We start from the raw sequence: 46,673 nt of genomic DNA on the forward strand, positions 1-46,673 counted from the left end.
AACCCAAGCTGCTCGCGCTCGATCCCGCCACCTCCGCCTCATGAGCACTCCCTCCAACCGCGTTGTCTACTGGGGCACCGGCCGTCGCAAGACCGCCGTCGCCCGTGTTCGGGTGGTGCCCGGCACCGGAGCGATCACCATCAACGGACGCCCCGGCGACAACTATCTCAACTACAACCCCAGCTACCTGACGGCCGTCAAGGCACCCCTCCAGACCCTGGGGCTCTCCAACGACTACGACCTGCTGGTGAACGTGCGCGGCGGCGGCCTCACCGGCCAGGCCGATGCCATCAAGCAGGGCGCCGCACGTGCCCTCTGCGATCTGTCCCCCGACAACCGCAAACCCCTCAAGACCGAAGGACACCTCAGCCGTGATCCCCGCGCCAAGGAACGGCGCAAGTACGGCCTCAAGAAAGCCCGCAAGGCTCCTCAGTTCTCCAAGCGCTGATCCGCACCATGGCCAAGCCCGACATCCATCCCACCTGGTATCCCGATGCCAAGGTGATCTGCAATGGAGAGGTGATCATGACCACCGGCTCCACCTCCCCCGAACTGCACGTCGACGTGTGGAGCGGCAATCACCCCTTCTACACCGGCACCCAGAAAATCCTCGACACCGAGGGGCGCGTCGATCGCTTCATGCGCAAATACGGCATGGGCGGCGTTGCTACCGCCGAAGTGACTGATGCCGGTGAGCAAGTCAGCGCAGCAGCCAGCGAAGACGTTTCCGTGGCCTCCTGAGCCAGCGGTTCCCTCGATGGCCTGAGCCGGGTGCTGAAAGGCGTCCGGCTTTTTGCCGTTCGCAGCGGCTGCACTGATCGCCATGGATGCCACCTTTCTCAGCGAGCGCCTGGAGACGGCCTGCCGCACCTTCGCCAGCCTGGAGCGGCAACTGGCGGATCCCGATGTGGCCGCCAACCCAGGGCAGCTCGAGCGCATCGCCCGGGAACGGGCACGGCTTGAGCCACTGGTCACCGACTACGAGCGGCTCAACGGGCTGCTGGGCGAACAGGGCGAAGCGCGCCAGCTGCTCCGCAACCACCGCGGTGACCCCGAGATGGAGCAACTCGCCCAGGAAGAGTTGACCGTCCTGGCAACCACCATCGCCGATCTGGAACAGCGGCTCACCCTGGCGCTGCTGCCCAGGGACCCCCGCGATGAGCGCAGCGTGATGCTGGAGATCCGGGCCGGGGCCGGCGGAGACGAGGCCGGGATCTGGGCCGGCGATCTGGCCCGCATGTACGAGCGCTACGCCCAGTCACTGGGCTGGCAGGTGGAACCGCTCAGCGCCTCGGAAGCTGACATGGGCGGCTTCAAGGAACTGATCCTCTCGATCCGTGGCGAGGGGGTGTTCAGCCAATTGAAGTTCGAGGCCGGCGTGCACCGGGTGCAGCGGGTGCCGGCCACCGAATCCCAGGGACGGGTGCACACCTCGACGGCCACGGTGGCGGTGATGCCTGAGGCCGATCCCGTGGAGGTGCAGATCGACCCCACCGAGATCCAGATCAGCACGGCCCGTTCGGGCGGGGCCGGTGGTCAGAACGTGAACAAGGTGGAAACAGCCGTGGACCTGCTGCACAAGCCCACCGGCATCCGGGTGTTCTGCACCCAGGAGCGCTCCCAACTGCAGAACCGCGAGCGCGCGATGGCGATCCTGCGGGCCAAGCTGCTGGAGCGCCAGCTGGCGGCGGCGGCGGAGAAGGAAAGTTCCGCCCGCCGGGCCCAGGTGGGCAGTGGCGATCGCAGCGAGAAAATCCGCACCTACAACTACAAGGACAACCGCACCACCGACCACCGCCTGGGGCGCAACTTCGCGCTCGAACCTGTGCTCCAGGGGCAACTGGGGGAGCTGATCGGCAGCTGCATCGCCGCGGACCAGCGCCGGCAACTGGAGGAGCTGGCCCAGAACGCCGCGGGATGAGGCGAATGGCCCTGGTTCGATCAGGCCCCGATCACGTACTTGGCCCACTCCTGGTGGGCGCCGGCGCGAATCTGGCGGGTGGCTTCGAAGTAAAGGCTGCTGATCGGGCGCCTGGGTTCCCTCGCCAAGGGCATGCCCGCTTCCCTGGGGGTGCGGTTGCCCTTGTGGACATTGCAGCGCAGACAGGCGGTGGTGACGTTCTCCCAGGTGTCGCCGCCGCCGCGGCTGCGGGGGAACACATGGTCGATGGAAAGCTGCTCCCCCTGATAGCCGCAGTACTGGCAGGAGTGGCCGTCCCGATGGAAGACGTTGCGCCGGGTGAGCGGCAATTGCTTGAAGGGCACGCGAACGAACTGCCGCAGCCGGATCACGGTGGGGAGGTGATGGTCGGCGCGAATCAGCCGCCCGGGATCGTGCTCCAGACCCTCAGCCTTGCCCTTGAGCAGCATCACCATGGCGCGACGCCAGGTGGTGATGTTTAGGGGCTCGTAGGAGGCGTTCAGAACGAGAACGTGGCGCATGCCAGTTCCACTGTTAGGCGGCATGCTAATGGGACATCGCTCAGGATCTGGTGTCGAGCGACGCCATCGGCGCCGTCGCCTTCCATCGACCCCTGAACGGCCCTGTCCCCATGGCGTTGCCTGACCCCCCCGCGCTGGCGACCCTGCTGGAGGGTGACCTGCGCGGCGCCTGGGACACCGATCAGGCCAGGGGACGCCTGCGGGCGGCTGCGATTGATTCGAGGCGGGTGCGACCGGGGGATGTGTTCTTCGCCCTGACGGGCCTCCAGAACGATGGCCATGCCTTCGTGGAGGCTGCCCTGGCGGCGGGTGCCGGCCTGGCGGTGGTCCGGCGCGGCTGGCGGCCCGCGTCCTGTCCGCTGCCACGCCTGGAGGTGGACTCACCCCTGGCGGCCCTGCAGGCGCTGGCGGCCTGGCACAGGCGCCGGGCCCTGGGGCGGGTGGTGGCGATCACAGGCAGCAATGGCAAGACCGTGGTCAAGGAGGCGCTCACCGCCCTGCTGGCGACGCGCTACTCCGTGGCCGCCAGTCCGGGCAGCTGGAACAGTCAGGTGGGGGTGCCCCTGGCGGTGCTGAACGCACCCATGGGCACGGAGATCGGCGTGTTCGAGGCGGGGGTCTCCGCCCCCGGTGAGATGGCGGCCCTGGCGACGATCCTGCAACCCGATCTGGGCGTGCTCGTGAACGTGGGCCTCGCCCACATCGCCGCCTTCGGCACGCGGGCGACCACGGCCCGTGAAAAACTGCGGCTGTTCGCCTCGGTGCCGGCCCAAGGTTGGGTGATCACCCCGGACGACCCGCTGGTGGAGGCCCAACCGTTGCCCTGCGAGCGGCTGAGGGTGGGGGATCAGGCACCCCGGCTGGTGGAGCAGCGCCCCATCCCCAACGGCACCCTGCTGACGGTGGCCTTCGAAGCAAGCTCCGTGAGCTTCCCCGTGCTCACCCGCTCCGCCCCCCTGATCGCCGACCTGATGATCGCGATCACCGCCGCCGTCCGCCTGGGGGTCACCCCCGAAGCGGTGGCGGCCACCCTCCACGACTACTCCTTCGGTCCCACGCGCATGGAGACCTGGCGCACGCCCGATGGGGTCACGATCATCAACGATGCCGCCAGCTCTGATCCGCTCTCGGTCCAGGCGGCGCTCGACACGGTGGGCTCCTCCCCCGGTGGCCCGGGCAAGCGCATCTTCGTGTTCGGCGGCATGGGCGAACTGGGGGAACTCGATCTACGGGAGCACCGGATCATCGGGCGGGTGGCGGCGGAACGCGGTTTCACCCATCTGGTGCTGCTGCCCCACCCCTCCCAGGCGCACACGGCGGCGGCCTGGCGCGAGGTCAAACCCGAGGCCCCTGTGCTGGAGGTGAACCTCAGCGACTTGCGCGACACCGTGCGCCAGCTGGCGGAACCCGGCGACACCCTCTTGGTCAAAGGCCCCCGCAATGAAGGGTTGGCGGCGGCGGCGCGCGCGCTCTGGGAGTCGATGGCGCCCAGGCGTTTCCTGGTGGACCTGGGGGCGATCGCCGAAAACATCGCCCGCTTCCGTTCCCTCTGCGGGCCCAGGGTCGCGATCCTGGCGGTGCTCAAGGCCTGGGCCTACGGCACCGAACTCGCGCGGGTGGCCGTAACCCTGCAGGAGAGCGGCGTCGATTGGATCGGCGTCTCGGCCGCCGATGAGGGGGCCGTAGTGCGACGCGCAGGGGTGCAGCTGCCGGTTCTGGTGATGTTGATGAACGGTGAGGAGGTGGACAAGGTGGTGCGTTACCGGCTCACACCGGTCGTCTATTCGCTTGCCTTTGCCCGCACCTTGATCGAGGGCCTGCGGGCTCTGGGGGCCAGCTGCGATGTGCATTTGGAGATCGACACCGGCATGGGCCGCCTGGGGGTGCCCCCCGCCGAGGCCCTGGCGGCCGCCCGCTTGCTGCGGGGCTCGGGGGTGACCCGCCTGGGCGGTCTGATGACCCATTTCTCCTGCGCCGATGACCCCGCCGAAGATGGCCACAGCCAAGCTCAGCTGGAACGATTCGAGCAGGCCGTGGCGGCGATCCGCTACGAGGGCGACCCAACCGAGCCACTGATCGTCCATGCGGCTGCCACGGCGGCGGCGGTGCGTTTCCCTGCGGCCCGCTTCGACATGGTGCGGCTGGGCCTGGGGCTCTTCGGCATCCACCCTTCGGCCGCCGTCGCCGCGGCGCTCGACCTGCAGCTCGCGGTGGCCTTCGTCAGCCGCCTGGCCCAGGTGTCGCTGTGGACGCGCGGGCAGCGGGTGGGGTACGGCGGCACCTACGTGGTGGAGGCTGAGGAGTTGCGGGTGGGCATTGTCGAGGCCGGCTACAACGACGGGGTGCCCTGGCGCCTGGCCGGGGCCGGCGTGGTGATGGTGCAAGGACACCGGGTGCGGATCATCGGGCGCATCTCGATGGATTCGATGGCCGTCGACCTCTCGGCTGTGCCCGAGGCGGCCGTGGGCGATGAGGTGCTGATCTTCGGTGCCAGCGAAGGGCAGGAACTGCGGCCCGAGGAGGTGGCCCAGAGTGCCGGCACAATCCCCTACGAGTTGCTGGTCAACGTCGACAGCCGCCGGGTGCAGCGGGTGTTCCGGGGCGACTAAGGGGCCTCGCAGCAGCACTGATAAGCTTTCTGGGCCCCCTGGAGAGGTGGCTGAGTGGTTGAAAGCGGCTCCCTGCTAAGGAGTTACAGGAGGCAACTTCTGTCGAGGGTTCGAATCCCTCCCTCTCCGTTTCCAAACCCGTTCAAGTGGCCGTGACCTGCCCCAGGGCACGGGCGATCGAGGGCAGCAGCGCCCCGTCGGCGGCTCGATCCGCCCCCTCACTGAACACCACCAGCAGAAAGGGCGCCTGGCCCTCGGCCTCCACGTAGGCGGCGTCATGGCGGGCCTGGCTCATCCAGCCGGCCTTGCTCCACAGCCGGGAGCCCTGCTCCAGGGCCTCCCCCAGGAAGCCATCCACCTGGTTCTCCGGATCGGCGCGCCGAGCAACGGGATCGAGCGAGCGGGACAGGAGCGCGCGCATGCGAACGCAGGCGGGCGGAGACACCAACGCACCGGCGATCACCCCATGCAGCAGGCGCGCCGTGGCGTCGGTGCTCAGGCGGTTGCGGTTCTCCAGGTCCTCCCCATAGAACTGGCGCTCGCGGCCGAAGGGCCCATCACCCCAGGTCTTCTGGCAGGCATTGCAAGCCTCGAACTCCGGCCAGCCCAGCTCCGCGAGCCAACCGTTCACCAGTTGGCGCTGGGCCGACCAGGCCGCCAACCGCGGGGCGAGCAGATCGGGGCCGCTGGTGGTGCCGCTGAGCAAATCCACCAACAAACCCGTGGCGTCGTTGCTGGAGTCACGGATCATGTCGGCCATGGCCCGGCGCAGCTCCGGCCCCTCCTCCAGCCATTGCTGCTGCAACCAGGCCTCCACCGCCACCATGTAGACCAGCTTCACCACGCTGGCGGGATAGCGCTGGCGCGATCCGCCCCAGCTGGCCCCCAGCACCGGCAGGCCCCAGAAGGCCGCCGGCTCCAGGGCCGCGCCTCGATCGATCAAGCTTCCCTCGTAGCGCAGCCAGGTGATCGACAGCTGATCTCCCAGCCCCGGACGGCCCTCCAGCTCGAGCCGTTCGATCAACGCCTCCAGGATCGAGACCATCCCCTCGTCGGGGCGGTAGAACGCCATCGAAGCGGCCAGAAGCAATGGTGAGATTAGGCACCTTGGACCGGGGGGATCTGCCTCCCGGCACCCCGGCCGCCCTTGAGCTGCTGATTCCTGGCAGCCACTGGCAGTTGCAGGGGGATCTGAACGGCTACAGCCGGCCCACGGGCCCTGGCCTGGCGACCCAGGCCGAAGCAGGGCGAGGCCTGCGGGTGCTCACCGGCCCCGAGCCCCACAGCGGTCGGCTGCGGGTGCGGCTGCTGGAGGACGGCTACCCCTGCTGGGTGGACCCCGCCGATCTGCTCGGCCGCGCCATGGCCCGGGGACCGTGGCAACCGCGGCTGCTGGAGTCAAGGGCGATCGAGGCTGCCATCGCAGCCGTGCTGCGCTGGGCAGATCAGGCCAGCAGGATCACGAACCAGTACCTCTGGGGAGGCAGCCTCGGTCCCGACTACGACTGCTCCGGTTTCATCCAATCGGCCTTCGCCCGAGCGGGGGTGTGGATTCCCCGCGATGCCTACCAGCAGGAGCGGTTCTGCCAGCCGGTGGCCGTGAGGATCAGCGAGTTCCGCCTGCTCAGAGCGGGGGATCTGATCTTCTTCGGCTCACCCAGGCGCTGCACCCACGTGGGTCTGCACCTGGGCGGTGGCCGCTATCTGCACAGTTCCGGCCGCGACCACGGGCGCGATGGGCTGGGCATCGACGGCCTCAGCCCCGCCGACACCCATCCAGTGGCGAGCCACTACCGCCCACAGCTGCGCGGTGCCGGCCGCGTGGTGCGTTGCCATGACGGAACAACGCTTGCCTAAGTTGCACACCTCCTCAGCCCTGAACCTCGACCCATGAGCGTGCCCCAGGGCCCTGAGGTCTCCATCGTGGTGCCCCTCTTCAATGAAGCGGAGAGTTTGCCGCTCCTGGTTGAGAAGTTGCTGGCCAGCCTGCGGCCCCAGGGCCGGTCTTTCGAGCTGGTGTTCGTCGACGATGGCTCAGTGGATGCCACCGCCAGCGTGCTCGCGCAGCTAGCGGAAGCGACGCCCGAACTGGTGGCCGTGCTGCTGCGGCGCAACTACGGGCAGACCGCCGCGATGGCCGCTGGCTTCGACGCCAGCAGCGGAGCGCTGATCGTCACCCTCGACGGGGACCTGCAGAACGATCCAGCCGACATCCCCCTGCTGCTGGAACGCCTGGGGGAGGGGTTCGATCTGGTCAGCGGCTGGCGCCACCAACGCCAGGACGGAGCCCTGAGCCGCCTGCTTCCCTCCAAGATCGCCAACCGGCTGATCGCCCGGGTCACCGGCGTGAAGCTCCATGATTACGGCTGCTCCCTCAAGGCCTACCGGCGCGAAGTGATCGCCGACATGAACCTCTACGGGGAACTGCACCGTTTTCTGCCGGCCCTGGCCTTCATCGAGGGGGCGCGCATCACCGAGGTCAAGGTGCAGCATCACGCCCGCCGCTTCGGGCAGAGCAAGTACGGGCTGGATCGCACCTTCCGGGTGCTGATGGATCTGCTCACGGTGACCTTCATGAAGCGCTTCCTGACCCGGCCGATGCATGTGTTCGGTCTGGGGGGACTGGTGGGAATCGGCGCCGGCCTGCTGATCGCCCTGCAGCTGAGCTACGCCAAGGTCGTGCTGAACCAGGACATCGGCAACCGGCCGCTGCTCATGGTCGCCGTGCTGGCGATCCTCGCGGGGGTGCAGCTGTTCTGCTTCGGACTGCTGGCCGAACTGCAGATGCGCACGTATCACGAGAGTCAGGGCCGGCCGATCTACCGGGTGCGGGCCACGTTGCGGGGAAGCCTGAGTAGCTGAGGGTCAGCCACGGCGAACTCCGCTCCCCCAGGCCCGCGCGACGTCAGGGCGGCAGGGAGCAGGCCCGCTCGGCAGGGTTGTCCGTGGTGGCCAGCAGAGGCGGACGAGCTCGAGTCAGGAGTCAAAGACCGATCAGAGCCGTCCCAGCGGCAAGACGGATTGAACTTTTATGTCGCGGCCCGATGCTGGCTGGAGTGGCTTGGGAAGCGCTCCGTACAGTACCGACGGTAGATGTGTTGGCCCACGCTGATGACTGGAGATTTCGTCGTTGCCTGGTTGCCGTCGGTGTTGGTTCCCTTTGTGGGGATTCTGGGCGCGGCGGTGGCGATGGCCCTGCTGTTCAACGTGATCGAAGCGAGCGACTGACGTTCCCGATCGCCCTTCCGTTCGCGCTCAACCCTTCCTCCTCCACCATGACCGTGACCCCCGTGGCCGACCCCTGCGTCGGCAATCTGGCCACCCCCGTCAACAGCAACTACTTCACCAAGGCCTTCCTCAACGCCTTGCCGGCCTACCGTCCGTCCCTTTCACCCAACCGACGGGGGCTTGAAGTGGGCATGGCCCACGGGTTCTTCCTCTACGGACCCTTCGCCCTGACCGGCCCCCTGCGCTCCACCGAATACGCCAGCACAGCCGGCCTTCTCGCCTCCATCGGCCTGGTGACCATCCTCACGGTCTGTCTTTCGATCTACGGGACCGCCGGCAACGGCCCCAACGTGCAACCTCCCGATGCCACGATCGACAATCCACCCGCCGACCTGTTCACCAAGGCCGGGTGGGCCGAGTTCGCCAGTGGCTTCTGGCTGGGTGGTTGCGGTGGAGCCGCCTTCGCCTGGTTGCTGGCCGGCACCTCCATCATCTCGCCACTGGTGAAGATCGCCAGTGGTGGCTGAAGCCCTGGGTTGATCGGCCCACGTCGCTCGAGAGAGGCTCACACCTTCCCATCAACAGGCCCCGGCGAAAGCTGGGGCTTTTTCATGGGCGCACGAAATCTGGCCTGGTCGCATGACTTCGGCAAGGCCAGTTGACCAGGAACATCCTCCTTTGTACGCATGGGGCACAGCGGTCAGCACAACGCGGAGGAGAGATCAGCGACAGCCTGGGTGAGATTTAAATATTGCGCTCAAAGAGAGCCCTGAAAATTGACTCCGTCTGAATCAAGCCCGAAGTAAATGGATTAGAGAATAAATCAAGGAAAAGAGCCGGCAAAGGCAAGGCGATCAACAGAGAGCCACCATTAAGCCTGTGGCGCCACCCGCCTCGGGCGGTCGCAAACAGGAGAACAGCAATCGCAAAGTAGAGCACAAGAACTGCAACCCAAAGAATCGACTGGAAGTTCGGCTTGGCCTGGGATAGGCGCTTTTCCCGGGCATCAATGATGTTGTAGAGAATCTCCGCAGACTTCTGCTGGTAGAGCGTCTCCGAGGGTGACTCATCAGCCATCTTGGGTAAATTGGCATCCTTGGAGGAGAAAAACAGCTGCAACTCATCAAGGGCCAAACTGGTCTGGGGGCTGCGCTGACCGGAGCGCATGGTCTTGGATTCACTTTCGGCAATCGAATCGGCGTAGTCGTAGACCAGTCGGCGCGCCTCCACCCGCTGCTCCTCAGGTAGCACCGAAACGAGGGCCCCGAGCCTGTTCAAGGTGACCGCTTCGGCAGTGGCGGTGGAATTCAACTCCAACACATGAATGAAGGCATTGGAGAGCAGAAACGCCGTCACCAATCCGTAGATGCTGGCCAGAGGTCCCAACATGATCGGATCGAACTGGTCACTCAGCAGCTTGCGGCGCCGCAAATAAGACACAAGCTTGAGCGCCAGGAACATCAGCAACAGGGCGACTCCGTAGATGCGGATCACTCCGATCAAGAAGGGGAGCAGTTGATTGATGAACGCAAACATGATTCAAATGGGCAAATGATTGCAATGGCTAGATTCAGGATCAGTGAATAAAATTAGCGCCACCTCCCATCATGAACGTGAGTTGAACAAAGTCGCTGCCGTTGTGATTGGCAGGTGAGAAGGACAGTTTAAAACCCCCAAAATCAACGTTGCTCATCGATTCCAGGCCCCGCCGCAAGGAGGCCCGAGTGGGATTAGGCCCTGCCCGACGTAGCGCTTCCACCGTGGTCTTAGCCGCAAGAAAGCCTTCAAGGCTGTAAAAGCTGAAGCGAAGGCGTGGATCCGAGCGGCGCAGAATGCTCTGATACTCGTGAACGATTGGCTTGGTGGCATCCCAGGGGAATGGCACAACCTGGGTGATGCCGATGTTGCGACCGAGGGGTCCCAAGGCCTTGGCCAGGGGAAGACTACCGACGAACGATACGCTCATCAGCTGGGCCTCAGACCCCAGTGACTTGATGTTGCGCACAAAACTGGCCACCGTTCCATAGGTGGAGATCATCACCACAGCATCGGGCTTGGCATCATGAATCTGCCGTGCCGCCACTGCGGTCTCCAAGCTGTTGCGTTGCACAGTCGCCGTCTTCACCAGCTTCATCCGGCGCCGAGCAAGGGCAAGCTCAACCCCACGCAGCCCATCGCGGCCATAACCATCGTTCTGATAGAACACCGCCACATCACGGAATCCATAACGGGCCAGGTAAGCAACAAGCCGCTCGGCCTCCTGGTAGTAACTGGCTCGTATGTTGAAGATCAACGGATCGGTGGGGTTCCGAATCAGCTGGGCGCCACTGACGGGCGCCACCAGGGGAACGCCCTGGCTCCGCATCTCTGGCAAAGCGGCTTGAATACCGGGAACACCGATCAAGCCAAACAGGGCGTAGACCTTTTGCGATCGAATCAGATCGCGCACATTGCGAGCGGTTTTGACCGGGTCGTATTGATCATCAAGCACTTGGACCGCAATCCTGCGACCGTAGACGCCGCCTTGGGAGTTGACCAGATCGAAGTAGGCCAAGGAGCCCGCCACGAAGGCTTGCCCCAGCTGTCCAGATGGACCCGTCAAGGGGACCGACTGTCCCAGCAGGATGGTTCGTTGGTTGATGCCGGCCTCGGAAGCACGAAGCCAGATGGCGGGAACGATCAACGTGAGCGCACCTCCCGCTGTCACCAGGAGAACCAGCAGTCTGCGGCGCACCAGCCCAAAGGAAGAGCAACGAATGGCCGCCAACCCTGCACGACTACGGAAGCCAGGCATTCACGCGATTTCGCCCCATGGGTGAATCCTAAAGGCAGGTTCCATCCACGATCAGCCGGCTGGAAGACTCACGTCCAACCTGCAACCTTGAGCCAAAAAAAAGCCCCAGCTTTCGCCGGGGCATGGGAGGTGAGGTGCGTCCCTCGAGGAAATGGGTCTAGCCGAACTTGCCTGATGTGGAGGCGATCAGGAAGGCCGCATAGGTGAGGACGTAACCCACCGAGAAGTGAGCCAGACCGACCACACGGGCTTGAACAATCGAGAGGGCCACAGGCTTGTCACGCCAGCCAACCAGGTTGGCCAACGGGGTGCGCTGATGAGCCCAGACGATGGTCTCGATCAGCTCTTGCCAGTAACCACGCCAGGAGATCAGGAACATGAAGCCCGTCGCCCAGACCAGGTGACCGAAGAGGAACATCCAGGCCCAGACGGCCAGGTTGTTCGAACCATACGGGTTGTACCCGTTGATCAGCTGGGAGCTGTTGAGCCACAGGTAGTCGCGGAACCAGCCCATCAGATAGGTGCTGGATTCGTTGAACTGAGCCACGTTGCCTTGCCAGATGGCGAGGTGCTTCCAGTGCCAGTAGAAGGTGACCCAACCCACGGTGTTCAGAGCCCAGAAAACCGACAGGTAGAAGGAATCCCAGGCCGAGATATCACAGGTACCGCCACGGCCAGGACCGTCGCAGGGGAAGGAGTAGCCGAAGTCCTTTTTATCGGGCATCAGCTTCGAACCCCGGGCATCCAGGGCACCCTTCACCAGGATCAAGGTGGTGGTGTGCAGTCCGAGCGCGATCGCGTGGTGGACCAGGAAGTCGCCAGGGCCGATGGGCAGGAACACGTCCGTGTTGCCGTTGATGGCATCCAACCAGAAGTGATCACCAGGAATGTTGGCCGAGGCCAGGCTGGCGGCACTGTTGGGGTTGGCGAGCAGCACATCAAAGCCGTAGAGCGCTTTACCGCTGGCGGCCTGGATGAACTGGGCAAACACGGGCTCCACCAGGATCTGCTTCTCGGGGGTACCAAAGGCAACGACCACATCGTTGTGGACGTAAAGACCGAGGGTGTGGAAACCGAGGAACAGCGAAACCCAGCTCAGGTGACTAATGATCGCTTCCTTGTGATCAAGCATCCGGGCCAGAACGTTGTTCTTGTTGGCTTCGGGGTCGTAATCACGGATGAAGAAGATCGCACCGTGGGCGAAGGCACCAACCATCAGGAAGATGGCGATGTACTGGTGGTGGGTGTAAAGCGCAGCCGATGTTGTGTAGTCCTTCGCGATGAAGGCGTAGGACGGCATCGCATACATGTGCTGGGCCACCAAGCTCGTCACCACACCCAGAGAGGCCAGGGCCAGTCCGAGTTGGAAGTGGAGCGAGTTGTTGATGGTGTCGTAGAGACCCTTGTGACCAGCACCGAGCGCACCACCAAAAGGAGTGCCCTTGGGCGGGTTGTGGGCTTCGAGGATCTCGCGGATCGAATGGCCAATACCGAAGTTGGTCCGGTACATGTGGCCAGCGATCACGAAGATGCAGCCGATCGCCAGGTGGTGATGGGCGATATCAGTGAGCCAGAGGGCTTCACTCTGGGGATGGAAACCACCGAGGAAGGTGAGAATCGCGGTTCCGGATCCAGTGGAGGAGCCGAAGACCTGATTGAGACCGTCGGGGTTCGCTGCATAAACCCCCCAGTTACCGGTGAAGAAAGGAGCCAGGCCGGCGGGATGGGGCAACACCGTGAGGAAGTTGTCCCAACCGACGTGCTGACCGCGCGCTTCAGGGATCGCCACGTGGACCAGGTGACCGGTCCAGGCGATGGAGCTGAAACCGAACAGAACAGCCAAATGGTGGTTGAGCCGTGATTCAGCGTTCTTGAACCAGGCCAGGGAAGGCCGGAACTTGGGCTGAAGGTGGAGCCAGCCGGCGAACAGGGCCCAAGCCGAGAGGATCATCATGAAGATGGATCCTTGGTACAACTCGGTGTTGGTGCGCATCCCGATCGTGTACCACCAGTGGTACAGACCAGAGAAGGCGATGTTCACCGGGGAGGAGGCACCGGCCTGGGTGAAGGCCGTGATGGCCCCCTGGCCGAAGTGAGGATCCCAGATCGCGTGAGCGATGGGACGCACGTGCAGCGGATCGGCGACCCACTGCTCGAAGTTGCCCTGCCAGGCGATGTGGAACAGGTTCCCAGAAACCCAGAGACCGATGATCGCGAGATGGCCGAAATGGGTGGAGAAAAGCTTTTGGTAAAGCTTTTCTTCCGTGATCCCGTCATGGCTCTCGAAATCGTGAGCCGTGGCAATCCCGTACCAAATACGGCGGGTTGTGGGGTCCTGTGCCAGACCCTGGCTGAACGAAGGAAATTTCGTTGCCATTGGGAAAAGTCAGGTGGAGGTCAGCCGACCGCGACGATGCGGGCCAGGAAGAAAGCCCAGGTGGTTGCGATACCGCCGAGGAGATAGTGGGCAACGCCAACGGCGCGACCCTGGGTGATGCTCAGCGCCCGCGGTTGGATGGCGGGTGCCACCTTCAGCTTGTTGTGAGCCCAGACGATGGACTCGATCAGCTCTTGCCAGTAGCCGCGGCCACTGAACAGGAACATGAGGCTGAAGGCCCAGATGAAGTGCGCTCCAAGGAACATCAGTCCGTAGGCACTCGAGGAGGAGCCATAGCTGTTGATCACCTGTGCGGCCTGAGCCCACAGGAAATCACGCAGCCAACCATTGATGGTGATGGCGCTCTGGGCGAAGTTGCCATTGGTGATGTGCGAGACGGAGCCATCTGCATTCACCGTTCCCCACACATCGCTCTGCATCTTCCAGCTGAAGTGGAAGATCACGATCGAGATGGAGTTGTACATCCAGAACAGGCCGAGGAACACGTGGTCCCAAGCCGAAACCTGGCAGGTACCGCCACGGCCGGGGCCGTCGCAGGGGAAGCGGAAGCCCAGGCTGGCCTTGTCGGGCACAAGCCTGGAGCTGCGGCTGTAGAGGACACCCTTCAGCAGGATCAACACCGTGACGTGGATCGTGAAGGCATGGATGTGGTGAACCATGAAGTCGGCCGTTCCCAGGGGGATCGGACCCATGGCCACCTTGCCCCCGACGGCAACGACGGCACCGTTGAACACTTCGCTCACACCGGCCAGCGCATTGGGAGCGGTGGTGCCGGCAGCAGCGGCGTGCAGACCCTGGATCCACTGGGCGAAGATCGGCTTCAGCTCAATGGCGGAGTCACTGAACATGTCCTGGGGACGGCCCAGGGCACGCATGGTGTCGTTGTGGATGTAGAGGCCAAAGCTGTGGAAGCCCAGCCAGATGCACACCCAGTTGAGGTGACTGATCAGCGCATCCCGAGCCTTGAGCACCCGATCCAGCACATTGTCGATGTGCTTGGCGGGGTCGTAGTCGCGGATGAGCGCGATGGCTCCATGGGCTCCGGCGCCAACGATGATGAGGCCACCGATCCACATGTGGTGGGTGAAGATCGATAGCTGGGTGGGGTAGTCGACAGCGATGTACGGATACGGAGGCATCGCATACATGTGCTGAGCGACGATGATGCTCAGCGAACCCAATAGAGCCAGGTTGATGGCCAGTTGGGCATGCCAGGAGGTGGTCAGAAACTCATAGAGACCATCGTGGCCATTAGGGGCCGGGAACAGCAGGGGATCACCCTTCTGGCCCTCGAGGATCTCCTTGATGCTGTGACCGATGCCCCAGTTCGTGCGGTACTGATGACCGGCAACGATGAAGAGCACCGCGATCGCCAGGTGGTGATGGGCGATGTCGGTCATCCAGAGGCTGCCCGTTACAGGATTCAACCCACCCTTGAAGGTGAGGATGTCGCTGTAGGCGGCCCAGTTTCCAGTGAAGAACGCCTGGATGCCGGCCCCGAAACCGGGGTAAAGCTGAGCGATCAGGTCCTGGTTGAGGAATTCGTGCGGGAGGGGGATGTCCGCCACCGAAGCGATGGTCTTGCCATCGAGCACCAGGGGTTTCCCGGCATCGATCGCATCCATCAGCGCGGTCGTGGGCAGAGACACATGGATCAGGTGCCCCGTCCAGGAGAGGGATCCCAAGCCCAGAAGGCCAGCCAGGTGGTGGTTGAGCATGGACTCAACGTTCTGGAACCACTCAAGCTTTGGAGCGGCCTTGTGGTAGTGGAACACCCCGGCGTTCAGCATCAAGCCCGCCATCACCAGCGCACCGATGGCGGTGCACAGCAATTGGAACTCGTTGGTGAAGCCCCAGGCCCTCCAGACATGGAAGAGACCGGAGGTGATCTGAATGCCGTGGAAACCGCCACCCACATCCCCGTTAAGGATTTCCTGGCCAAAGATTGGCCAGACCACCTGCGCACTGGGTTTCACATGCGTGGGGTCGGCCAGCCAGCCGGAATAGTTGGAGAAGCGGGCACCGTGATAGAAGGCGCCGCTCAGCCAGATGAAGATGACGGCCAGATGGCCGAAGTGAGCGCTGAAGATCTTGCGAGAGACCTCTTCGAGATCGCTCGTGTGGCTGTCGAAATCGTGAGCGTTGGCGTGGAGGTTCCAAACCCAGGTGGTGGTTTTGGGACCTTTAGCGAGGGTGCGATCGAAGTGTCCGGGTTTGCCGAACAACTCGAAGCTGACAGGAACGGGGTTCCGGTCAACTTGGGCCTTCGCCGTTTTCCCACGTTCTGGTGGGCTGATGGTCATCGAGACGTTCCTCGAGGGACGGAGTCGAGGTGGAGGTCCACCCCTCCGACCGGGCCAAGAAGGCCTGGCCGGTGGGCCTTACGAACCCCCGGAAAAGCCGGGAGGTTCATGGGGCACCAGCGCATGGAGCGGGAGCAGCCCGAAGGCCGAAAACGCTTGCCACGACTGGAGCTGGGGCCCCAATGAGGGGACCGCTGGCGGAAGTATAAGGGGCTAAACCAACGCGAATCGGCGGGCAGTTACAAAGGTTCAATGCCGCCCTTCCCCAGTCTGTGACTGGGCTCTTGGTGGGGATTTGTGTTAGCGAGTCAACGACTTATTAGGGCCTATTGCTATCACCCAGGTCAAGGAGTTGCCCTTCTCAATCAATGGCCCAAGAACTTGGCCGGCTCGGGCAGCAGAATGCCCCCAACAGTCACCCTGACGCGAGGAGACATCCGCATGCTGGCAGCGGCGCTTCGGGGGCTGACCGTCCTGATGCTGGTGGTGTTCACCCTCCTGCCCGCAGGCTGCCAGGGCCAGGCCCGCTCCCCCTCCCCGGGACCTGCCTTGGCCCCCAGCTACCCCAGCGGCAACCTGCAGGAAGTGGCTCCTCCTGGGGCGGTACTGCAGCTGCAGCAGCAGCTTCTAGGCCGCCAGCCCCGGTTGAACATTCTCGCGCCCGCCAACGGCAGCCTGCTGCCCGATGGACCCTGGGCCCTGAGGGTCGCCGTGGAGGACTGGCCCCTGGCGGACGCCGGTCCCCTGGGGATCGGCCCCCATCTGGTGGTGCAGCTCGATGGGGAGCCGCCGCTCCGTGTGGGAGGCGGCTCCAGTCCATTGGAGGTGCCCATGGCCCCCCTGGCCCCCGGCAGCCACCGCTTGACGGTCTATGCCGCGTTCCCCTGGGGTGAGGCCGTGAAAGCACCGGGGGCCAGCCAACAGATCAAGTTGCACCGGGTGGCCCCCAACCCCCTGGCCCTGCCGGCGGAAGGCACCCCGCAACTGGTTCCCGTTCAGGCGGTGCGCTCCAGCGCCGATCAGCCCGCCCTGGTCGACTGGTTGCTGCTGGACGCCCCGCTTCAGCATCTGCGTGATGGGGACGACCGCTGGCGGCTGAGGGTCACGGTCAATGGCGACAGCTTCCTGCTTGATCGCCAGGCTCCCCTCTGGCTGCGTGGGCTGCGCAACGGCAGCAACTCCCTGCTGCTGGAGCTGCTGGATCAGGCCGGTCAACCGCTGAACCCTCCGTTCAACTCCCTGGTGCAGGAGATGGTGCTGGCGAGCGATCCCCCCAGGGGTTGGCAGCTCGGTGCCCTCGATGACGACGACCTGCAACGGCTGCTCGGCGAGGCCGCCACCCCCAGCGCGGTGAACGCCGAACCACCCAGCCCTTCGCCCGAGACCGAGCCAGTGGTGGTGGAGGCAGTGGTGGAGGAGCCAGTGGTGGTGGAGCTGGCGGCGCCCTCGCCTGAGCCGACCGGCCTGGTCCCGAGCACAGCTATTGAAGCCCCACCTGCGGCCCCGATCCCGCAGCCTGCATCGCCCCTCTCCCCGCCGCTGGCTCCTGAGCAAGGAGTAAGCCCGATGGCCGCCTCGGCCCCGCCATCCGAGCCGCCCACTGCGCCAACGGCAACGGCCACCGATGTTGAGCCCATTGAGAGAGAGGAGTCACCTTCAGCCCAGGCGACCCCGCCGCTCGAGCCAGAAGTGACGGCAGCCCGGGATCTGGTCAACCCCGATGGATCCCTGATCAGGCCCCGAGGCGAGGGCCTGGTGGGCCGCCTGCGTGCGAAGTTCGGCCGATGAATCACCAACCGATTCGGGGCCTGGGCCTGAGTCCCGCCGCCGACCCCGTGCTGGCGCGGCTCAGGCAGGCGGGCCTGGTGGAAGTGATCGACCAGGCCGGTGAAGCCGGCGCCAGCCTGCGCTGTCATTGGCGGGAGAGCAGCGCCTTTGTGGTGGTGGGCGCCTGCGGCGCCGTGGTGCGCCTGATCGCGCCCTTGCTGAGTGATAAGGCCCTCGATCCGGCGGTGGTGGTGGTGGATCCCCAAGGGCGCTATGCGGTGCCCGTGCTGGGTGGCCACGGCGCCGGCGCCGAAGCACTCAGCCAGCGGATCGCAGCCCTGCTGGGGGGGGAGGCGGTGCTCACCGGCGCCTGCGCCGCCAGCGGCCGGCTCCCCCTCGACAGCTTCGGAGCCGCCTGGGGCTGGAAGCGGGGCCAGGGAGACTGGAGCGGACTGATGAAGTCCATGGGCCAGGGCCAACGACTGCGCTTGCGCCAGGAGAGCGGCTCCCGGCTCTGGAGGCAGTCGCCGGCGGCCCTGAGGCTCGATCCGATCGACATTGACCGCTCCGAGGCGGCCCCCGAGCTGGTGATCAGCCACCGCCTGGGCGAGGGCCTGCGCTGGCATCCCCCGAGCCTCTGGCTGGGGCTGGGCTGCGAACGGAACACGAGCCTCAGCCTGCTGGAGCGGGCCGTGGACCATTGCCTTCAGGCCCATGGGCTGGCAGCGGAGGCGGTGGCGGGGCTCGCCACTGCCGAGCGCAAGGCGGATGAGCCGGCGTTGCTGGCCCTGGCCGAGCGGCGGGGCTGGCCGCTGCGCTGCTTCGCGGCCAACGAGCTGGCCCGGGTGGATGTACCCAATCCTTCCGCCGTGGTCGAGCGGGAACTGGGCACCGCCAGCGTGGCGGAGGCGGCGGCACGGCTGGCAGCGGGAGCCGAGGCTCAGCTGCTGGTGGAGAAACGGATCGAGCGAAGCGAACCGGGCGAGCAGGGCGCTGCCACGGTGGCCGTGGCCCTCTGCGCCAGCCAACAGGCGCCGCACCAGGGCGCGCTGAATCTGGTGGGCAGCGGACCGGGCTCCCTCGACCTGCTCACCCCCGACGCCCGCCGGGCCCTGGCCGAGGCCACGGTCTGGGTGGGCTATGGCCTCTACCTGGATCTGCTCGAACCCCTGAGGCGCCCCGATCAGGTGCGCCTGGACGGGGTGCTCACCCAGGAAAAGGAGCGCTGCCGCCAGGCCCTGGAATTGGCCGCCCAGGGCCTGAACGTGGCCCTGGTGTCGTCAGGGGACAGCGGGATCTACGGCATGGCGGGGCTGGCCCTTGAGCTCTGGATGGAGCTACCCGTCGATGGACAGCCAAGTTTCCAGGTGCATCCAGGCATCTCAGCGCTGCAACTGGCGGCCGCCCGGGCCGGAGCGCCGCTGATGCACGATTTCTGCACCATTAGCCTCAGCGACCGGCTCACCCCCTGGCCCACGATCGAAGCGCGCCTGCAAGGGGCCGCCCGCGGTGATTTCGTCGTCGCCCTCTACAACCCCCGCTCCCAGGGGAGACAGTGGCAACTGGAGCGGGCCCGGGAACTGCTGCTCGAAGGGCGGCCCGCCAGCACACCTGTGGCCCTGGCACGGCAACTGGGGCGTGCCGAAGAAGAGGTGCGGCTCAGCAGCCTCGGTGAGCTGCCCATCGAGGAGGTGGACATGCTCACCCTGGTGCTGGTGGGGAACAGCAGCACCAGGGTGCAACAGGGCCGCATGGTGACCCCGCGGGGCTATCCCGGGGCCGTGCTGGCCTGAGTCATCAACAAGAAATCGGGATGACAGGATTCGAACCTGCGGCCCCTTCGTCCCGAACGAAGTGCGCTACCAAGCTGCGCCACATCCCGATGGCCGGAGTGTAGGCGATGGGGGCCGCCACCCATGGGACGACGATTCCTAGAGTGAGACTTGCCCCAACGCCATCCGCCGGGGAGCCCCTGAGCACGTGCTGAAACCCGACTGGCTGCGCGTCAAGGCGCCCCAACGTGAACGCATCGGGGCCGTGGCCGACCTGCTGCTCGACCTGAAGCTGAACACCGTCTGTCAGGAGGCCAGCTGCCCCAACATCGGCGAGTGCTTCGCCGGCGGCACCGCCACATTCCTGATCATGGGGCCGGGCTGCACCCGCGCCTGCCCCTACTGCGACATCGACTTCGACAAGAGTGTGCGAGATCTCGACCCCAGCGAGCCGATTCGGCTCGGTGAAGCGGTGGCGCGCCTGGGCCTGCGCCATGTGGTGATCACCTCGGTGAACCGCGACGACCTCTCCGACGGCGGTGCCCGTCAGTTCGTGGCCTGCATCGAAGCGGTGCGGCGACGCTCCCCGCACACCACGATCGAGTTGTTGATTCCTGATTTCTGCGGCAACTGGGAGGCCCTGGCCGCCGTGATGGCGGGGGCACCCGACGTGCTCAACCACAACATCGAAACCGTTCCGCGGCTCTACCGCTCGGTGCGCCCCCAGGGGATCTACGAGCGCTCGCTGGAACTGCTCGATCGGGTGCGTAAGGGCTGGCCGCGCACTTACAGCAAATCAGGGTTGATGGTGGGCCTGGGCGAGCGCGATGGCGAAGTGCTGGATGTGCTGGCCGACCTTCGGCGCCATCAGGTGGACATCGTCACCATCGGCCAGTACCTCTCCCCCGGACCCAGACATCTGGCGGTGCAGCGCTTCCCCACGCCGGAGCAATTCGACGCCTATCGGCGGCACGGTGAAGGCGAACTGGGCTTTCTCCAGGTGGTCAGCTCACCGCTGACCCGCAGCAGCTACCACGCCGGCGAGGTGCAGCGCCTGATGCGCGAACACCCCCGCTGAAGCCGGCACCCCTGGGGCGACAGCCTCAGGCGACCACCGGTTCCCGCTGGCCCAGGCCCACGGTCAGGATTTCGCTGGGGGGCACCAGCACCTTGAAGCGACCACGCCACTGGGGCCAGTTGGCGAGGATCTCGGCCGCCCTCAAGCTCCCGGTGTGCTCCAGGTGCGCCTCCAGCAGGGGCTTGAGCAAGCGCTCCTGCTCGGGGGTCTCGAGGCTGTGGAGCGTGACGGTTTCGCCGTTGAGCCGGGAGGAGAGCGCCCCCTGCTCATCGAGCAGGAAGGCCACACCACCGGTCATGCCAGCGGCGACGTTGCGGCCCGTGCTGCCGAGCACCACCACCACACCGCCGGTCATGTACTCACAGCAATGGTCACCGGTGCCCTCCACCACGGTGCGCGCACCGCTGTTGCGAACGGCGAAACGCTCACCGGCGCGGCCGAGGGCGAACAGCTCGCCGCCGGTGGCGCCATAGAGGCAGGTGTTACCGAGAATCACCTGACGGCCGGCCTCGCTGACGGCGGGAGGTGGCACCACAACGATGCGCCCTCCATTGATCCCCTTGCCGACATAGTCGTTGGCCTCACCCTCCAGGCGCAACTCCATGCCCTGGAGCAGGAAGGCCCCGAAGCTCTGACCGGAGGCGCCTTTGAAGCGCAGGTTCACGGCCCCATGGAAGCCGGTGTTGCCATGGCGGGCGGCGATTTCGCCAGCCAGACGCGCACCCACACTTCGATCGGTGTTGACGATCGCCAGCGAACGGCTCACCCGGCCATGGGATTCGATCGCCTCGATCACGTCGATGTCTGCCAAGAGGTCATCTTCAAGGATCGGCCCGTTGCCATGGGCCACGGGCGCATGGCGGAGCCAGCTGCGATCGTCGGCCCCGGCGATCGGATCGAGCAGGCAGGAGAGATCGAGGGAGCGGGTCTTGGTCAGGGCGATGGAGCGGGGCTCGAGCAGTTCGGTGCGCCCGATCAGATCCTCCAGCCGCGCCACACCGAGCACGCTCAGCAACTGCCGCACCTCTTCAGCGACGAACAGGAAGAAACTCACCACGTGCTCGGGCAAGCCCGTGAAGCGCTTGCGCAGCGCCTCCTTCTGGGTGGCCACGCCCACGGGGCAATTGTTGGTGTGGCAGACGCGGGCCATGATGCAGCCCTCGGCAATCATCGCCACCGAGCCGAAACCGAACTCCTCGGCGCCCAGCAGGGCGGCCAGGATCACATCCCAGCCGGTCTTGAGGCCGCCGTCGGCCCGCAGCAGCACGCGATCGCGCAGACCGTTCTGGAGCAGGGATCGGTGCACCTCGGTGAGACCCAACTCCCAGGGGCTGCCGGCGTGCTTGATCGAGCTCAGGGGCGAAGCGCCGGTGCCGCCGTCATGGCCGGAAATCTGGATCACATCGGCGTTGGCCTTGGCCACGCCGGCGGCGATCGTGCCGATGCCGATCTCCGACACCAGCTTCACCGACACCTTGGCGGCCGGATGGACCTGGTGCAGGTCGTGGATCAGCTGGGCCAGGTCTTCGATCGAATAGATGTCGTGGTGGGGCGGCGGTGAGATCAGCGCCACCCCGGGCTTGCTGTTGCGCAGCCAGCCGATGTAGGCATCCACCTTCGGCCCGGGCAGCTGGCCGCCCTCCCCGGGCTTGGCCCCCTGGGCCACCTTGATCTCCAGCTGGCGGCCGCTGCGCAGGTATTCGGGGGTGACGCCGAAGCGACCGGAGGCGATCTGCTTGATCGCCGAGCAGGCGGAGTCTCCGTTGCGCAGCCCCTTGAGGGTGGGGAGGGTGGGGGAGTGGCCGCTGGCGTCCACATCGTTGAGGGGGTGGTAGCGGGCTGGATCCTCACCGCCTTCACCACTGTTGCTCTTACCGCCGATGCGGTTCATAGCAACGGCCAGCACCTCATGGGCCTCCCTGGAGAGAGCCCCGAGGCTCATGCCGCCGGTGCAGAAGCGCGCGCAGATGCTCTCAACACTCTCCACCTGATCAAGGGGCAGTGGCGTGGGCGCAGGCCGCAGTTGCAGCAGATCGCGGAGGGCCGTCACCGGCCGATGCTCCAGGAGGGTCTTGTAGGTGGAGAAGTGGTCGTAGCCGGGGCCAGCGGCCACGGCCGCATGCAGGGCCTTGGCCATCTCCGGGCTGTTGAGGTGGAACTCACCGCCGGTGCGGTACTGCACGAAACCCATGAACTCGAGCTTGGTGCGGTTCAGTTCCGGGAAGGCCTTGGCGTGGAAGGCGAGGGTTTCACTGGCGAGATCCGGCAGGCTCAAGCCGGCCACCCGGCTGGTGGTGCCCGTGAACGCCAGCTTGATCAGGTCGGCCCCCAGGCCGATGGCCTCGAAGATCTGGGCCCCGTGGTAACTGGCGAGCAGGGAGATGCCGATCTTGGAGAGGATCTTGCGCAGGCCGTCTTCCAGGGCCTTGCGCACGTTGGCCTGGGCGCTGGACGCATCGAGGGGAGGCAGCTTGCCCCGCTCCATCAGCGCCTGGGTCTTGGGGTGGACCAACCAGTGACGGGTGGTTTCCAGGGTGAGCCAGGGGCAGACGGCGCTGGCCCCGAAACCGATCAGACAGGCCAGGTGGTGGGTGCTCCAGCACTGGGCTGTGTCCACCACCAGGGAGCACTGCAGCCGCAGTCCCAGATCGAGCAGATGGTGATGCACGGCCCCCACCGCCAGCAGGGAAGGGATGTAGGTGGTGCCGGCCGTGATGCCCCCCCCGGCACGGTCCGAGAGGATCAGGATCTGGGAGCCGCTGCGCACCGCCTCCACCGCGGCGTGGCAGAGCTCGCCCACCGCCTGCTCCAGTCCCTTGGGACCAGCCAGCACGGGCATCAAAGTCGAAAGGGTGGCCGTGGCCAGGCCCTGCTGGGGGAGGGCCGCCAATTCGGCCTCGTTGAGCACAGGCGTGCTCAGGTGCAGGACCTGGGCACCATCAGCCTGGGGCCGCAGGGCGGAACCACGGCGCCCGAGGTTCATCTCCAGCGTCATCACCAGCTTTTCCCGCAGGGGGTCGATCGGCGGGTTGGTGACTTGGGCGAACCGTTGCTTGAGGTAGTCGTAGAGCAGGTGGGGCTTGGAGGAGAGCACCGCCAGGGGGATGTCATCGCCCATGCAGTAGGTGGGCTCCTTGCCCGCTCCGGCCATGTCCTCGATGATCAGATCGAGGTCCTCGGCGCTGAATCCAACGGCGGTCTGCAGCTGGAGCAGCTCCAGATCACGCAGGTGGCGCTCGTCCTCCCAGGGCTGGGGTGCCAGGCTGCGGCGGCGTTCCGCCAGCCAGGTGCCGTAGGGATGGCGCTCGGCCGCTTCGGCCTTCACATCCCAGTTGTAAAGAAGACGACCCTGCTCCAGATCGACGGCCAGCATCTGGCCCGGACCGAGGCGTCCCTTTTCGATGATCGAACTCTCCTCGAGCTCCACCACGCCGGTTTCTGAGCCCATCACCACCAGTCCGTCGTTGGTGACGCAGTACCGGGCCGGACGAAGGCCGTTGCGATCGAGGGTGGCCCCAACGCTGCGGCCATCGCTGAACACCAGCAGGGCCGGACCGTCCCAGGGCTCCTGAACACAGGCCGAGTACTCGTAGAACGCCTGGATGGCCTGGCGGTTCTCCAGCTCGGGCTGAAGCCGGAAAGCCTCCGGCACCAGGGTCATCAGGCTGTCGGTGATCGGACGGCCGCCGCGCACCATCAGCTCCAGGGTGGCGTCGAGGTTGGCCGAATCGCTGAACGCGTCGTTGACCACGGGCTTGAGATCGGGAGCCGCCTCACCCCAGACCTCATCGAGGTGGGATTCGGCCGCCTTGGCCCAGTTCAGGTTGCCCAGCAGGGTGTTGATCTCGCCGTTGTGGCCAAGCAGCCGCATCGGTTGGGCCAGGGGCCAACGGGGCAAGGTGTTGGTGCTGAAGCGCCGGTGGTAGACGGCGAAGCTGACTTCGAAGCGGGGGTCGCGGAGATCGCCGTAGAAGGCGGCCAGCACCTCCGAGCGCACCATCCCCTTGTAGACGACGGTGCGGCCGCTGATCGAGGCGAAGTAGAGGTCGACCGGACCAGGCCCCCAGGCCTCCCGAGCCCGGTCGCCGATGCGCCTGCGGCAGCGAAACAACAGGGCTTCGAGCGCATCGCCGCCCTCACTCCCCTCCACAAGCCACTGCTCAATCACCGGTGCCGTCGTCCGGGCCAACGGCCCCAGCACGGCGGGATCGACGGGAACAGGTCGCCAGCCCACCGGGCGCAGCCCCAGTCGCTGGGCCTCGCCGTCGCAGAAACGGCGGGCCTGCTCCCGCAGCTCCGGGTCGGCGGGCAGAAACACCATGCCCAGGCCCCTGCGGCCTGGGGGAACGGCGGCGACCTCAGGCCAAACCTCCTCCAGGAAGGACCAGGGAATTCCGCAGAGGATGCCAGCCCCATCACCGGAATCCCCGTCAGCTCCGCAACCGCCCCGATGCTCCATGCAGCCGAGGCCCCGCAGGGCCTGGCTCAGGATCCAGTGGCTGGCCTCTCCGCTCAAGCGGGCCAAAAACCCCACCCCGCAGGCGTCCTTTTCGCCAGCGACCGCCGCCGGAGCAGGGCTGTCGCAATGGGGCCAAGCGGGACGGGAGGGAAGTGGCATAGCCCGGGATCACCAACTGGAACCGCGGACAATCCCGCCAGGGGACAGGCCGCATCTAGAAGATTCAGATCCTAGGGACTTGCATCCACGGCGCCATGGGCCGTGAACCAGACCATCCATGGATCGGAGCTAAGTTGCTGCTCACGAACCGTGGGCCGAATGGCAGCCTTTTTTCCGCTGCCGCTGTTGAGCCTGGCCCTGCCGCCGGCCCCACCGCCACCGCCGCCCCTCGAGCGCAGCGGCGAAAGGCTCCCCTCCCCAGGCAGAGGATTCCGCGGCGCCCAGGAAGGACTGGGAATCGAGCTGAACGGCCAGCGGCTGCAAGCCCGCTGGCGCTGGCTCGACGGCGAGGGACCCGAGCCCGCCGAGCTCTGGATCCCCCTGGAAGTGCTCCAGGGTCAGATGGGTTTCTCAAGCCGCAGCCTCCCCGATGGCGAGCTGGAGCTGGACTGGTTCGGCCAGAGCCTGCGGGTGCCGGCGGCCGCCCAGCGCAGCCTCCAAGACGAGGTGGCGATTGAGGTGTCGCGTCCCCTGCTGGCGGCCGGAGCGAGGCCCGAGCGGCTGGGCCCCCTGCTGCGCCTGCGCCTGCCGCCACCGCAACTGCTGCGGGTGCGCTCCCGCGATGTCAACGGTGGCCGAAGGGTGGTGCTGGATCTGAGCGGGCCCACCTGGTTGCGCCAGGGGGATGGACAGCTGGCCCTCGATCTGGCCAGCACGGCCGGCCTCCAGCAGCAACTTCAGCGCCTCGGCCTGGGGATCCGTCAGGGACCAGCCAGCCTCAGCCTGGCCCTCGGCCGTTCCGCAGGGGGCACCCGAATCTCCACCCTGGGGGGTCCGAACCGGGTGGTGATCGACCTGCCGGTCGTCGCCGTGGGCAGCCAAGGGGACCCCAGTGGTGGCAGCGGCAGCTCGACGGCCACGGAGACGGCCACGGAAGCGAACCCTCGCGATCCGCGCCTGCTGGCCCTGCAGGGCTCAGGGGTCCAGCTCAGCCGTGAGCTGCGCAGCGTGGGCCAGCGGCGCCTGCTGATCAGCAGCGTGCGACTGGATCCGCGCCGGACCCCCTTGGATCTCCGGCCGCTCACCCGTCCCGATGGCATGCAGGGCCTCTCCAGCCTGCCTATGCTGGCCCAGCAGGACCAGGCGGTGGTCGCCATCAATGGGGGCTACTTCAACCGGGTCAACCGGCTACCCCTGGGCGCCGTCCGCGATGGGGGCCGCTGGCTGTCCGGCCCGATCCTCAACCGGGGGGTGATGGCCTGGCAGGACGCGGACCTGCCCCGCTTCGGCCGCCTGAGCCTCGATGAAAGCCTCACTGACAGAGATGGCCAGCGCTGGCCGATCAGCAGTGTCAACAGCGGCTACGTCCAACGGGGGATCAGCCGCTACACCGCTGACTGGGGGCGGTTCTACCGGTCCCTGAGCGGAGCCGAAACGGGTCTGATTCTCAACAACGGGGTTGTTCAGCAGCGCTTCGAAGCCCAGCAGCTCGGCGAGGGCATCCCCCTGGGTGGCGATGACATCCTTTTGATCGGCAGGGCGGGCGCGCTGCTGCCCTGGGGCGTGGGCGAGCGCCTGCGGCTCAGCAGCCGAGCGACGGATCCCACCGGCCTGCAGCCCTTCGTGATCGGTGGTGGGCCGCTGCTGCTGCTGGAGGGCCGCTTCGTGCTCAATGGCACGGCCGAGGGTTTCAGCCCCACCTTCCTCCAGCAGGGGGCCCCGCGCACCGTGGTGGGCAGCGATGGGCGCCAGCTCTGGCTGATCACCCTGCAGGGAGTCGGCCACGAAGGACCGACGCTGGGCGAAACCGCCCTCGCCCTGCTGCAGATGGGCCTCAAGGACGCCTTGAACCTGGACGGTGGCAGTTCCACCGGCTTGGTGATCGCCGGGACCCACACCGTCAAAGGCCGTGGGGTGGCCTCCTCGATCCACAACGGCCTGGGCCTGATCCCCCGACGCACCGCCCAACTCAACGGGTCCCCAGGGCGCCTGGCGCTTCAGACGCCCTAGGGACCTGGCCAACACCGCCCGTCAGAATGGGTGGATTGCGTTGATGCCGCCATGCCCAAGGGTCAGAGTCTGCGCCTGAGCGCGGCCGCCGCCGCGGAGCTTGGACGTCAGGCCGCCGTGGCCGGCACCCCGGGGGTGATGCACCTTGATCTGGTGGATGGCAGCTGCGAGCGCTGGGTGGTGCGCATTCGCCCCGGCCATCTGGCAGGGGTGCCCGTGGCCCGGGCTGACGGCATCACGCTCCATGCCCCCGCTGATCAACTGACGCGCCTGAGCGGCCTGAACCTCGACTACCGCGGGGATCTCAGCGGCGGCGGCTTTCTGATCCGTCCGGGCGACGGGGTGCGTTGCTGCGTCTGTGGTGCCTCCTTCAGCCGATCAGGGGAGGGTGGGACGGCGACAAAGTAAGGTGGCGGATTGTCGAAACGGTCGGACGTCCGACCCCCACTCCGGCCCTCGATGCCCACGATTCAGCAGCTGATCCGCACCGAACGGCAGCGCCTCACCCGCAAGACCAAGTCCCCCGCCCTGCGCTCCTGCCCGGAACGCCGTGGCGTGTGCACCAGGGTGTACACCTCCACCCCGAAAAAGCCCAACTCGGCGCTCCGCAAGGTGGCCCGGGTGCGCCTCACCTCAGGATTCGAGGTGACCGCGTACATCCCCGGCATCGGCCACAACCTCCAGGAACACTCCGTCGTACTCATCCGCGGCGGCCGTGTGAAGGATCTACCCGGTGTCCGTTATCACATCATCCGCGGGACCCTCGACACCGCAGGCGTGAAGGACCGCCGTCAATCCCGCTCCAAGTACGGAGCCAAGACTCCCAAGGGCTGAGTCCGGTTCGACCGTTCCCCAGCATTTTTCTCTCACCCGTTCCTGACTCCCTGCCTCCAGGTTTATGTCCCGCCGCAATGCCGCCGAAAAGCGCCCGGTTCTTCCGGATCCGCAGTTCAACAGCCGCCTGGCCTCGATGATCGTGGCCCGGCTGATGAAGCACGGCAAAAAGTCCACGGCCCAGCGGATCCTTTCCGACGCCTTCGGCATGATCAACGACCGCACCGGTTCCGACCCGCTTGAGCTGTTCGAAACCGCGGTGCGCAACACCACCCCTCTGGTGGAAGTGCGCGCCCGCCGGGTGGGTGGTGCCACCTATCAGGTGCCGATGGAAGTCCGCCAGGAGCGGGGCACGGCCATGGCCCTGCGCTGGCTGGTGAACTTCTCCCGCGCCCGCAACGGTCGCTCGATGGCCCAGAAACTGGCTGGCGAGCTGATGGATGCGGCCAACGAGTCCGGCAACGCCGTCCGCAAGCGCGAAGAAACCCACAAGATGGCAGAAGCCAACAAGGCTTTCGCCCACTACCGCTACTGAGCGCAACCGGCCGGATCAAGCGAGGATCCGGCCTCTGCAGGGCTGCCCTGTAGAATCAATTCCGCAATTTTAGTTGACAACCTTCGGAGAAGCTCCCCGTGGCCCGCGCCTACCCTTTGGAACGTGTCAGAAATATCGGTATTGCCGCCCATATTGACGCGGGTAAAACCACCACGACCGAGCGAATTCTGTTCTATTCGGGTGTCGTCCACAAGATGGGGGAGGTGCACGATGGCGCCGCCGTCACCGACTGGATGGAGCAGGAGCGCGAACGCGGCATCACGATCACTGCAGCGGCCATTTCCACCAGCTGGAAGGATCACCGCATCAACATCATCGATACCCCTGGGCACGTTGATTTCACCATCGAGGTGGAGCGCTCGATGCGGGTGCTCGATGGGGTTGTCGCTGTCTTCTGCGCCGTCGGTGGCGTTCAGCCCCAGTCGGAAACGGTGTGGCGCCAGGCTGATCGCTACAACGTGCCCCGCATCGTGTTCGTCAACAAGATGGACCGCACCGGTGCCAATTTCCTCAAGGTTGTCGAGCAGATCAAGGACCGCCTCAAAGCCAAAGGCGCCCCGATCCAGCTGCCGATCGGCGCCGAAGGCGATCTCAAGGGCATCATCGATCTGGTGAGCCAGAAGGCGATCATCTACACCAACGATCTCGGCACCGACATCATCGAATCGGAGATCCCCGACGACATGAAGGAGGAAGCCGCCCAATGGCGGAACAAGCTGATGGAGGTCGTGGCCGAAACCGATGAAGAACTCATCGATGCCTTCTTGGAAAACGGCGAACTCACCGATGAGCAGCTGATCAAAGGCATCCGTGTCGGTGTCCTCAAGCATGGCCTGGTGCCGATCCTCTGCGGCTCCGCCTTCAAGAACAAGGGTGTTCAGCTGATGCTCGACGCCGTGGTCGACTACCTGCCGGCCCCGGTCGATGTGCCGCCGATCACCGGTCTGCTCCCCGATGGCACCGAATCCAACCGTCCCTGTGACGACAGCGCACCGTTCAGCGGCCTTGCCTTCAAGGTCATGGCCGACCCCTACGGCAAGCTCACCTTCGTGCGCATCTACAGCGGTGTGCTTCAGAAAGGCAGCTATGTGCTCAATTCCACCAAGGACAAAAAAGAGCGCATCTCTCGCCTGATCCTGCTCAAGGCCGACGACCGCGAGGAAGTGGACGAGCTGCGGGCGGGCGATCTGGGCGCCGTGCTCGGTCTCAAGGACACCACCACTGGAGACACCCTCTGCGTGGAGAGCGATCCAATCATCCTTGAATCGCTGTTCATCCCCGAACCGGTGATTTCCGTGGCGGTGGAGCCCAAGACCAAGGGCGACATGGAAAAGCTCTCCAAAGCGCTCCAGTCTTTGGCCGAGGAGGATCCCACCTTCCGGGTCTCCACCAACCCCGAAACCAGTCAGACGGTGATCGCCGGCATGGGCGAGTTGCACCTGGAGATCCTCGTGGACCGCATGCTGCGGGAGTTCAAGGTGGAGGCCAACATCGGTGCACCCCAGGTGTCCTATCGGGAGACCATCCGCGGCAGCGCCAAAGGCGAAGGCAAGTTCGCCCGCCAGACCGGTGGTAAAGGCCAGTACGGCCATGTGGTGATCGAAATGGGGCCAGGGGAACCTGGTTCAGGCTTTGTCTTCGTCAACAAGATCGTTGGCGGCATCGTTCCTAAGGAGTACATCGGACCTGCCGAAAACGGCATGAAGGAAACCTGCGAATCCGGCGTGATCGCAGGTTTCCCGATGATCGACATCAAGGTCACCATGGTGGACGGTTCTTACCACGATGTGGACTCTTCGGAGATGGCGTTCAAGATCGCCGGATCCCTGGCCTTCAAAGATGGCGTCAAGAAGTGCAATCCTGTACTTCTTGAGCCGATGATGAAGGTGGAAGTCGAGATCCCCGAGGACTATCTCGGTTCTGTGATCGGCGACCTTTCCTCCCGTCGCGGCCAGGTCGAAGGCCAGTCCATCGACAATGGACAGTCCAAGGTCCAGTCCAAGGTGCCTCTGGCCGAAATGTTCGGCTACGCCACCCAGCTCCGATCCATGACTCAGGGTCGGGGTATCTTCTCGATGGAGTTCAGTCACTACGAGGAAGTCCCTCGGAACGTCGCTGAAGCCATCATCTCCAAGAATCAGGGCAATTCCTGATCTTCACCCTCTAAATCCACCCCCCGATTCTTTTTCATCATGGCTCGCGAGAAGTTCGAAAGGAACAAACCACACGTCAACATCGGCACCATCGGCCACGTTGACCATGGCAAAACCACCCTGACGGCCGCCATCACCAACGTGCTGGCCAAGAAAGGTATGGCGAAAGCCCAGGCCTACGATCAAATCGACGGAGCTCCAGAGGAGCGTGAGCGCGGTATCACCATTAACACCGCCCACGTCGAATACGAAACCGTCAAGCGTCATTACGCCCACGTGGACTGTCCCGGTCACGCGGACTACGTGAAAAACATGATTACCGGTGCCGCCCAGATGGACGGCGCCATCCTCGTGGTCGCCGCCACCGACGGGCCCATGGCCCAGACCAAGGAGCACGTACTCCTTGCCAAGCAGGTGGGCGTGCCTGCTCTGGTGGTCGCTCTCAACAAGTGCGACATGGTCGACGACGAGGAGATCCTTGAGCTCGTTGAGCTGGAAGTGCGTGAGCTGCTGACCAGCTACGACTTCCCCGGCGACGACATCCCCGTCATCAGGGTCTCCGGCCTGAAGGCGCTTGAAGGCGACGCCGAGTGGGAGGCGAAAATCGACGAGCTGATGAACGCTGTCGATGAGTCGATCCCTGAGCCCGAGCGCGAAATCGACAAGCCCTTCCTCATGGCTATCGAAGACGTGTTCTCGATTACTGGTCGCGGCACTGTCGCCACCGGGCGTATCGAACGTGGAGTGGTGAAAGTGGGCGAAACCGTCCAGATTGTGGGTATCAAGGACACCCGCGAAACCACCGTCACTGGCGTGGAAATGTTCCGCAAACTGCTTGATCAAGGCATGGCGGGCGACAACGTCGGCTTGCTGCTGCGCGGAGTGCAGAAGGAAGACATCGAGCGCGGCATGGTGCTGGTGAAGCCCAACTCCATCAAGCCCCACACCAAGTTCGAAGGGCAGGTCTACGTGCTCAAGAAGGAAGAAGGCGGCCGCCACACCCCCTTCTTCGCTGGCTACCGGCCGCAGTTCTACATCCGCACCACGGATGTGACCGGCCAGATCACCGCCTTCACCGCCGATGACGGCACCAACGTGGAGATGGTCATGCCCGGCGATAACATCAAGATGACCGGCGAGCTGATCTGCCCCGTGGCCATTGAGCAGGGCATGCGCTTCGCCATCCGCGAGGGTGGCCGCACCATCGGTGCCGGCGTGGTCTCCAAGATCCTCGAGTGAGGCTGATCTAGCCTTGCGGGGTGGGGCCAATCCCCACCCCGCTTCGATCGATCCTTTTCCAGCACCTCGACAATCCAAGCCGACCGGCAGCTGCCCTTCCTTTCAGCAGCCACCGCCGCCGTGCCGCCCCCGCGCTTCTCTCCCATCCCCATGTCCACCTCCATCTCCCAGCAGAAGATCCGCATCCGCCTGAAGGCGTTCGATCGCCGCATGCTGGATCTCTCCTGCGAAAAGATCATCGAAACCGCGGACCACACCGCCGCCACGGCGATCGGACCCATCCCCCTCCCCACCAAGCGCAAGATCTATTGCGTGCTGCGCTCGCCCCACGTTGACAAGGACTCACGCGAGCACTTCGAAACTCGCACCCACCGGCGAATCATCGACATCTACAACCCTTCCTCGAAAACCATCGACGCCCTGATGAAGCTGGATCTACCCAGCGGCGTCGACATCGAAGTGAAGCTCTGAGGCGTGCTCCGGCCCTGCAAGGCCTGGATTGTTCCTAGCATCAGGGCCTGGTCAGGGTCTCCCATCTGGTTGACTCCAGGCCCAATTCCTTTGTCCTGCAGCCACGCAGCGTGACCACGTGACCGAACTGTCCGTCAGGGAACTTCCCCTTTTTCCCCTGCCGGATGTGGTGCTCTTCCCCCAGGAAGTGCTGCCCCTCCACATCTTTGAACCGCGCTATCGCATGATGCTGAGCACGGTTCTGGAGAACGACCGTCGCTTCGGTGTGGTGCGGTGGGATCCCCAGACCCAGCGGATGGCCGAGGTGGGCTGCTGCGCCGAGATCCTCCAGTGCCAGACCCAGGACGACGACCGCAGCAACATCGTCACCCTGGGCCAGCAACGCTTTCGGGTGCTCGACGTGGTGCGGGAAGCCCCGTTCCGGGTGGCCCTGGTGAGCTGGATCGAAGACGAAACCGCTGAAAGCCACAACGATCTCCAGCAGCTCGCTACGGAGGTGACCCAGGCCCTGCAGGATGTGGTCGATCTCACCGGCAAGCTCTTCGGCAAGATCACACCCCTGCCCAGCGACCTGCCCGATCTGCCCCGGGAACTGTCCTTCTGGATCGGCTCCCACCTGGGTGGTCCCGTGGCCGACCACCAGCAGGCGTTGCTGGAAATCACCGACACCGGTGAACGGCTGCGGCTGGAGTTCGAGTTGCTCGATCGCACCCGTCGCCAGCTCGCCGCCCGCACCGTGTTGAAGGACACCTTCAAGGATCTGGGCGATTCCGTCCCCGACTGAGGCAAGCGATTGGCGTTCCCTGGGCAGGTCCTGCTGGCCATGCTGCTGCTCGCGTTGGCGCTGGCCCTGGCGCTGTGGCTGTGGCAACGCCACGGCCGCCAGTTCCAGAGCTCGGCCACGGTGGCGGAGGCCTACGACCGCTGGACAGACGACCAGCTGCTTGAGCGCCTCTGGGGCGAGCACGTGCACCTGGGCCACTACGGCAGCCCCCCCCGCCGGGTGGATTTTCGCCGCGCCAAGGAGGACTTCGTCCATGCCCTGGTGCGCTGGAGCGGCCTCGATCGACTACCCCCTGGCAGCACGCTGCTGGATGTGGGCTGCGGCATCGGTGGCAGCGCCAGGATCCTGGCCCGTGACTACGGCTTCCAGGTGGTGGGCATCAGCATCAGCCCGGGCCAGATCGAGCGGGCCAGGTCCCTGACCCCCAGCGGACTGTCCTGCCGATTCGAGCTGATGGATGCCCTGGCGCTCGAGTTTCCCAATGGGAGCTTCGATGCGGTCTGGAGCGTGGAGGCAGGGCCCCACATGGCCGACAAGCAGCGCTACGCCGATGAGCTGCTGAGGGTGCTCAGGCCAGGTGGTCTCCTGGCTGTGGCCGATTGGAACCGACGCGATCCCGCGCTCCAAGCCACCACGGCCACCGAGCGCTGGGTGCTGCGCCAGCTGCTCGATCAATGGGCCCACCCGGAATTCGCCAGCATCAATGGCTTCCGGCGTCACCTGGAGCGAAGCGAGCACCTGGGATCAGCGGCGGCCGTGGGCACCGACGACTGGAGCGCTGTCACCCTGCCCTCCTGGATCGATTCGATCCTCGAAGGGGTGCGCCGCCCCAGCGCCGTCCTGGGCCTCGGTCCCAGCGCCGTGCTCAAGGGGCTCAGGGAAATCCCCACCCTGTTGCTGATGCATTGGGCCTTCGCCACCGGACTGATGCAGTTCGGGGTGTTCCGGCTGCGCAAGGCCGACTGAATCACCGGGTTCCGAACGCCCCTCAGGCCGTGTCCTCCTCAGGGCCGGCCAGGTTCGTGAGCGGGTAGGCGCCGAACAGCGCCAGGTGCTGGCAGAGCGGGCGTAACGCTTGAATCGCCTGCTCCAGGGCCAGGCGACCCTCGATCGGCTCGAGATCAACGAAGAAGATGTACTCGCCCATTTCCCGCTTCGAGGGCCGCGATTCGATCCGGCTCATGTTCAGCGAGCGGTCGGCGAAGCAGCCCAAGGCCTCCAGCAGCGCACCCGGACGGTTGGCATGGAGCGAGAAGGCGAGGCTGGCCATGGGGCCATCGAGGCCCCGCTCTCCGCGGCGCAACATCAGAAAGCGCGTGCAGTTGCCCGCCACATCGTTGATCGGGTACGCCAGCACCTCCAGACCATGCTGCTGGGCCGCCTCCAGGGAGGCCACGGCACCACGGAAACGGCTGCCGGAGACCATCCGGGCCGCCTCGGCGGTGGAGCTGGTGGGGAGCTGAAGGGCCCCGCCCAGGTGATCGCCCAACCATTGGCTGCACTGGGCCAGTGCCTGCGGGTGGGAGAGCACCTCGCTGATCCCACTGATCGGACCGCTGCCCAGCAGGGCATGGCGGATCGGCAGCACCAGGGCGTGAACCACCGCCAGTTCCGGATGCTCCCAGAGGGCATCGAGACAGGCGGTGACGCCCCCCTCCACGGAATTCTCGACGGGCACCACGGCGGCGTCACAGGTGCCCCGGGCAAGCGCCTGGATCACGGCCCGGATGCCTGCCTGGGGCACCAGCTCCGGGTTGACATCCCCACTCAGCTCCGCCAGGCGCACGGCGGCCTGTTCGCCGTAGGTGCCGACGGGGCCAAGAAAGGCGAGGCGCATGGGGAGGGCCAGGACTCAGGTCGATAGGATCATGCCGCGCCGACCTTCAGGCGATGAACCTGACCTTCAGCGCCTCCCAGCACTTGGTGATCCCGGTGAGGGAACAGAGCGAGCGGCTTAACGATTACCTCGCCGATGAGCGGCGGATCATCGAAGCCCTCTTCGATCCCCTTCAGCTGACCAGCCTCGGTACGGGACACTACCGCTACGAGGTCACCCATCTGCAGGTGTTCCAACTCCAGATCCAGCCGGTGGTGGAGCTTCAGTCGACAACGACTCCGGGAAGACTCGCCATCGAGGCCATCGACGCTCAACTGGTGGGCCTCGGGATGATCGAAGAGTTCCAGCTCAGCTTGAGCTCCTGGTTGATGGCCACGGGCCGGTCCCTGGAAGGGGAAGCCTCCTTGAGCGTCACCGTCAGCAGGCCGCCGCTGCTGAAGTTGATCCCGGCCTCGGTGCTGAGCGCCACCGGCGGCTCACTGCTGGGGGGCTTGCTCAAGGGCATGAAGACCCGGGTGAGCAAGCAGCTGCTCAAAGATTTCGAGCAGTGGTGCCTGATCCACTGAGCAACCGGCCCAGGAAACTGTGGCGGTGCAGGTCGGTGGCTCCACGCCCCAGCACGGCCTGACGGTGCTGGGGCGTGCCATAACCGACGTGGCGCTCCAGACCGTAACCCGCGTAGCGCTGGGCCAACCGCTTGATCAGAGCATCGCGGGCCTCCTTGGCCAGCACACTGGCGGCGGCGATGGCGGCGCAGCGGCTGTCGCCATGCACGATCGTGCGTTGCTCACCGGGCCAGCCCCGAAGGGGCAGAACTCCATCCACGAGCACCAAGGTCGGGGTCAGCGCCAGCCGCTGCAGGGCCCGGCGCATGGCCGCCTCGGTGGCCGCGCGGATGCCCTCCCGATCAATCTGCCGGGCCGAGGCCTGACCGATCCCCCAGGCGCTGGCGGCGGCCGTGATGCGCGGCACCAACAGCTGACGGCGGCGGGCAGTGAGCGCCTTGCTGTCGGTGAGGCCCGCGGCTTGAAGGGGCTCGATCGCCTCCTGAGGCAGCACCACCGCCGCCGCAAAAACGGGACCGAACAGAGCCCCTCGACCCACCTCGTCGACCCCGGCACAGAGACCGGGATCCCATGGCGATGGGTGCGGAGCTTCGTTCAGCGGGCCGCTGAGGACCGGCGGCGGCGGCGGCGGGGCTCCCCATCGGTACCTTCCTCACCGCTGGCGGATTCCTCGGCGGGCACCACCTTGGTGGTGGTGCGACGGGAGGGGGCAGGCGCGCCGTTGGAGGCCGGCAGCGAAGGCTGGGCGGCCGCGGGTTCGATCACCACGGAGGCCAGATTGGAATCGGCGGCACCGTAGGCGCTGGTGGGCTCGAAGCTGGTCACCGGCAGCGGGGTGATCTCCACCAGCGCCGCCGGGGAGGCGCCTCGTTCGGCCTCGAAGGCGCGATCGCCACCGCTGAACGGCTCGGTGGCACCATCACGACCTTGGTTGGCCGCACCATCTCCACCACCGCGTTGGCGGCGGCGGCGGCGGGGGCCGCTGGCGGACAGTTGCTGCCGGGCCTCCTCGAGCACCGCCTCGGCATCGTCGCCCGGACGCACCACGCGCACCACCAGGTTGTCGGTGCTTGGGACGGGATCGAGGAGCAGGGCAGGGTTGAGACCGAGCCAGCCATAGACAAGCTCCTGCTCGGGATCCATGGGCACAACCACGAGGTCAGGTTCCGGCCGACGGCTGCCCCCCCCCTCCGATCCGCCGGCATTGGAGGGGCCGCCATGGCCATAGCCGCCGTTGGCGCTGCCCCCGTTGGCTGACGACTCAAGCGAGGTGAGGATCGGAACGACGGAGAACTCGTCGGAGTTGTTGAACGAGGCGGTGGGCAATGGGTTGACACCGGCGTCGTAGCCGTCGCTGGAGCCGCGGCCCCCACGCCCGCCGCGGCGGCGGCGGCCCGAGGATTCCGTGGCCGCGGAGGGGCTGAGCACCTCGGCCCGGGCGGAGGCGGCGGAGCGCACCAGACCGGTGAGGGTGGCCAGGGGCTGGAGGGTGTCCTTGCCCGGCAAAACGGCCACATGGCCGAGGCCTCCACAGCTGGGGCAGGCCCGGCCGAAGAGTTCGTAGATGTTCTGACCCTGGCGCTTGCGGGTGAGCTCCACCAGACCGAGCTCGGTGAGCTGGGCAATCTGGGGGCGGGCCGTGTCGTCGCGGGCGGCCTGGGTGAAATGCTCCAGCAACTGCAGCTGATCGCGGCGCGACTCCATGTCGATGAAGTCGATGATCACAACCCCACCGATGTTGCGCAGCTTGAGCTGGCGGGCAATCTCCACCGCCGCCTCGCAGTTGGTCCACAGGACCGTTTCACGGGCGTTGGCCGAACGGGTGAACGAGCCAGAGTTGACGTCGATGACGGTGAGCGCCTCGGTGGGCTCGATGATCACGTAGCCACCCGACGGCAGATCGACCCGGGGCTTGAGGGCATCGCGGATCGCCGCATTGACCTTGTGGTGCTCGAGAATCTCGTTGGATTCGCGGTGGTGCTCCACTAGCAGGTTGGCCTGGTCGGCCCCCAGAAAGGCGTTGACGCGGCCGACCGCCTCGGCGCTGTCGACCACGACGCGCACCACATCGGGGCTGTAGAGGTCGCGCAGAACGCGGTGGATGAAATCTTCGTCGCGGTTGAGCAGCTCCGGCGGTGAGGCGCTTTCAGCCGCCAGCTGGATGCCCTCCCACTGACGCAGCAGGTTCTCGAGGTCGTCGATCAGCAACTCTTCGCTGACCCCCTCTGCTTCGGTGCGCACCAGCAGACCTGCGCCGGGGGGCTTGATCAACACCCCGAGGGCCCGCAGCCGGTTGCGTTCGTTCTCGCTGTCGATGCGGCGGGAGATGTTCACCCCCTGGCCGTGGGGCTGCAGCACCAGAAAGCGGCCGGGCAGGGTGAGGTTGCCGGTGAGCCTGGGGCCCTTGGTGCCCGTGGGCTCCTTCATCACCTGCACGAGCACCTTCTGGCGGGGCTCCAGCAGCTCGGTGATGCCGACGACGCCCTTCTTCAGCCGCAGGGGGCCCAGGTCGGTGACGTGGATGAAGCCGTTCTTCTCGCCTTCGCCGATGTTGACGAAGGCGGCATCAATGCCGGGAAGCACATTTTCGACAGTGCCCAGGTAGACGTCACCGATCTGGTAACGCCCCTGGGCCACGACCAATTCGTCAACACGGTCGTCGTTGAGGACTGCGGCGATGCGCAGTTGCTCGGCGATGACGATCTGCTGGGGCATGGAGGAAAGGGAGGGAGGCTCAGCGGAGCCCTGCCGTGCGGGAGGGAACATCCCCTGGAGGGAATGCAAGCGGACCTGACCCTCTCCCAGCGCTGCTTCCGAGGGCGCTGGGGAGGGACTGGGGAACCGTTGCGGGAAAGAAGCTCAGAGTGGACGCCGGACGGTATGACGACTGCGAAAACCCCGCCTGATCGGCAGAGCAAGACGGCCGGTGGGACCAGGGAATGGACAGCCCGCATGCGCAGCGGATCGATCGGTATGGCCTGAGCCCTCGATCGATCAATGAGGCGCAAGAAGCAGGAGCTGCGCGTCCAAAATCCAAACGGTGCCGAGTGAAACGGCTTTCTGGAACGGTGGATTCAAGAAAGCTGATCCGGAGGGCAGGTTGCAGGTTGTGATCTGCAATCGTTCTGCCGTCTTGAAGTCAAATTAGCACGGGCCTCTGATCGGGGGTGCTCTCGCCCCGCAACCCCAGTTGCTCGCGGCACTGCCGGCCCAGGGCCAGGGGCCGCGCGAGCCGTTCGGCGAACCAGCCCTGCAGATGCTCCGGCCGCAGGCTGCGCCCCTGGGGATCAATCCGCGCGTGGTAGCGCAAACGGACCGTGCCCTGGGGATCCGTGGGCCCTGGCTCCAGACACGCCAACTCCTCCAGGTAGGGGCGCAGGTCCCGTTCCCGGGGACGCCCCTTCTTGTCGGTGTCCTGCCAGATCCACTGGGACGCGGCCAATAACGCCTCCATGGCGTGCTGCCATTCGGCCGACCCCAGCGGGACCGGGCCCGGATCCAGCAGCTCCAGGCTCCAGGTGGAGGCGACCAACTCCTGGGACAGGCTGGCGCCACCCAACGGGACCTCGCGCACCGACAACAGTTGAAACCCCGCCGGGAGCTGGGCCTGGAGCCGCCTGAGCACCTCCTCGGGGGCGGTGGGCGCCGCCATCTCCAGATCCAGCCAATCGCCAGCCGCCTCAACCCCCAGGGGCAGCGCCAGGGCGAACTCCAAGCGAGGCAGGGGGTGGAAGCCACCGGTGAAGCTCACAGGCAGGCCGCTGCGGCGCAGGGCGCGCTCCAGCATCCTCACGCCATCGAGGTGGCTGAGCAGGGCCAGATCCCCCGTCTTGGCGAAGCGGAAACGCAACCGCTGCAGCCGCTCGCTGGCGGGCGCCCGTGGCGGCAGAGGGGCTGGAATCGGCGGGGGCGGCACCACCACGTTGTGGCCGAACTCAGGGCCACAGACCCCGCAGCTGCTGCAGCCGTCAAAGGAGCAATCGGGCACCACCACCGCCGCGAGCGCCCGCTGCAGGTCATCCGCCAGCCAGGCCTTGTCGACACCGGTGTCGATGTGATCCCAGGGCAGGGGCTGGCGGCAGAACGCCGCCAGATCAGCGGCGCTCAGCGCTTCGGTGGCCGACCAGCTCCCCAACTCCAGGGCCCGGTAACGGCCCCCCAGACCCGCCGCCTCGATCGCACCCGTCCAGGCGGCGTGGGTGCGCTCGATCGTCTCGAACCAGGCATCGAGGCCAGCGCCGGCGCGCCAGGCGGCCTCGATCACCGGCGCCAGCCGCCGGTCACCCCGACCGACGAAGTCCTCCATCGCCGAAAGACGTGGATCAGTGAAATTGGTCTTCAGCCCCCGCAACGCCCGCAGCTCGCGGCGCAGCAGCTCCTGGCGCCGGCGGAATTCGCCTGTGGAGACGCTGTGCCACTGGAAGGGCGTATGGGGCTTGGGGGTGAAGTTGCTGATCGTGAGGTTGAGCTCCAGCCGCCCCAGATCACGGCAGTTCTGCTGCAGCTGCCGGCATGTGTTGGCGATGCCGACCACATCGGCATCGGTTTCCCCCGGCAGGCCGATCATGAAATAGAGCTTGACCTTGCGGTAACCGTTCTCCATCGCCGTGCGGATCCCCCGCAGCAGCTCGGCGTCGGTGAGTCCCTTGTTGACGATGTCCCGCAGCCTCTGGCTGCCGGCTTCGGGAGCGAAGGTGAGGCCCGAGCGGCGGGTGCCGCCAAGGATGTGGGCGATGTTGGAATCGAAGCGGTCCACCCGCTGGCTGGGCAGGCTCAGGCTGACGTTGTGCTCCGCCAGCCGATTGCGCAGCTCCACCCCCACCGCCGGCAGGGCCAGGTAGTCGGAGCAGCTGAGTGAGAGCAGCGAAAAATCGCTGTAACCGGTGCGCTCCATGCCGGTTTCCACCGCCTCGATCACCGCCTCGGGCTCCACATCGCGGGCCGGGCGCGTGAGCATGCCCGGCTGACAGAAGCGACAGCCGCGGGTGCAGCCCCGGCGGATCTCGATCGTGAGCCGGTCGTGGACCGTTTCGATGTGGGGCACAAGCCCCATGGCGTAGTGGGGCATCGGCGTGGCCACCCGCCGCAGCAGCCGCTTGGGAAGATCAGGTTCGAGCGGCACGATCGACACCCCATCGGGGCCGCGTCCGTAGAGGCTGGGCACATAGACCCCGGGCACCTGGGCCAGGTCGCGCAGCAGCTCGCGGCGACCCAGGCCCGCCGCCTTGGCCTCGGCCACCACCAGGCCGATCTCCGGCAGGAGCTCCTCGCCATCGCCGAGGGCGATGAAGTCGAAGAAGGCGGCGAAAGGCTCCGGGTTGCTGGTGGCGGTGGGACCGCCGGCGAAGATCAGCGGCGGGGCCGCCGGATCGGTGAGGGGACGATCGCCCCGCTCGCTGGCCCGGATCGGGATCCCCGCCAGATCGAGCATCTCGAGGATGTTGGTGGCCCCGAGTTCGTAGCTGAGGCTGAAGCCGAGCAGGTCGAAGGCGGCCAGCGCCCGCCGGCTCTCGACGGCAAACAGGGGCTGTCCCTGCTCCCGCAGCCGAGCGGCCAGGTCGGGCGCCGGCAGGTAGGAGCGATCACAGAGCTGCCCAGGAACGGCGTTGAGGATCGAATACAGAAGAATGTGGCCGAGATTGCTGGCCCCCACCTCGTAGAGCTCGGGGTAGGTGAGACACCAGCGCACCCGCGCCGCCGGCCAGGCCTCGCTCCAGTCGCGCGGCTCGACGCCGCGCTCGTTGCCGAGGTAGCGACCGGGTTTGGCGATGCCCCGATCCACCAACGGCTCGAACGGCACGGGCAGCTCACCGGCGCGGACCTGAGCGGCTGCGGCAGTCATCGGATCAGGGCCGCAGGGCGGACGCCGATGCTAGGCAGCCCTCCCGGGGCCGCCAGACGGGGCGGCGCCATAGGAGGATGCCGCCCATCCGAACCGGCGTCGCACCCCCGTGGTCCAGGTCAACGGCAACTACCTCAAACTCAAGGCGGGCTATCTGTTCCCCGAGATCGCCCGGCGGGTGAAGGCGTTCAGCGAAGCCCACCCCGAAGCACCGATCATCCGCCTGGGCATCGGCGATGTCACCGAACCCCTGCCGGAGGCCTGCCAAACCGCCATGAAGGCGGCCGTGGATGAACTCGGCACCCGCGAGGGCTTCCACGGCTACGGCCCCGAGCAGGGCTACCTGTGGCTGCGCGAGGCGATCGCCCAGCACGATTTCCAGGCCCGCGGCTGCGACGTGAGCGCCGAGGAGATCTTCGTCTCCGACGGCTCGAAGTGCGACAGCAGCAACATCCTCGACATCCTCGGCGAGGGCAACCGCATCGCCGTCACCGACCCGGTGTATCCGGTCTACGTGGACAGCAACGTGATGGCGGGGCGCACCGGCGACGCCGACGGCGCCGGTCAGTACGGCGGCCTCACCTACCTGCCGATCACCGCCGCCAACGATTTCACCGCGCCCCTGCCCGAGGGCCAGGTGGACCTGATCTACCTCTGCTTCCCCAACAACCCCACCGGCGCCGTGGCCACCAGGGCCCAGCTGAAGCGCTGGGTCGACTACGCCCTCGCCAACGGCGCCCTGATCCTGTTCGATGCCGCCTACGAGGCGTTCATCTCAGATCCCGAGCTACCCCATTCGATCTATGAGATCGAGGGTGCCCGCCAGTGCGCGATCGAGTTCCGCTCCTTCTCCAAGAACGCCGGCTTCACCGGCACCCGCTGCGCGCTCACCGTGGTGCCCCGGGGCCTCACGGGCACCACGGCCCAGGGCGAACCGGTAGAGCTCTGGGGCCTGTGGAACCGCCGCCAGAGCACCAAGTTCAACGGCGTCAGTTACATCGTGCAGCGTGGAGCCGAAGCGGTGTACTCCCCCGAGGGCCAGGCCCAGGTGAAGGCCCTGGTGGGCTTCTACATGGAGAACGCGGCGATCATCCGAAGGGAGCTGTCGGCCGCAGGCCTGAGCGTCTATGGCGGCGAGCAGGCCCCCTACGTGTGGTTGAAAACACCCGAAGGCCTCGATTCCTGGGGCTTTTTCGACAAACTGTTGAAGGAGGCCCACGTGGTCGGCACCCCCGGCAGCGGCTTCGGCGCCGCCGGCGAGGGCTACTTCCGGCTCTCAGCCTTCAACAGCCGCGCCAACGTGGAGGAGGCCATGGCCCGCATCGCCGCTGTCAGACTTTGAACGTCATTGCCTTCAACCCCATGGCGGTGGAGACGCCAAGCCGCAGCCCAGGCGGCGCGACGGTGCTCGACAAGGACCTTCAGCGGGTGCGCAAGCCATCGCCCCGCTACAAGGTGCTGCTGCACAACGACCCGGTCAGCACCATGGAGTTCGTGGTCTCGACCCTGCGGGAGGTGGTGCCCCTGCTCAGCGAGCAGGATGCCATCGCCGTGATGCTCGAAGCCCACAACACCGGCATCGGCCTGGTGATCGTCTGTGACATCGAGCCGGCGGAGTTCTACAGCGAACGCCTCAAGGCCAAGGGGCTGACCAGCTCGATCGAGCCCGAGGGCTGAATGGGGCTCACCCCGCCGCCAGCGCCAGTCACCCATGGCGGTGGGCGGCGCCCGGGAGGTTGGCTTTTGGCGGTGGGCTACCTGCCGCTGTTGCTTCTCTCCGGTTGGCTGCTGGCTCGGCCCCTGGCCCTGCTGGCTCCGGGCCTGCGCCCCGACCAGGTGAACCTGGCAGGCACGCTGGTGAGCTTCGCGCTGCTGCTGCTCACCCTGCCCGCCTGGCTGCGGCGCCGCTGGGGTGAACCCCGGGCCTGGCGCCGGCTCGGGGTGGCTGTGCCCCTGCCGGCCGCCCTCCAGGCCCTGCTGCGCGGGCTGCTCAAGGCGCTTCTGTTGCTGGCCCTGGTGTGCGCTGGGCTGCTGCTGGGCGGCGCGGCCCGCACGGGCCCAGGGATCACGCCTGCTCAGCTCGCCAACGCCCTGGCCCTGATGCTGGGGGTGGGCTTCGCAGAGGAACTGCTCTTTCGCGGCTGGCTCTGGGGAGAGTTGGCCCTGGGTCTTGGCGGCCAGCGGGCCCTGCTGGCCCAAGCGCTGATCTTCAGCCTGGTGCATCCCTACCCCCTGGCCCAGGGCTGGCTGGCGCTGCTGGCCCTCAAGGGCGGCCTGCTGCTTTTGGGGATCGCCCTGGCCCTGCAACGGCGCTCCGATGGGGGTGTGCTCTGGGGGGCCGTCGGGCTCCATGGCGGTCTGGTGGGGGGCTGGTTCCTGCTCCAGGGCGGTCTGATCAGCCTCTCCCCCGGCGCACCGCTCTGGCTGGTGGGCCCTGGAGGCGCCAGCCCCAACCCGATCGGGGGTCTGCTGGGCTGGCTGGGGCTGGCTGCTTTGTTGGCTGTGCGCCGGCGTTGGTGGGGCGAGAATCCAAAGCCCATCCAGGCTTCCCCTTGATCACCCGCCGGCGATGGCTTCTTGGCCAGAGCGCCCTGGCCGTGGCCGGTGTGTTCGCCTTGGCGGACGCGGCAGGGGCCGAGGATCCCAGCGATGCCCTGGCGATCTGCCGGCCGGCGGATCCCCTCCAGGCCCTGATCAATGGCAACGCCCGCTTCGCCGCCGCCTGGAGCCAGGCCGACCGAGCCACCACCCCATTGGCCCGGAGCCGGGCCCTCAACCACCTCTGGCGCCACAACTGCATCACGCCTGCCTCCACCTTGGTGGGCGGTCAGGCCCCCTGGGCCGTGGTCCTGGCCTGCGCCGATTCACGCGTGGCCCCGGAATGGATCTTCGATGCGGCCCCTTCGGATCTGTTCGTGATCCGCAGCGCCGGCAACACCGCCTTCGATGACGCCATCGCCTCCCTGGAGTACGCCATCGATCACCTGGCGGTACCCCTGGCCCTGGTGGTGGGCCACAGCGGCTGCGGAGCGGTGACGGCCGCTTTGGCCTCCGATCCACTCACGCCTCTGCTGAGCGAACTGGTGGCGCCGATTCGCGCCAGCCTGCAGCCCGGCGATGACCTCCAGCAGGCGATCACCCGCAACGCGCGGCGCTCCGCCGAACAGCTCAGCGCCAAGAGCGACCTGGTGCGCCAGGCGGTGAGCGAAGGCCGCTTGACGATCCGCTCCAGCGTCTACGACATCGCCACCGGCCGGGTCACGCTGCTGAATGCCTAAACCTTCTCAGCGCACGGCCGTGGCCAGGGCGCGCCGACCCTCCACCGGCGCCGACAGAGCCTCATCAAGGGGCGCCACCCCGTAGTCGCGCTCCAGCAGCGCCATCACCGTGCGGCCGAAATCCTGCCCCCCCTGATCGAAGGCCTCCAGACAGATCCGGCCGAACACACGCCCCATGGGTTCCGGGTTCCAGAGCAACTTGCGGGCCGTCCAGGGCATCATGCTCATCGGGTTGTAGCCGGGCTGGAGCAGCCCCTGCTCGAAGCCGTACTGCTCCAGGTGGGTGTGGGGCTGGAGGCCGATGAAGAAGATCGCCGGCTCCACGTTGGCGGCGCCGAAGATCTGCTCCAGTTCGCGGTGGTAGGCGATGGTCTGGCGGATGGTCTCCGGCCGCTCGTCGATCACGTTGAAGGAGTAGTTCACCGAGACCTGGGCGCGGAAGCCCGCCGCCACCAGCAGGCGGCAGTTCTCGAGCACGGTGCGCAGGTTGTAGCCCATGCGCATCTTGCGCACGAGCTCCTGGGAGCCAGAGGTGATGCCGATCTCGAAGTAGTCCATGCCGGTGGCCACCATCAGCTGCGCCAGTTCGGAATCGAGGTTGTCGGCGCGGATGTAGGCGGCCCAGTGGATGTCGCCCATGCCGGCGGCTGAGATGGCCCGCAGAAGCTCCTTGGCGTCCTCGATGTAGCGGCGCGCCGGGATGAACTGGGCGTCGGTGAACCAGAAGCCGCGCACGCCACGGTCATAGAGCTGACGCATCTCCGCCACCACCTCTTCCACGGGGTTGACGCGCACCTGCTTGCCCTCCACCACCGTGTAGACGCAGTAACAGCAGTTGTGGGGGCAGCCACGTTTGGTCTGCACGCCCACGTAGAAGTCGCCGCCATCGAGGTACCAGTCGAGCTGGGGCCAGATCGAGGCGATGTAGGGGTAATCGCAGGCGGTCTTGACCAGGCCCGCGGGCTGCTCATGGATCAGCCCCGGCCGCGGCGGCTCCCCGACCACGAAGCAGCGCTCGCTATCAAGACTTTCGCCCCGGATCAGCTTTTCGAGCAGGGGCTCCCCCTCGCCCACCGACACCACCGTGCCCCGGGGCAACTTCTGGCCGAGCTGCTCGTAGAAGACGCTCACCGCCCCGCCGCCGATCACCACCTTGGCCCCGGGATGGAAGCGGCGGGCGCGCCGCAGACCCCGGCGCACCAGGCGCAGGTTGCGCCAGAGCTCGCCATAGAAGGCTGCCATCAGCCGCAGGCCCCCCAGGGCTCCGCGCAGCCGGCGTAGGGGGTTGGCGGCGTAAAAGACCTCGAAGGAGTGCTGCAGGGGGTTGCCACTGCGGCCATCCACCGGGGCATAGATCTGAATGTCGCGCCAGGAGAACACCAGCAGGCTGGGGCGGAAGGCCTCGATCGTGGCCAGCAGCACCCGCTCCACATCCAGCGCCGAAAGAGCCGCCAGATCCAGGATCCGCTGGGGGAGCTCCGGAAAACGCTTGTGAAGGTGGTCGGCCAGGTAGACCGGGCCTATAGGGAAGATCGGGTTGCACGGCAGGCGGATGATCAGCACCCGCTGGGCCGGGTCGATCGGCGACATCCGAGCGCTCAGGCGAGCTTGGACGCTAACAACTCCGCCAGCGCTGCCGGCCGCAGCGGCCGGGGGGACAACCGCCCCGGCGACCCCCTCGCCCGATCCTTACCCTCAAGCTTTCCTCACATCGCGCAATGTTCTGTTACACTTCCCCAGGCAGCGCCCGCCCCGGGTGCCGTCCTACCTAACCGTCCCCTTACGGGGGCAACCCTCTCGCTCTTATGACCACCACCATCCAGCAGCGCTCCGGCGCTACTCCTTGGAACCAGTTCTGTGAGTGGGTCACCTCCACCGACAACCGCCTCTACGTGGGTTGGTTCGGTGTGCTGATGATCCCCACCCTGCTGGCCGCCACCACCTGCTTCATCGTTGCCTTCATCGCCGCTCCCCCCGTCGACATCGACGGCATCCGTGAGCCCGTTGCCGGCAGCCTGCTTTACGGCAACAACATCATCTCCGGCGCTGTCGTTCCTTCCAGCAACGCCATCGGCCTGCACTTCTATCCCATCT

At 66.2% G+C, this 46,673-nt stretch carries 38 protein-coding genes, 2 tRNA genes and 1 pseudogene (1 of these 41 running past the window's edge); 28 read left to right on the forward strand and 13 right to left on the reverse strand.

Features of this window, described 5'->3' with window-relative positions:
* The 4 genes from rplM to prfA form a co-directional block, all read left to right on the forward strand.
* Nucleotides 1–44: the final stretch of a 50S ribosomal protein L13 gene (gene rplM, locus KBZ13_RS12555; protein WP_255009611.1), read on the forward strand. The gene continues 409 nt to the left of window position 1, outside the view; only the last 44 of its 453 coding nucleotides appear in the window; its start codon lies beyond the left edge, outside the window; its stop codon occupies nt 42–44.
* Nucleotides 41–448: a 30S ribosomal protein S9 gene (gene rpsI, locus KBZ13_RS12560; RefSeq protein ID WP_255009612.1), complete on the forward strand. Its 408-nt coding sequence runs from the start codon at nt 41–43 to the stop codon at nt 446–448. Before rplM ends, rpsI begins: the two co-directional genes overlap by 4 nt.
* Before the next feature lie 8 nt (nt 449–456).
* Nucleotides 457–741 carry a 50S ribosomal protein L31 gene (rpmE, locus tag KBZ13_RS12565; RefSeq protein WP_255009613.1) on the forward strand — a complete coding sequence of 95 codons (285 nt, stop codon included), beginning with the start codon at nt 457–459 and terminating at the stop codon, nt 739–741.
* 82 nt (nt 742–823) lie between these two features.
* Nucleotides 824–1,921: a peptide chain release factor 1 gene (prfA, locus tag KBZ13_RS12570; protein WP_255009614.1), complete on the forward strand. Its 1,098-nt coding sequence runs from the start codon at nt 824–826 to the stop codon at nt 1,919–1,921.
* Between the two features lie 20 nt (nt 1,922–1,941).
* On the opposite strand, the gene KBZ13_RS12575 is transcribed toward prfA, so the two are convergent.
* Nucleotides 1,942–2,442 (reverse strand): HNH endonuclease, encoded by a 501-nt coding sequence (locus KBZ13_RS12575; protein ID WP_255009615.1) that lies wholly within the window; start codon nt 2,440–2,442, stop codon nt 1,942–1,944.
* 110 nt (nt 2,443–2,552) lie between these two features.
* Here KBZ13_RS12575 and alr point away from each other — a divergent pair, with 110 nt between their 5' ends.
* The gene (alr, locus tag KBZ13_RS12580; RefSeq protein WP_255009616.1) at nt 2,553–5,051 is read left to right on the forward strand and encodes an alanine racemase; all 2,499 of its coding nucleotides are present in this window, start codon (nt 2,553–2,555) and stop codon (nt 5,049–5,051) included.
* 40 nt (nt 5,052–5,091) lie between these two features.
* Nucleotides 5,092–5,180: transfer RNA gene (locus KBZ13_RS12585), tRNA-Ser, on the forward strand.
* Between the two features lie 13 nt (nt 5,181–5,193).
* Here the strand turns inward: KBZ13_RS12585 and KBZ13_RS12590 are convergent.
* Nucleotides 5,194–6,123, reverse strand: a complete 930-nt coding sequence (locus KBZ13_RS12590) for a serine hydrolase (RefSeq protein ID WP_255009617.1) — start codon at nt 6,121–6,123, stop codon at nt 5,194–5,196.
* A 17-nt stretch (nt 6,124–6,140) separates the two neighbouring features.
* Between KBZ13_RS12590 and KBZ13_RS12595 the strand changes: the two genes are divergently transcribed.
* The 4 genes from KBZ13_RS12595 to KBZ13_RS12610 all read left to right on the forward strand — a co-directional run bounded on the left by KBZ13_RS12595 (nt 6,141) and on the right by KBZ13_RS12610 (nt 8,806).
* The gene (locus KBZ13_RS12595; protein ID WP_255009618.1) at nt 6,141–6,908 is read left to right on the forward strand and encodes a C40 family peptidase; all 768 of its coding nucleotides are present in this window, start codon (nt 6,141–6,143) and stop codon (nt 6,906–6,908) included.
* A 33-nt stretch (nt 6,909–6,941) separates the two neighbouring features.
* Nucleotides 6,942–7,913, forward strand: coding sequence for a glycosyltransferase family 2 protein (locus KBZ13_RS12600; RefSeq protein WP_255009619.1), 972 nt, complete (start codon nt 6,942–6,944; stop codon nt 7,911–7,913).
* Nucleotides 7,914–8,162: 249 nt separating this feature from the next.
* On the forward strand, nt 8,163–8,279 hold the full coding sequence (locus tag KBZ13_RS12605; RefSeq protein WP_255009689.1) for a photosystem I reaction center subunit VIII: 117 nt from the start codon (nt 8,163–8,165) through the stop codon (nt 8,277–8,279).
* Nucleotides 8,280–8,326: 47 nt separating this feature from the next.
* The gene (locus tag KBZ13_RS12610; RefSeq protein ID WP_255009620.1) at nt 8,327–8,806 is read left to right on the forward strand and encodes a photosystem I reaction center subunit XI; all 480 of its coding nucleotides are present in this window, start codon (nt 8,327–8,329) and stop codon (nt 8,804–8,806) included.
* A 217-nt stretch (nt 8,807–9,023) separates the two neighbouring features.
* Here KBZ13_RS12610 and KBZ13_RS12615 read toward each other — a convergent pair whose 3' ends face one another.
* The 4 genes from KBZ13_RS12615 to psaA all read right to left on the reverse strand — a co-directional run bounded on the left by KBZ13_RS12615 (nt 9,024) and on the right by psaA (nt 15,774).
* Entirely contained in the window at nt 9,024–9,815 is a 792-nt protein-coding gene (locus tag KBZ13_RS12615) for a DUF4239 domain-containing protein (RefSeq protein WP_255009621.1), read from the reverse strand.
* Between the two features lie 40 nt (nt 9,816–9,855).
* Nucleotides 9,856–11,073 carry an ABC transporter substrate-binding protein gene (locus KBZ13_RS12620; RefSeq protein WP_255009623.1) on the reverse strand — a complete coding sequence of 406 codons (1,218 nt, stop codon included), beginning with the start codon at nt 11,071–11,073 and terminating at the stop codon, nt 9,856–9,858.
* 157 nt (nt 11,074–11,230) lie between these two features.
* Complete coding sequence (gene psaB, locus KBZ13_RS12625; protein ID WP_255009625.1) at nt 11,231–13,450, reverse strand: photosystem I core protein PsaB; 2,220 nt, start codon at nt 13,448–13,450, stop codon at nt 11,231–11,233.
* 20 nt (nt 13,451–13,470) lie between these two features.
* On the reverse strand, nt 13,471–15,774 hold the full coding sequence (gene psaA, locus KBZ13_RS12630) for a photosystem I core protein PsaA (RefSeq protein WP_255009626.1): 2,304 nt from the start codon (nt 15,772–15,774) through the stop codon (nt 13,471–13,473).
* Nucleotides 15,775–16,176: 402 nt separating this feature from the next.
* Between psaA and KBZ13_RS12635 the strand changes: the two genes are divergently transcribed.
* Both KBZ13_RS12635 and cobJ read left to right on the forward strand, forming a co-directional pair.
* Entirely contained in the window at nt 16,177–17,562 is a 1,386-nt protein-coding gene (locus KBZ13_RS12635; protein WP_255009628.1) for a hypothetical protein, read from the forward strand.
* The gene (gene cobJ / locus KBZ13_RS12640) at nt 17,559–19,334 is read left to right on the forward strand and encodes a precorrin-3B C(17)-methyltransferase (protein WP_255009629.1); all 1,776 of its coding nucleotides are present in this window, start codon (nt 17,559–17,561) and stop codon (nt 19,332–19,334) included. The genes KBZ13_RS12635 and cobJ overlap by 4 nt, the downstream gene beginning before the upstream one ends.
* Nucleotides 19,335–19,349: 15 nt before the next feature.
* Here the strand turns inward: cobJ and KBZ13_RS12645 are convergent.
* Nucleotides 19,350–19,423 (reverse strand) — tRNA-Pro (locus KBZ13_RS12645).
* A gap of 98 nt (nt 19,424–19,521) precedes the next feature.
* Between KBZ13_RS12645 and lipA the strand changes: the two genes are divergently transcribed.
* A complete protein-coding gene (gene lipA, locus KBZ13_RS12650; RefSeq protein ID WP_255009633.1) occupies nt 19,522–20,391 on the forward strand; it encodes a lipoyl synthase in 870 nt (289 codons plus the stop codon).
* 25 nt (nt 20,392–20,416) lie between these two features.
* Here the strand turns inward: lipA and gltB are convergent, their stop codons facing one another.
* On the reverse strand, nt 20,417–25,009 hold the full coding sequence (gene gltB, locus KBZ13_RS12655) for a glutamate synthase large subunit (protein WP_255009635.1): 4,593 nt from the start codon (nt 25,007–25,009) through the stop codon (nt 20,417–20,419).
* A gap of 159 nt (nt 25,010–25,168) precedes the next feature.
* Here gltB and KBZ13_RS12660 point away from each other — a divergent pair, with 159 nt between their 5' ends.
* The 9 genes from KBZ13_RS12660 (at nt 25,169) to KBZ13_RS12700 (ending at nt 34,022) form a co-directional block, all read left to right on the forward strand.
* A complete protein-coding gene (locus tag KBZ13_RS12660; protein ID WP_255009636.1) occupies nt 25,169–27,019 on the forward strand; it encodes a phosphodiester glycosidase family protein in 1,851 nt (616 codons plus the stop codon).
* Between the two features lie 51 nt (nt 27,020–27,070).
* A complete protein-coding gene (locus KBZ13_RS12665) occupies nt 27,071–27,427 on the forward strand; it encodes an AIR synthase (protein WP_255009638.1) in 357 nt (118 codons plus the stop codon).
* A 51-nt stretch (nt 27,428–27,478) separates the two neighbouring features.
* The gene (gene rpsL, locus KBZ13_RS12670) at nt 27,479–27,853 is read left to right on the forward strand and encodes a 30S ribosomal protein S12 (RefSeq protein WP_255009639.1); all 375 of its coding nucleotides are present in this window, start codon (nt 27,479–27,481) and stop codon (nt 27,851–27,853) included.
* Between the two features lie 64 nt (nt 27,854–27,917).
* A complete protein-coding gene (gene rpsG, locus KBZ13_RS12675) occupies nt 27,918–28,388 on the forward strand; it encodes a 30S ribosomal protein S7 (protein ID WP_255009641.1) in 471 nt (156 codons plus the stop codon).
* 98 nt (nt 28,389–28,486) lie between these two features.
* Nucleotides 28,487–30,562 carry an elongation factor G gene (gene fusA / locus KBZ13_RS12680; protein WP_255009643.1) on the forward strand — a complete coding sequence of 692 codons (2,076 nt, stop codon included), beginning with the start codon at nt 28,487–28,489 and terminating at the stop codon, nt 30,560–30,562.
* A gap of 39 nt (nt 30,563–30,601) precedes the next feature.
* Nucleotides 30,602–31,801: an elongation factor Tu gene (tuf, locus tag KBZ13_RS12685; protein WP_255009645.1), complete on the forward strand. Its 1,200-nt coding sequence runs from the start codon at nt 30,602–30,604 to the stop codon at nt 31,799–31,801.
* Nucleotides 31,802–31,951: 150 nt separating this feature from the next.
* A complete protein-coding gene (rpsJ, locus tag KBZ13_RS12690) occupies nt 31,952–32,272 on the forward strand; it encodes a 30S ribosomal protein S10 (protein WP_255009646.1) in 321 nt (106 codons plus the stop codon).
* A 118-nt stretch (nt 32,273–32,390) separates the two neighbouring features.
* The gene (locus KBZ13_RS12695; RefSeq protein WP_255009648.1) at nt 32,391–33,056 is read left to right on the forward strand and encodes an LON peptidase substrate-binding domain-containing protein; all 666 of its coding nucleotides are present in this window, start codon (nt 32,391–32,393) and stop codon (nt 33,054–33,056) included.
* Nucleotides 33,057–33,095: 39 nt separating this feature from the next.
* Nucleotides 33,096–34,022, forward strand: coding sequence for a methyltransferase domain-containing protein (locus KBZ13_RS12700; RefSeq protein WP_255009691.1), 927 nt, complete (start codon nt 33,096–33,098; stop codon nt 34,020–34,022).
* Nucleotides 34,023–34,044: 22 nt separating this feature from the next.
* On the opposite strand, the gene pheA is transcribed toward KBZ13_RS12700, so the two are convergent.
* On the reverse strand, nt 34,045–34,893 hold the full coding sequence (pheA, locus tag KBZ13_RS12705) for a prephenate dehydratase (protein ID WP_255009650.1): 849 nt from the start codon (nt 34,891–34,893) through the stop codon (nt 34,045–34,047).
* 53 nt (nt 34,894–34,946) lie between these two features.
* Between pheA and KBZ13_RS12710 the strand changes: the two genes are divergently transcribed.
* Nucleotides 34,947–35,459 (forward strand): DUF1997 domain-containing protein, encoded by a 513-nt coding sequence (locus KBZ13_RS12710; RefSeq protein WP_255009651.1) that lies wholly within the window; start codon nt 34,947–34,949, stop codon nt 35,457–35,459.
* Here KBZ13_RS12710 and KBZ13_RS12715 read toward each other — a convergent pair.
* From KBZ13_RS12715 to KBZ13_RS12725, 3 genes are all read right to left on the reverse strand, one after another.
* Nucleotides 35,425–36,057, reverse strand: a complete 633-nt coding sequence (locus KBZ13_RS12715) for a ribonuclease HII (RefSeq protein WP_255009693.1) — start codon at nt 36,055–36,057, stop codon at nt 35,425–35,427. The two genes, KBZ13_RS12710 and KBZ13_RS12715, sit on opposite strands and share 35 nt — an antisense overlap.
* Nucleotides 36,054–38,174, reverse strand: coding sequence for an Rne/Rng family ribonuclease (locus KBZ13_RS12720; RefSeq protein ID WP_255009653.1), 2,121 nt, complete (start codon nt 38,172–38,174; stop codon nt 36,054–36,056). The genes KBZ13_RS12715 and KBZ13_RS12720 overlap by 4 nt, the downstream gene beginning before the upstream one ends.
* 424 nt (nt 38,175–38,598) lie before the next feature.
* The gene (locus tag KBZ13_RS12725) at nt 38,599–41,301 is read right to left on the reverse strand and encodes a TIGR03960 family B12-binding radical SAM protein (RefSeq protein WP_255009654.1); all 2,703 of its coding nucleotides are present in this window, start codon (nt 41,299–41,301) and stop codon (nt 38,599–38,601) included.
* Between the two features lie 109 nt (nt 41,302–41,410).
* Here KBZ13_RS12725 and KBZ13_RS12730 point away from each other — a divergent pair, with 109 nt between their 5' ends.
* The 4 genes from KBZ13_RS12730 to KBZ13_RS12745 are packed head-to-tail and all read left to right on the forward strand — an operon-like array spanning nt 41,411 to nt 44,579.
* Nucleotides 41,411–42,643, forward strand: coding sequence for an LL-diaminopimelate aminotransferase (locus KBZ13_RS12730; protein WP_255009655.1), 1,233 nt, complete (start codon nt 41,411–41,413; stop codon nt 42,641–42,643).
* Between the two features lie 20 nt (nt 42,644–42,663).
* The gene (gene clpS / locus KBZ13_RS12735) at nt 42,664–42,978 is read left to right on the forward strand and encodes an ATP-dependent Clp protease adapter ClpS (protein WP_255009695.1); all 315 of its coding nucleotides are present in this window, start codon (nt 42,664–42,666) and stop codon (nt 42,976–42,978) included.
* A complete protein-coding gene (locus KBZ13_RS12740; protein WP_255009657.1) occupies nt 42,979–43,857 on the forward strand; it encodes a CPBP family intramembrane glutamic endopeptidase in 879 nt (292 codons plus the stop codon).
* The gene (locus tag KBZ13_RS12745) at nt 43,854–44,579 is read left to right on the forward strand and encodes a carbonic anhydrase (protein WP_255009659.1); all 726 of its coding nucleotides are present in this window, start codon (nt 43,854–43,856) and stop codon (nt 44,577–44,579) included. The genes KBZ13_RS12740 and KBZ13_RS12745 overlap by 4 nt, the downstream gene beginning before the upstream one ends.
* A 6-nt stretch (nt 44,580–44,585) precedes the next feature.
* Here KBZ13_RS12745 and KBZ13_RS12750 read toward each other — a convergent pair whose 3' ends face one another.
* Entirely contained in the window at nt 44,586–46,169 is a 1,584-nt protein-coding gene (locus KBZ13_RS12750) for a photosystem II high light acclimation radical SAM protein (protein WP_255009660.1), read from the reverse strand.
* Between the two features lie 215 nt (nt 46,170–46,384).
* Here KBZ13_RS12750 and KBZ13_RS12755 point away from each other — a divergent pair.
* Nucleotides 46,385–46,673 (forward strand): annotated as a pseudogene (locus KBZ13_RS12755) (photosystem II q(b) protein); the annotation flags it as partial.

Origin of the sequence: Cyanobium sp. ATX 6F1, from assembly GCF_024346315.1 — a bacterium.
Classification (GTDB): Bacteria; Cyanobacteriota; Cyanobacteriia; order PCC-6307; family Cyanobiaceae; genus ATX-6F1.

Excerpts from the sequence above, each read along its gene's own strand:
- rpsI (WP_255009612.1), top strand. The coding sequence starts at position 41 with ATGAGCACTCCCTCCAACCGCGTTGTCTACTGGGGCACCGGCCGTCGC.
- rpmE (WP_255009613.1), top strand. The coding sequence starts at position 457 with ATGGCCAAGCCCGACATCCATCCCACCTGGTATCCCGATGCCAAGGTG.
- prfA (WP_255009614.1), top strand. The coding sequence starts at position 824 with ATGGATGCCACCTTTCTCAGCGAGCGCCTGGAGACGGCCTGCCGCACC.
- KBZ13_RS12575 (WP_255009615.1), bottom strand. The coding sequence starts at position 2,442 with ATGCGCCACGTTCTCGTTCTGAACGCCTCCTACGAGCCCCTAAACATC.
- alr (WP_255009616.1), top strand. The coding sequence starts at position 2,553 with ATGGCGTTGCCTGACCCCCCCGCGCTGGCGACCCTGCTGGAGGGTGAC.
- KBZ13_RS12590 (WP_255009617.1), bottom strand. The coding sequence starts at position 6,123 with ATGGCGTTCTACCGCCCCGACGAGGGGATGGTCTCGATCCTGGAGGCG.
- KBZ13_RS12595 (WP_255009618.1), top strand. The coding sequence starts at position 6,141 with ATGGTGAGATTAGGCACCTTGGACCGGGGGGATCTGCCTCCCGGCACC.
- KBZ13_RS12600 (WP_255009619.1), top strand. The coding sequence starts at position 6,942 with ATGAGCGTGCCCCAGGGCCCTGAGGTCTCCATCGTGGTGCCCCTCTTC.
- KBZ13_RS12605 (WP_255009689.1), top strand. The coding sequence starts at position 8,163 with ATGACTGGAGATTTCGTCGTTGCCTGGTTGCCGTCGGTGTTGGTTCCC.
- KBZ13_RS12610 (WP_255009620.1), top strand. The coding sequence starts at position 8,327 with ATGACCGTGACCCCCGTGGCCGACCCCTGCGTCGGCAATCTGGCCACC.
- KBZ13_RS12615 (WP_255009621.1), bottom strand. The coding sequence starts at position 9,815 with ATGTTTGCGTTCATCAATCAACTGCTCCCCTTCTTGATCGGAGTGATC.
- KBZ13_RS12620 (WP_255009623.1), bottom strand. The coding sequence starts at position 11,073 with ATGCCTGGCTTCCGTAGTCGTGCAGGGTTGGCGGCCATTCGTTGCTCT.
- psaB (WP_255009625.1), bottom strand. The coding sequence starts at position 13,450 with ATGGCAACGAAATTTCCTTCGTTCAGCCAGGGTCTGGCACAGGACCCC.
- psaA (WP_255009626.1), bottom strand. The coding sequence starts at position 15,774 with ATGACCATCAGCCCACCAGAACGTGGGAAAACGGCGAAGGCCCAAGTT.
- KBZ13_RS12635 (WP_255009628.1), top strand. The coding sequence starts at position 16,177 with ATGCCCCCAACAGTCACCCTGACGCGAGGAGACATCCGCATGCTGGCA.
- cobJ (WP_255009629.1), top strand. The coding sequence starts at position 17,559 with ATGAATCACCAACCGATTCGGGGCCTGGGCCTGAGTCCCGCCGCCGAC.
- gltB (WP_255009635.1), bottom strand. The coding sequence starts at position 25,009 with ATGCCACTTCCCTCCCGTCCCGCTTGGCCCCATTGCGACAGCCCTGCT.
- KBZ13_RS12660 (WP_255009636.1), top strand. The coding sequence starts at position 25,169 with ATGGCAGCCTTTTTTCCGCTGCCGCTGTTGAGCCTGGCCCTGCCGCCG.
- KBZ13_RS12665 (WP_255009638.1), top strand. The coding sequence starts at position 27,071 with ATGCCCAAGGGTCAGAGTCTGCGCCTGAGCGCGGCCGCCGCCGCGGAG.
- rpsL (WP_255009639.1), top strand. The coding sequence starts at position 27,479 with ATGCCCACGATTCAGCAGCTGATCCGCACCGAACGGCAGCGCCTCACC.
- rpsG (WP_255009641.1), top strand. The coding sequence starts at position 27,918 with ATGTCCCGCCGCAATGCCGCCGAAAAGCGCCCGGTTCTTCCGGATCCG.
- tuf (WP_255009645.1), top strand. The coding sequence starts at position 30,602 with ATGGCTCGCGAGAAGTTCGAAAGGAACAAACCACACGTCAACATCGGC.
- rpsJ (WP_255009646.1), top strand. The coding sequence starts at position 31,952 with ATGTCCACCTCCATCTCCCAGCAGAAGATCCGCATCCGCCTGAAGGCG.
- KBZ13_RS12700 (WP_255009691.1), top strand. The coding sequence starts at position 33,096 with ATGCTGCTGCTCGCGTTGGCGCTGGCCCTGGCGCTGTGGCTGTGGCAA.
- pheA (WP_255009650.1), bottom strand. The coding sequence starts at position 34,893 with ATGCGCCTCGCCTTTCTTGGCCCCGTCGGCACCTACGGCGAACAGGCC.
- KBZ13_RS12710 (WP_255009651.1), top strand. The coding sequence starts at position 34,947 with ATGAACCTGACCTTCAGCGCCTCCCAGCACTTGGTGATCCCGGTGAGG.
- KBZ13_RS12720 (WP_255009653.1), bottom strand. The coding sequence starts at position 38,174 with ATGCCCCAGCAGATCGTCATCGCCGAGCAACTGCGCATCGCCGCAGTC.
- KBZ13_RS12725 (WP_255009654.1), bottom strand. The coding sequence starts at position 41,301 with ATGACTGCCGCAGCCGCTCAGGTCCGCGCCGGTGAGCTGCCCGTGCCG.
- clpS (WP_255009695.1), top strand. The coding sequence starts at position 42,664 with ATGGCGGTGGAGACGCCAAGCCGCAGCCCAGGCGGCGCGACGGTGCTC.
- KBZ13_RS12740 (WP_255009657.1), top strand. The coding sequence starts at position 42,979 with ATGGGGCTCACCCCGCCGCCAGCGCCAGTCACCCATGGCGGTGGGCGG.
- KBZ13_RS12750 (WP_255009660.1), bottom strand. The coding sequence starts at position 46,169 with ATGTCGCCGATCGACCCGGCCCAGCGGGTGCTGATCATCCGCCTGCCG.